Here is a 57,671-nt window from a genome sequence, read left to right as displayed (position 1 = left end):
ATGCCACGTTCTTGCTCCTGCTCCATCCAATCCATAGTAGCAGCGCCGTCGTGTACTTCACCAATCTTGTGAGATAGGCCTGTATAAAACAGGATGCGCTCGGTCGTTGTTGTTTTACCGGCGTCAACGTGAGCACAGATACCAATATTACGGTAGCGCTCGATAGGCGTTTTGCGTGCCACGGTTGTATCCTCTTACTAAGGTGAACCTTAGAATATGGTTTAGGCACAGCAGGAAAACCTGCCGTGCCCAAGCGGTATTACCAGCTATATTACCAGCGGTAATGTGCGAACGCTTTGTTCGCATCTGCCATACGGTGAACGTCTTCACGTTTCTTAACAGCAGAACCTTTGTTGTCAGCCGCATCAAGCATTTCGCCTGCTAGACGCTGAGCCATAGATTTTTCACCACGCTTACGCGCAGCTTCAACTAACCAACGCATAGCTAGTGCATTACGACGTACTGGACGTACTTCTACAGGCACCTGGTAAGTTGAACCACCCACACGGCGAGACTTAACTTCTACCGCTGGACGTACATTTTCAAGAGCTTTTTCAAATACAGCTAGGTGTTCTTCACCAGAACGCTCAGCCATAGTTTCTAGTGCAGAGTAAACAATTTTTTCTGCAGTAGATTTTTTACCGTCAACCATAAGGATGTTAACGAATTTTGCCAGCAATTCTGATTTGAATTTAGGATCTGGAAGGATCTTACGCTGACCGATTACGCGACGACGTGGCATGGATTATCTCCGTTGTCTTCTTCAGGTTATCCAAAACTTTTCAGTTTCTTCAAAATTAAATAATTTTAGTGTTTGGCCTTACTTAACGGAATCCATTAAGACTTAGGACGCTTCACACCGTACTTAGAACGACCTTGTTTACGGTCATTAACGCCTGCACAGTCAAGTGCACCACGAACAGTGTGGTAACGAACACCCGGTAAGTCTTTAACACGACCACCGCGGATAAGAACAACTGAGTGCTCCTGAAGGTTGTGACCTTCACCGCCGATGTATGATGTTACTTCGAAACCGTTTGTTAGACGAACACGACATACTTTACGTAATGCTGAGTTCGGTTTTTTAGGTGTAGTAGTGTAAACACGAGTACATACACCACGTTTTTGTGGGCACGCTTCTAGTGCTGGCACGTTGCTTTTTACAACTTGCTTAGCACGTGGCTTACGTACCAACTGGTTAATAGTTGCCATTAAATAGCTCCTGAATATTACTTTCGTAAGGTGAAAAATCTGCCTCCCAACAACAGGAGGACGCGAAATTTTAGGCATCGCACCCTAGGGTGTCAAGATCTAACCAACGATCAATCAAGTGATCATTTCTTAAACAATCCGTTTTTTATCACTTTTAAGGCTAATATCATACTTATTCACGCCCATTTCATATGCTGCTCATGCTTAACAGTTAACGAAACAAAGCCTTTATAATCAATAACATTAAGATTCTCATCACATTTACCTTGCAATCCACGTGCAATGAGATCAGCCTCAAGTAAATAAATTTTTACGCCAATATTTTTTATTACATTTAAATAATTATTTTTTGCCAAACTGGCGATCACAGCATCTTCTAACAGCAATATTTCATCACCAGCGGCAACATATGCTAAACATTGGGCCAAAGATTGGCTTTGATAGGGTGAGCGAGTAACGGTATGAAGCATTACGACCTCAAAATGTAAGAAGTTGTCGACATTGATGCATTTTTTCTATCAATTGTGCTTGTTCACAAACAATCACATCGATGATCAAATCATCTGTTGTTAGTCCGCGCGCACGGAGTGATTCTGCATTCACATAAATATTTTCAACATCATAAAGTTCAAGCATTTTAAATGTCGCAATATAATCTCGACTTAAAATTGCTTGTGGCTGCTGCTGTTTTAATAACTGAAATACACCATCATCAATAAAATACAGTGACAACTCTTCAGTATAAGCCGAACTTGCCAATACAGCATCTAGCCCTTCTCGCCCACTATTGTTGCCATGTGGTGAAGTTCTAAAGATAAAGCCCAGTGAATTCATATCTATACCACTAAAATTGTATGACGCGATCTGCCGTTAACAAGACTTCAGCAAGACCACCAAGCCCTGCCTGTTCAAAGCCATCTGCAAGATTGACAGCAGATAATTGGTTTTGCTCTGCTTCTTGTTCACTGACAATACCGCGACGCAATGCGGCAGCCACACAGGTTTGCAATTCAACATTATGCATTTTAGCTAATGCTTGCCATGCCGCCACAAGATCAAATTCATCGGATGCTGGTGCCGTTAATGCAGAGCCATTTAACACGCCATCTTGATAAAAAAACACGCGTTGTAATACGTGTCCTTCTTCAATTAATGCTCTTGCAAATTGATAAGCTGAACGTGATGTTTGATTTCCGTATGCAGGACCATTGACCACGATAGCGTAAGTTAAACTCACTTCTCACCATCCTCGGTTTTTCGCTGGCGAATATACAGATACACAGTGTGTTTGGAGATATTTAAACGATCTGCAACACGATTAATTGCATCTTTAATATCGAAAATGCCTTTATCAAACAACTCCATCACGATTTGACGGTTTTTGGCATTATTTGATACGTTTTTATCTGCATTAATTTCTTCGATAGTACGTTCTACCGTTTGATCAACGAGCTCATCAACATCGCTGGCAAAGTTAACCGTTGATGCCGCTTGCTTAGCTTCATCAGTAGGCATAAACGACTGCAGAATTTGAGAGAAAGGGGCATCTAAATTAACGTTTATACACAGTAAGCCAATGATATTATTTTCACCGTTACGAATGGCAATCGTGATTGACTTCATTAAGTCACCACCTTTAGCACGGGTGAAATAAGCACGAGAAAAATTGCGCTCAGAACCTTCAATATCGCGTAGCATGCGTAATGCAAGATCAGTGATTGGCGAGCCAACTTTACGGCCGGTATTTTCTCCGTTAGCAATCTTAATCGCAGAGGTGTTGAGATCGGCTAATGAATGGAGCACGATTTCACAAAAGGGACCAATTAACGCTGCTAAACCATCAACAACGGCTTCATAAGAGCGAAGAATAATATAATCATGCTCAGAGAAGATTCGGCTATCGACGATATCACTGTCGACCATCACCTCTGAACCAAAGTTATCAGTTGAAACCACTTTTCAATCTTCCATGTTGCAATCAATACTATTAATACGACTTATACATTCAACTTATGTATTAAATAGAATCAATAAAATTTAAAATATTGCTAGTAAGTTTATCAGATAATTAAAAAGAAAAGACCCGACATAAGTCGGGTCTTGATATTTATCAGCATATTTATTGGTAAATATTGCTCAACTATTGTGTTTTTGTCTCTGTAGCTGCTGGTTTTTCAGCTGGTGCCGCTGCAGGTTTTGCAGTTTTATCACCTTTAATACTTAGTAGCTCAACTTGGAATACCAATGTTGAATTAGCTGGAATGCTTGGGTTTGCTTGAGCGCCGTAAGCAAGTTGTGGCGGAATAACAAACTCAAACTTTGAACCTACAGGCATTAGCTGAACGCCTTCAGTCCAACCAGGGATTACTTGATTTAAAGGGAAAGTGGCAGGTTGATTACGCTGGTAAGAACTGTCAAATACGGTACCGTCAGTTAGCATGCCTTTGTAATTTACTTCAACTGTATCGGTTGCTGTTGGTTTTGGACCTGTACCTTCTTTCTCAATCTTGTACATTAGGCCGGTTTTAGTTGTTACAACACCCGCTTCTTTCGAGAACTTAGTACGGAACTCTTCACCAGCTTTTATGTTTTTCTCAGCTTCAGCTTTTGCTTTTTCTTCAACAATTTTAGCTACGCGCTGGTCAAGTTCTTGAAGCGCTTGTTGGGTTTGCTCTTGCGTTAAACGACTCTTACCCGCAAATACATCTTCAACACCTTGAAGTACGTCTTGACGATTTAGGTCTAGACCTAGCTCTTTTTGCTGATCAAGGTTGGCTGATAGGTATTGCGCCAGTGATGCACCAATTGCATAAGCTGCTTTTTGATTTTCAGTTTTAAATTCAACTTTAGCATCAGCAGCTGGAGTCTTAGCAGCAACCTGCTCTACTTTCGCAGGTTCAGCAGGCTTATTGGTGTCTGCTTTATTATCATCCTGACAACCAACAGCGAGGAAAATTGTTGCTGCCAATACAGACATCTTTAGAACAGGTTTCATGTATTTCTCCATCAGTCAGTGAGGCAATGCCTCATTTTTTAACTGTACTTTTTAGAATGAGTATGAAAATAAAGTTATAACAATATACTACTAGCATTTGATTAAGTAACTGTAAAAAGCATGTCAGTTCAGTTATTTAATCAGACTAATTTACTCTACTAGTTACCCTATGCAAGCGGAACAAGAGCTTAATGTATAAAACTTTTTTTTCATTTTGTTTATTTTTATCCACTTTAACCTTGAGTGGTTGTTTCTTTTCTGGCTCAGAAGTCCAACGCTGGCAATTAGCCCCACAAGGTGCAACCAGTTTTAGCCTTAGCCGAGATGGTCGTTTTGCAATAGTTGCTGCAATAGAACAAGGTATCGTGCTATGGGACTTACATCAAAACAAAAAGTTAGCTGATTTTGGTTCTCAAGATCAACATCACAGTACGGTGATAAGTAGCCATATTTCTGACAATAAACGTTTTGCTATCACGGCCACAGCACAAAATTTTGCTATTTGGGATCTTGGCTGGTCCCAAGCACAAGGTTTATGGTCGATTGATGACACTACCATTAGAGATGTCGCTATTGCCAATAATGGCGACGACATCTTATTAGCGCTAAGTAATGGTAAGGCCTTATTTATCAATATTAGCACAGGAAGACGACTTGAGTTTTTAGCTCATCAAGAGAAAGTTAATAGTGTCGCTCTCTCTCCTAATGGCCGTTACGCGCTATCCGGCGGCAATGATCATAATGGCTATTTATGGGATACCCGAACAGGACAAATCTTGTATGGTTTCCCTCATAAAAGTCGCATTACTCGAGTCGCACTACAACGAGATGGAAAATTTGCCCTGACTGCCGATGGCACCAATGACGTCTTTATTTGGGATTTAACCAACGGCAAGAAAATATCAGAACTAGACATTACCCTTCGCCAACAAACCCTTTCGAGTGCGCGTTTTTCTGATGATGGTTCAATGGTAGCAACTGGCACTCCCTCACGCCGAGTGGAGTTATGGCAAACATCGGATGGGAAAAATATCGGTAGTTGGAAGGCGGAACGTCAGCAAGACACTCGACCCGCTACAGCAGTGGTGTATGATGTCGCTATTAGCCCAACAGGTAACGTCATCTCTGGATCATCATCTGGATTTGCCCAAGCCTGGTCAACCGATTGAAAACGACCATGACTGAGATTGAACAATTACAACACCGTATTGATGAACTTGAAATGAAACAAGCCTTTCAAGAGCAAACTATTGATGATCTTAATGATGCCCTTACCAAACAACAGTTCATGATTGACCGCATGGAAGTTCAGATGAGATTTTTAGTGGGTAAGGTAAAAGGCATGCAAGCACCAAATATGGCTAGCGAGTCGGAAGAAACTCCGCCGCCACACTATTAATCGTGTTTGACTAAAAAATGAAAACAAAAAAGGAAGCCTAAGCTTCCTTTTTTATTGATATCATCAAATGATATTAGTGAGAGCAGCAACCGCCTTTCTCTTCGCCACCGCAGCAACCTTCGTCACTGTTACCGTGATCGCCACAACCGCCTTCGCCGCCACAACAACCACCACCTTGATGTAGGTGACCGTGTGCAATTTCTTCTTCAGTCGCTGCGCGTACTGCAACAACTTCAACATCAAAACCTAGCGTTTGACCAGCAAGCATGTGGTTACCATCAACAACTACGTGATCGCCATCAACTTCAGTTACTTCAACAGGGATTGGACCTTGATCAGTATCTGCAAGGAAACGCATACCAACAGTAATTTCATCAACACCTTGGAATACGTTTGCAGGAACACGTTGAACCATTTCGTCCATGTGCTCGCCGTAAGCGTCAGCAGGAGCAACAGTTACTTCGAACTTGTCGCCAGCTACATGACCTTCAAGCGCTGCTTCAAGGCCAGGAATTAGATTGTTATGACCGTGAAGGTAATCAAGTGGAGCTTCAACTGTTGATTGATCTACAACTACACCATCTTCAGTTTTCACTTGGTAAGCTAGGCTTACTACTGTGTCTTTAGCGACTTTCATGTTTACTCCAAAATTTGAGCTCGGGGTGATAAGTTTTGCTCGACATCATACAGGATAATATGGCAATGATGCTAATTCCGTATTAGTCAGGCTTGAAAACACCTATCACTTGTTGTTTGGTCGTTGACGAAAGTTGTTCACTTTCTTGTACCGATTGTGGCACCCGTGTATCTGCATGATCACAAGCCACACACTCGACATATTCAACATCATCTTGTTGCCACCAGCGTAAAGTATCGATGGTTTGACAACTAGGGCATGCAGCCCCTGCGATAAATCGTTTTTTTATCATCCTGCTCTTTCCTTGATCATCACACAAGCGCTAGCTTAATCCCAACCATGATGGCGCTCTTCCTCACCCCGCATTTCACGATCGAAAATTTCTTCTAACTCTTTACGGGCTTCTTTTTGCCTTGATGCTAAATTGACGTCTTCACTATGCTGCGGCAATAGGTCCCGTAAGGCTTGTGTATCTATTTTACGAAAATGTGCCTCAGCACGTTTCGCTTTATACGGATGCATACCTAAAGATATGAGGGCTTGGCGACCTAAATCAAGAGCACCAGCAAAAGTTTCACGTGAGAAACATTCAACGCCTTGACCTAGTAATTGATGCGCTTCAACACGACTTCTCGCCCGCGCTAATATTTTTAAGTGCGGGAAATGTTGCTGACACATAGCCACCACTTCCATGACTTCTGTCGGTGCATCAGTACAGATAATAATTGCTTCCGCATTATCTGCCCCTGCTGCGCGGAGCAAATCTAACTGAGTAGCATCACCGTAAAAAACTTTATAACCGAACTTGCGTAAAAATTGGATTTGGCTCGGATCGCGCTCAAGTACGGTTACTTTAATTTTATTAGCAAACAGTAATCGTCCTATAACTTGTCCAAAGCGTCCAAAACCCGTAATGATGACACGGGGGGCACGATCAACAACATCCGACTCTGGCTCAGGTTGCTCACTCGCTTTGAAGCTTCGCACAAACCAGCGATTTTGAAGCGTTAAGACGAGCGGTGTTGTCATCATTGATATACTTACAACCACCAGCAAGAAAGCTAATAATTGCGCATCTAGTAAACCTTCAGCACGAGCGGCAGTAAACAAGACAAACGCAAACTCACCACCCTGACTTAAAATCGCCGCCATCTGACTACGTGACTTTTCTCTTACGCCAAATATCCGGGCTAAAAGATAGAGCACGATTCCTTTTACTGCGATTAATGCTAATACCGCGGCTAAAATCTGTAATGGATATTGCCACAGTAACCCAATATTTACCGCCATACCCACTGAGATAAAAAACAGCCCCAGTAATAACCCTTTAAACGGCTCTATCGCAATTTCTAATTCATGGCGATATTCGCTCTCAGCTAATAGCACCCCCGCTAAGAATGCCCCTAACGCCATGGATAATCCAAGCGCCTGCATAATCAATGCAATACCAAGCACTAACAGTAATGCCGCAACATTAAACAGTTCACGAACACCACTCATCACCACATAACGAAACAGTGGACGAAGTAAAAAATGTCCACCGACAAGGAGTACGGCGATACCCCCTAACATCCAAAATGCATCATTCCAACTCCCCCCTTTACCACCAGCAAGAGCTGGGAGTAAAGCAAGCATTGGGATCACCGCTATATCTTGAAATAGCAGTACCGCAAAACCCGATTGCCCCGTTTCACTTCCTGATAATTGCTGCTCTTCTATTACACGTAGTGCAATTGCTGTTGAAGATAACGCCAGCCCCATGCCAATCACGGCTGAATCGCGCCACGTCAACGAAGGTAAAAATCCATTAAAGCTCATAACCACTACGGCAATAACCCCACTGGTGATCACCACCTGCCCACCACCTAACCCTAAAATGGGTTTACGCATTTGCCACAGTGTTTTCGGATTAAGCTCTAAACCAATCAGAAACAGTAACAACACAACGCCAAATTCAGAGAAATGGAGGATAGCATCAACATCGGAGATCAAGCCTAAGCCCCAAGGGCCAATGGCAATACCCGCAATCAAATAGCCTAACACTGAACCTAAGCCAAGCTTTTGCGCCAAAGGGACGGCAATAATAGCTGCGGCCAAAAAAACCACACTTAGAACAAGGAAATCATTGGTCATTGTTGGTCTCCTTCTTCGTTAAGCTAATTCGAGGCTCAATAATCAAAGGGTTCGCTAACCATGATTGGTATGCGCGTGCATGTTGGTTTAATTCATCCTGCGTGACGCGTCTTGCCCAGTGCAAGATAAGTGGCGGTAACCAATGCATTTGGCAAAGATCAGCACAAATTTCAAATGGCTTTAAAATGGTATCAATACCATAACGGTTATAACCATCCGGACTATAAGCTTCTGCTCCACCGCCAGTCGTGATCACCGAGCGCCAATATTTACCCACGGTTTCATTACCGTCACCGTGAGCGAAGCCTTTGCTTAACACTCTATCAAACCACTCTTTCAACAATGATGGGCAGGAATACATATAGAGAGGATGCTGGAAAATAATGATGTCGTGACTCGCGATCAGCTCATGCTCTGCGACAACATCGATAAAGAAATCGGGGTACGTGGCATATAAATCATGCACAGTAACGTGACCTAATAGCTCAATGTCTTGCAACATTGCGCGATTAGCAACGGACTCATCAGGGTCAGGATGAGCAAAAATAATGAGAATTGATGGTAAGTTTTGTCGTGTCATAACATCCTTTGACAATCGTTCATATTCATCATGTGCAACAATAAGGACTTGCTCAGTATTATTCCATCATACCTAATTGTTAACAAACATGATCTTTTGTTTATCATTTGTTCAGCAAAACGTAACCTAAAGCAATAGAGAGATGTTAGCCACTCTGCGCTGTTTGAGTTAGACTTCCGCCCATAAGTCCAGTTTATTTAGTGGAGCGGGCAAGACCCCGGCAATATTGATGATTATCTTTTCAGATATCCAACTTCTACGTGGTGGCAAAGTATTACTTGAAAACGCCACTTCAACGATCCACCCGGGCGACAAAGTCGGTCTTGTCGGTAAAAACGGTTGTGGTAAATCGACCCTGTTCGCTTTACTGAAAAATGAGCTCAGCTTAGATGCTGGCAACTGCCAATTTCCGAGTAACTGGGAAATGGCATGGGTTGCTCAGGAGACACCTGCGTTAGAGCGCGCAGCTATTGAGTATGTCATTGATGGCGACCGTGAATACCGTGAACTTGAACGCCAACTCCTTGCCGCAGAACAAGCTGATGATGGTACTAAAGTCGCAGAGCTTCACGGTAAAATGGACACCATTGGTGGCTATAGTATCAATGCTCGTGCGGCTGAATTACTTGACGGCCTAGGCTTTTCACAGCACCAGATGCAATGGAACCTGACCCAATTTTCGGGTGGTTGGCGTATGCGTCTTAACCTTGCTCAAGCGCTATTATGCCGCTCTGATCTGCTACTACTCGATGAACCAACTAACCACTTAGATTTAGATGCCGTAATGTGGCTGGAAAAATGGCTCCAAAGCTACCGTGGTACCTTAGTGTTAATTTCCCATGACCGCGATTTCTTAGATCCTGTGGTTAACCGCATTATCCATATTGAAAATCAAACCATGCACAGTTACACCGGTAACTATTCATCGTTTGAAGTACAACGCGCCGAAAAACTGGTGCTACAACAAGCGATGTACCAGAAACAACAAAAGCAAATGACGCACATGCAGTCATACATTGAACGTTTCCGTTACAAGGCCAGTAAAGCACGCCAAGCGCAAAGTCGTATTAAAGCCCTTGAACGTATGGAAAAAGTGTTACCGGCTCAGTTTGATAACCCATTCAGTTTTGAGTTCCGCGAGCCAAGTGCTCTGCCGAACCCAATCTTAATGATGGATCAGGTTGCCGCAGGTTATGACGACTTACTGATTTTAGAAAAAATTCGCCTGAATCTTGTTCCTGGTAGTCGTATTGGCCTACTTGGTCGAAATGGTGCCGGTAAATCGACCCTGATAAAAATGCTATCGGGTGATTTACCAGCGAAAGCCGGTGATATGGCGTATTCGCAAGGGGTTAAAATTGGTTACTTTGCCCAGCACCAATTAGAAACCTTGTACCTTGATGATACCCCAGTTCAGCATATGGCACGTATTGCGCCACAAGCAACCGAGCAACAACTCCGTGATTATTTAGGTAGCTTTGGGTTTATTGGTGATAAAGCGCTAGAAAAAGTCGGTCCGTTTTCTGGCGGTGAGAAAGCCCGCTTAGTGCTAGCACTGATTGTATGGCAACGTCCTAACCTATTGCTGCTCGATGAGCCAACCAACCACCTTGATTTAGATATGCGCCAAGCACTGACGTTGGCATTGCAATCTTATGAAGGTGCAATGGTTATTGTCAGTCACGACCGTTACTTACTACGTGCAACAACCGATGACTTATATTTAGTGCATGATCGCCAAGTCGTACCGTTTGATGGTGATTTAAATGATTATCACAAATGGCTTACCGAGCAACAGCGTAATGAGCGCCGAGATCAACAAGCAACAAAACCTGAAACCAACAAAGATAACAGCGCGGCATCGCGTAAAGAGCAAAAACGTCTAGAGGCAGAGTTCCGTAAACAAACAGCCCCTATTCGTAAAGAAATCACCAAGCTTGAAAAACAGATGGACAAGCTTAATGCCATTATCACCGATGCTGAAACCGCATTAAGTGATAGCAGTATTTATGAGGCTGAGAACAAAGTCCGTATGAATGAGCAATTAAAACTGCAAGGTGATGCAAAATCGGATTTGGAAGATGTAGAAGTTGCTTGGATGGAGTTACAAGAGCAATTAGAAGAGATGGAATCTCAATTTAGTGCCGAATAATATCGCCTAACACCTATAACGCCAACGAGTACTTCGTTGGCGTTGTTATTTTCAGTTATCTAGAACAAAGGGCAACCACTACCAAATCATCATCACGCATGCTGCCGTTAGTGCTCCCATCGTCTGATTAAACCGAATCGTGCGACGTTCTGATGTTAGCCAATGACGTATCACCACTCCAGTTGCAGTCCATAGCGAAACGCAAACAAAACCCACCACGAAAAATACCGATACAATCATTAATATCGATAACCAATAGTGCTCCCCGCTAACGGCGAAGGTGCTTACTGCCGTTGCTGACATCATCCATGCTTTAGGATTAACGTATTGAAACAGAGCAGCAGAGAATACACTCATCGGTTTCGCCTTCACTGTTTGCTCTGTTTTACTCATGCTGCCAGCAGTGGCTATTTTCCATGCTAAATACAATAAGTACGCACACCCAACAACTTTTAATACCTCGTGAACCATAGGATAACGTTCAAAAATAATGCCGAGCCCTGCCGCCAGTAAACTGATCATGCTCGCCATACCCACACTGATCCCCGTAATATGCGGAACACTACGCCAATAACCAAAGTTTGCTCCAGAGGCGGTCACCATCATATTGTTAGGCCCCGGCGTGCCTGTCATTAATATGGCAAATAAAATAACTGAGATGATTGTTGATCCTTCCACACACATTCCTTAATAAACGATAGAAATAAAACTATCCAGATCATCTCCCACGAAATTGTACCGATACAATTTTAGTTATTTCGCGACAACATAAAAAATCTCTGGCAATACGGTTGTTTTGTGCGCACAATTTAACCTAACAAGGGAAGTTATTAAGATCAAAGGATTTATTGTCACCATGACAATCGAGAAAAAGTTATTAAATATCCAACTTATCGCTAAAACTAAAGAACCACTTTATCGTCAAATTGCAGATGGAATTGCACGAGCTATCGAGCAAGGTGACATCGCAATTGGGGAGAAACTCCCCACACACCGCGCACTTGCCGATCAATTACAGGTTACCGTCGGTACAGTGACACGTGCTTATGCAGAAGCGGAACGACGTCATCTTGTCGAAGCACGTATTGGGGCTGGGACGTATGTCTGTGATAACAATAAAAACCATCACTGGATCTATCAATTAGAAGAGTTACAGACTGAAGAATGTAATTTCGGCTATAACATTCCTCCGCGATTTGATCGCAGTGAGATGATAAGCAAAGCGATGGCAAAAATTAGTGCTAATCCCTCGCAATTAAATGACATGATGTTGTATCAGCCACCACAAGGGATCGATAATCATCGTCATATCGTTTGCCAATGGTTAAATCAAAAAGGCATTGATGTTTCATCAGAGCAGATGTATTTCACCTCAGGCGCACAACATGCTGCGGAATTATTGCTGAGTATTTTCTGTCGTGCTGGTGATACCGTGTTAGTCGAACACTTTTGCTACCCCGGCTTTCTAACCCTTGCTCGTCAACATGGTATTACCCTAAAAAGTGTTGAGATGGATGAAGATGGGGTGATCCCTGCCAGTCTCGCATCGGCCTGTGAACTCTACCAACCACGGCTAATATATTTAACACCAACCCAGCAAAACCCAACTTCGGTAACAATGCCGCTCTCTCGTCGTGAAGAAGTGATTAGCGTGTGTCGTGAGCATAATGTGTTAATTGCGGAAGATGACGTCAACGGATTACTGCCGCCCTCACCGCCACCACCTTTAATCAACCTAGCACCTGAACATGTAATCCATATTGGAGGGTTATCAAAATGCCTCGCACCTGGACTTCGCTTAGGTTACATCCAAGTGCCGAAACAGTGGCAGCAACATCTAAGTGCAGCACTCTATAACCACAGCTTAATGATCAGCCCACTGCTCTCTGCTATCGCTTGTGAATTAATTGTTCAAGGTGATGCCGATCGGGTATTAACGACCGTTCGTACTGAAATACAACAACGGCAATTATTGGTACAGCAATACCTTGGTGAGTTTGCCATTACAACTCAGACTTATAGTTTTCATGTTTGGCTGCAATTACCAGAAGACTGGCGCTTAAGTGATTTTATGGCGGCAACAACAGCCCGTGGGGTCATAGTTAAATCAGCAGAATTATTTACTCCTAGAGGTAATCATATTCAACCAGCAGTACGGCTCGCCATTAGCTCACCGCTAAACCAACAGCAATTGATCTTTGGCTTAAAAACCATTGCCGAGTTATTACGCCACCCCCCTTTATCCCATTTTTCGCTGTAACAGAGGATATTCATGTCTCAATTTACGCCAGCATCAGGGTTACAAAATCCACACATTCAAACCTTATTACCGCGATTTGTTCGTCGCCAGCCACTATTCACACCTGTGACGCAACGACTGACCACGCCTGATGATGACTTTCTTGATCTCGCTTGGACAGAAGCTCCTACAAACGATAGCAAACCATTAATGATCCTATTCCATGGTTTAGAAGGCAGCTTCCATAGCCCGTATGCCAATGGACTATTATATGCTGCAAAACAACAAGGTTGGCTTGGGGTTATGATGCATTTTAGAGGCTGCAGCGGTGAGCTAAACCGTCAACCTAGAGGTTATCACTCAGGTGAAGTCAGTGATGCACGCTTTTTCATTACATGGTTACGTGAGCAATTCCCCCTACGGCCTTTTATCGCAGTGGGAGTATCCCTCGGCGGCAACATGCTGATTAACTACCTGGCAAAATATGGTGACGACAGTGATCTCGTTGCCGCTCAAGCGGTGTCTCCCCCATTAAATTTAGCCTCATGCTCGACACGTATTCAACAAGGTTTTTCTAAGATCTATCAGCAATATCTACTCAACTCGATGAAGCGCACAATGGCAAAACGAATAACACTTCATCAAGATAAAATGCCTATCACCCACCAGCAATTAGCTGCGATAAATACGGTATGGCAATTTGATCAGCACATTACCGCCCCTCTCCATGGTTTTATTGATGCTGACGATTATTATCAACGTTGTAGTGGCCTTCAACAGCTCAACTTGATCAGTACACCACTGCGGATTATCCATGCCAAAGACGATCCGTTCATGACCGAATCGGTGATCCCATCACAACCATTGCCGAGTAATATCGACTACAACTTATATGAAAAAGGTGGCCATGTTGGGTTCGTTAGTGGTTCTATTTTTAAACCGACGTTTTGGCTCGAACACAGCGTTCCAACATGGTTTAAAACCAAACTCACCACTCCTCAATAGGGCTAGTGATATTTTTATCATATACTGCGCGTATCAGTAACGCAGTCGACGAGACATAAAATGATCATTCCTTGGCAAGATATCGCCCCAGAAACACTGACTAACCTGATTGAACAATTTGTGCTACGTGAAGGCACTGATTACGGTGAAGTTGAAATGAGCTTAGAAAACAAAGTGAATTACGTGATGCAGCAACTGAAATCCGGTGATGCTGTGATTGTATTTTCTGAATTGCATGAATCTGTCGACATAAAATTACGCAATCAGTTGCAATAAGTTTTATTAATGTGAGTCGTGCCCAGAGAGTTACGACTCAAAACTTGCCTCCGCTAGCAGTTTCACTTTTCAATCCCGACATCCCTGTTAACTTGTAGTAGCATTGTTGCCTGATCAGGTAATTTTATTATTGCCTGCTTTCTCATTTATCTTTCGATAATCAACAACGACAAGGTTAGTCATGTCTGCAAAACATCCTATTATTGCAGTTACTGGTTCATCAGGAGCAGGAACCACGACGACTTCTGAAGCATTCCGAAAGATGTTCAATATGATGAACATTAATGCGGCATGGCTAGAAGGCGATAGCTTCCATCGCTATACCCGCCCTGAAATGGACACTGAGATCCGCAAAGCTAAAGAGCAAGGTCGACATATCAGCTATTTTGGCTCAGAAGCCAATGACTTTGCCCAATTAGAGCAATTTTTCAAACAATATGGTGAAGATGGCACTGGCCGCTTTCGCCGTTATCTACACACATTTGACGAAGCCGTACCCTACAACCAAATGCCCGGAACGTTTACTCCGTGGCAACAGTTAGCAGAAAACACTGATTTACTCTTTTATGAAGGCTTACATGGTGGGGTTGTCGATGGCGAGATCCATGTCGCACAGCATGTTGATCTTCTTATTGGCATGGTACCCATTGTAAACTTGGAGTGGATCCAAAAAATTGTTCGTGACACGAGAGATCGAGGGCACTCTCGCGAAGCGGTGATGGAGTCAATCGTTCGCTCCATGGACGATTACTTAAATTATTTAACTCCGCAATTTTCACGCACACATATCAACTTTCAACGTGTACCAACCGTTGATACCTCAAACCCGGTGAGTGCCAAAGGGATCCCAAGCTTAGATGAAAGCTTTGTTGTGATCCGATTTCGCGGTTTAAATAATGTCGATTTTCCGTATTTACTTTCCATGATCCAAGGCTCATTTATGTCACGTCATAACACGCTTGTCGTCCCTGGTGGAAAAATGAGTTTTGCAATGGAATTGATCATGCGCCCCCTTATCGAGAAACTGATTAATACAGGGAAAATCAGTTAAGTTTGCACAAACGAAAATAAATAGAAAAAAGGTTGGCACAAACACCAACCTTTTTCATCTCAATCATTATTAAGCAGTGATGATTTCATACGAATGAGTCAACTTAACCTTTTCACCAATCATCAAGCATACAGAGCAATATTTCTCTAAAGAATCAGCAATGGTGTTAGCCACTAAGGTTTCATTTAAATCAAAACCTGAAACAATAAAATGCAAATTGGCTGCGGTAAATAAACGTGGCGCTTGCTCTCGACGCTCAGCTGAAATAAGAACCTCACAACCCACAATATTTTGCGCTTGGGATTGTAAACCACTGACAACATCTACTGAGCTACACCCTCCCGCCGCCATTAATACCAATTCCATTGGACTTGGAGCTTTATCCCCTCCATTACCATCCATGACTACACTATGACCGGAGCTAGATTGACCTAAAAAAGTCATATCTTCTACCCATTTTACTCGGGACTGCATCGCTTAATCCTTATTCAAACGCCCAATAATTGTCTCTAGTCTTATTGATTAAATAATGAATGTAAATCCTAATTCTCCGCCTTAATAACAACTTTTTCCCTCTCTAAAAATCGTCGTAATAATCTTTACTTATCGCACCACTTAAAATTATCTCGCCGCATTGTGATCCTGTGCACAGTTATCCATATGAAATGAACGAATCTACTAGATCAATATCAAGAAAAAGGCGCAGAAAAAGGATACACTCTAACTTATTCAAGTTAGCTTGCAGCCCAGCGGCTGAATGGATACCCTATCAGTAGGCAGTTTTTTTTCTCGTGATAAAAGTTAGAAAAGAAACCAATGCTGTTGGGCAACAAATGCAGAGGAAGTTAGTAATATGGTTCCAGGTAAACCGCAAACAGATCCAACTTTAGAGTGGTTTCTTTCCCATTGTCATATTCACAAGTACCCATCGAAAAGTACGCTGATCCACGCAGGTGAGAAAGCAGAAACGTTGTACTACATTGTGAAGGGTTCTGTTGCTGTACTAATCAAGGATGAAGAAGGTAAGGAAATGATCCTTTCTTACCTAAACCAAGGTGACTTTATTGGTGAGCTTGGCTTATTCGAAGAAGATCAAGAGCGTACTGCTTGGGTTCGTGCGAAAAGTCCTTGTGAAGTAGCAGAAATTTCATTCAAAAAATTCCGTCAGTTAATTCAGGTTAACCCTGATATTCTGATGCGCTTATCTGCTCAAATGGCAAGTCGCCTACAAGTGACAAGCCAGAAAGTAGGTGATTTGGCATTCTTAGACGTTACAGGTCGTATCGCACAGACATTGCTAAATCTTGCAAAACAACCAGATGCAATGACGCACCCTGATGGCATGCAGATTAAGATCACTCGTCAAGAAATCGGTCAAATTGTTGGCTGTTCTCGTGAAACAGTGGGTCGTATTCTGAAAATGCTTGAAGAGCAGAACCTAATCTCTGCTCACGGTAAGACGATTGTTGTTTACGGTACGCGTTAATTTTTAACGTCTTTAACCGTACGAAAAAAGCCGCACACTGTTGCGGCTTTTTTATTTCTTATTGATTAATAATCCCCCCCCATAAATACCTTTAAAAAGTGTGTCATTAATGCCATTAATTAACTTGTATTGCTCAAATTAAATGCTAAATTCAAGCAATGAATGGACTTCATCTTTTTTTGGTTTTTATATGGATATTGAACGTTTTGCCCCGAATAGCTACACCACTGTACCTGGCGCTATCGCTCCTCAACCTACAACTATTGAGATGACAGGCTTTAGTGACCGTCGTTGTTATTTAGAACAGCAAACAGGTTTACGTCGCTGTCCTGTTGAAGACAGTGGTATTTGGGGATCGCCCCTCGATAATTAACAGATTTAAAAAAGCAGCCGATTGGCTGCTTTTTATTGCATTGTTTACACTGTTCAAGAGTTATAAGTACTTTCAAAGATCTTATCTGCCGAAGCTTCTACAAACCCGGTATAAATCTCACCATCTGGCTGTAAATAACGTTTAGCAAACTCATAAAATCCGCCAGAGACCAACATCTCACCATCAGAAAACGTGACCATGACTTTATCAGCCATGGTTGCTGATTGCTCTAACATCACAGTAGGATCGCCTTTTACCGCACCTCCCGCCTGATTAATGTCAAAACCACTTGATTCGAGAAAATGGTTCACTTCAGAAATTTCATTAAATTGCTCAAGCTGATTAATATCAACAGTAAAATGATTAGCACCAAAACCATGCGCTGCCACCCACCCTGCATATTCACTTTCTGCATTTAAAAACTGATAACTATCACGGCTTAATTGCCATGGTTTACCTTGAGAAAGAAAAGCAGGATCAGCAAAATAAGCATCATCAACTTGATCGACAAGCTGACGTACTTCTGTTTGTAACTCTGTTGAACATAATCCTAATTGCAGTTCACTAATAAATACTTTAGGCGCAGCGGGATCGGGATGTTCAAAGTGCTCTGCATATAACTTTTTCGCTTTGAAATGATATCGACCTTTGGGTTTATAACCTACCGCAATAAATGGAGCCGCTAATCTTGCTAAACCACATTTAGGTAGTGCAAAGGTACGCAACGCAATATGATCATTTCTAAGTGGCGCATCTTCGGTAAGTAATTGCCGAATATTCAGCGCTGAAGGGCATAATCGCTGAGTATAATCTTGCCATAACGCGGTAAATAATTGTTCCATGCTGCACAATCCTTACTGTAAGTAATACAGTGAACCTATTAGTCTCAGAGTGAAATACCCGGAGATAACTGCTCAGGTAAGCATGTTGCCTCACCTTCCATTGATGCCATTGGGTAAGCACAATAATCAGCAGCGTAGTAAGCACTTGGGCGTAAATTACCAGATGCTCCTGGGCCACCAAACGGTGCATCTCCACTCGCTCCCGTTAACTGGCGATTACGATTTACAATCCCCGCGCGAATATGATCAATAAAATATTGCCATTCACTATCATCGGTTGATACAAGCCCGGCTGATAAGCCATAACGGGTGTCGTTCGCAAGACACACGGCTTGAGCAAGATCTTGATAACGCACTACCTGCAATAATGGGCCAAAGTATTCTTCATCGGGTAAATTTTCGATATTCGTAACATCAACGATCCCAGGTGTAACCACCGCTCCCTGTCCGCGCTTTGCCTCTACCAATACTTCGCCACCAAGCGATACTAATTGTCGTTGAGTTTGCACAATATTGTCTGCGGCTTGGCGGGAGATTTGAGGCCCCATAAACGGCGCAGGCTCGGCAAATGGTCCATCGACCACAATCGCTTTGGTTGCTTCCACTAAAGCTGCCAACAACGCATCCCCTTCGCTACCCAAGGGTAAGTATAGTCGGCGAGCACAAGTACACCGTTGTCCTGCGCTGATAAAAGCAGATTGTAAAATGGTATAAACGGTAGCATTGAGATCACCATAAGCATTGGAGATCACCATCGGGTTATTCCCCCCCATTTCTAATGCCAGCATCTTGCCCGGTTGACCTGCAAATTGGCGATGTAGAATATGCCCAGTATTGGCACTGCCCGTAAATAATAAACCATCAATATCTTTTGAAGCGGCGAGTGCCTCTCCAGTTGGGCGAGCTCCCTGCACAAGATTAATAACCCCATCAGGTAATCCGGCTTGTTGCCAGAGTTTCATTACAACTTCAGCTGTTTTAGGCGTTAATTCAGAAGGTTTGAATACCACCGTATTACCTGCAAGCAATGCAGGTACGATGTGGCCATTGGGTAAATGACCGGGGAAATTATAAGGCCCAAATACAGCCATCACCCCTAATGGTCGATGACGTACAACTGCTGTGGTACCTGCGATATCTTTCTCGCGTTGGCCTGTCCGTTCATGATAAGCACGTAAAGAAATCGCCACTTTCCCCACCATTGCTCCTGCTTCTGTTCGCGTCTCCCATAACGGTTTACCCGTTTCTTCTGCTATCGTAATGGCAATATTTTCACTATTGGCTTTCACCAGCTCAGCAAATTTTTCCACGATGGTTTGGCGCTCAACAAGGGAAGTATGACGCCATTGAAGTAATGCTTCACGCGCGGCATTCACCGCTTGCGAGACTTGCTCACTTGTCGCGGCTCGGCCTTGCCAAATCACTTCATCAGTAAAGGGGTTGAGCGATGCCATCTCATCACCTAAACCATCAACCCATTGACCCGCAATCCATTGACTCATACTTTTCTCCCCTCTTTATATTCGTAGTTTTACAGCTCAATAAAGCGCACAGGCTCACCGGTATTAACCATGAGAGTATCAGCGACCTCTTGCGTCATAACCACGGTTTGCGCTTTATCATTGATTTCCAGTGGGCTCGCAACCGCACGAAAATCAGTAAATGATGTATTCGCCACTAGGCACTGCTGTTCACTTTGATGATCGTTAATTTCAACGATATAACGCTTTGAGTGGCGAACCGTTTCAACATTACGTACATCACATTCAACCGTCGGGCCTGCATCAAAAATATCGACATAACCACGGCATGAAAAACCTTCATTTTCTAGCAAACGTAATGCAGGTCGCGTATTGTCATGAACTTGACCTATGACCGCTTGGGCTTCTTTGCTCAATAAATTGACGTATATCGGAAGTTTAGGCATTAAGTCCGCAATAAAGCCTTTTGCTCCGATCCCCGTTAGATAGTCAGCATGAATAAAATCAATCGAGAAAAAGTTATCTTTTAGCCATTGCCAGAAAGGTGAGTTCCCTTCTGCATCGGAAACACCGCGCATTTCGGCAAATACCACATCGGCGAAACGATGACGATGCTCTGCCATCATTAAAAAGCGCGCTTTAGACAATAGACGACCATTTAAACCTTCACGCCATGGTGTACGTAAAAATAACGTGCAAAGCTCGGTATCTCCGGTGTAGTGATTACCTAATGTCAGTAACTGTACGGTATTGTGCACCCCTAATCGGCGCGAGGCATGAACCACTGTACTTAGATGATAGTTATAAAAAGGGGCTTCTAGGCCAATCGCCGCTTCAATGGCAGTAGTACCTGCTATCTCGCCGGTATCTGTATCTTCAGCGACCATCAGGTAGCCTTCATCCTCAGGGCGAACGACATGTTTGGCAAAGCTGCGCTCTGAATGAGCAATGCGGTTACGAAGCATTTCTTCGTTAACAGGTAATGAAGTAAAACCATGACCTGATTCTTCAGCGCACTGCATGAGTGCAGAATAATCATCAGCGATGATAGGACGAATAACCAGCATCGACTTCCCTCCTGATGCAGGTAGTGACTATTGCCACTAACTAGATGGATAACAATAAGTCTTATAAGATAACTGGCAGTCGTTCCTCAACTGCCAGCAGCAATGCAAAGTAGAATTACTCGGCGTTATAGAGTGTTGCTATAGCGCGTTCTAGACGAGCCATACCTTCATCCACATCGGCTTTTTCAATCACTAGCGATGGTGTAAAGCGCACAACACTCGTACCTGCAACTAGCATCATTAAGCCTTCTTTGCCAGCTTGAACAAGAATGTCACGTGCACGACCTTGCCACTCTTCTGTGAGAGACGCTCCCAACAGTAAACCTTTACCGCGGATCTCAGCAAAAATTGGGTATTTAGCATTAATCGCTGTCAGCCCTTCACGGAACCACTGTTCACGTTCTTTCACTCCAGCTAGAACATCAGGTTTACTCACTTCATCAATTACCGCTTCTGCGACAGCGCACGCTAACGGATTACCGCCATACGTTGAACCATGAGTACCGACTTTTAAATGTTCTGCTAATGCTGTTGTAGTAAGCATTGCGCCAATTGGGAAACCACCACCCAGTGACTTAGCCGTCGTTAAAATATCAGGTGTTACACCTAAACCTTGATAGGCATAAAAATCACCGGTACGACCATTGCCAGTTTGGACTTCATCAAATATCAATAGGGCTTGGTGCTTATCACATAACTCACGCACGCCCTGAACAAACTCAACGCTCGGGCTAACCAAACCACCTTCACCTTGCAATGGCTCCATCATCACCGCACAAGTTCGCTCAGACATAATCTCAGCTAAAGCTGATAAGTCATTGTAAGGAATATGCGTTACCGCTTGAGGTTTAGGGCCAAAACCATCTGAGTAAGCTTCTTGCCCACCAACAGTAACGGTGAAAAAAGTACGACCGTGAAAACCTTGATGAAAGGCAATAATTTGATCTTTTTCAGCACTAAACTTATCGACCGCATAACGGCGAGCCAATTTCAGTGCCGCTTCGTTAGCTTCAGCTCCCGAGTTAGCAAAAAAGACTTTGTCAGCAAAACATAACTCAGTGAGTTTTTTCGCTAAACGCAATGCAGGTTCATTAGTTAACACATTACTTAAATGCCATAACTTATCGGCTTGATCTTTTAATGCATTAACCATAATTGGATGGCAATGACCCAGACAACTCACCGCAATTCCACCGGCAAAATCGACATATTCACGATCATGTTGATCCCATACTCGCGCACCACTGCCACGTACTGGGATCTCAGCCATAGGTGAATAACAAGGTACCATTACCTCATCAAATAAATTACGCTCTACTCTTTGCTCTGTAGTCATCACATTATCCTTCTGTGTATAACGCTATAATCATAGTATTTACATTTTATTAACCTTTGCCAATAGCAGAATATTTTTTTTGCTCTTTGGCAACGATGCTTTTTTTAATAAAACTGACATAGTTATGCGTTATCTCGGCAAGTTTATTAACCAACAAAGACAAAAAGGTGTGTTTCCTATCAGGAAATGAATAGCACAGAGAAATATGCTAGTGAATAGCTTTGCAATTTCAACAAATGAGAGTTGGAAATATAAAAATAGAATATGTGTGGTTGATATCGCGATTTTAAGACAGGAATATAATAAAAATCGCGATTTAATTCGAAATCTAGCGCTTAAGAAAGTTGGCTAATAAGGCGTGCCCTTGCTCCGTTAGAATACTCTCGGGATGAAATTGCACCCCTTCTAACGGCAATGTTTTATGAGCGATCCCCATAATTTCATCAAGTTCCCCTTCACGCTCAGTCCATGCTGTAATGTTAAAGCAATCTGGCAGCGTATCTTGTTTAACGACTAAGGAATGATAACGAGTCACTGTTAATGGATTATTTAACCCTTCAAACACACTGGTATTATTATGCTTGATCGGAGAGGTTTTACCATGCATCACTTGCCTTGCTCGTACCACATCCCCACCAAAAGCTTGTGCTAACGATTGATGGCCTAAGCACACGCCTAAAATAGGCAATTTACCAGCGAAGTATTCAATGGCTTGTAGTGATATACCCGCTTCATTTGGGGTACAAGGTCCAGGAGAGATGACTAAATGGGTGGGTGCTAGCGACTCAATACCTGCGAGATCAATCTCATCATTACGGACAACCTTAACCTCAGCGCCTAACTCACAAAAGTATTGATACAGGTTATAAGTAAATGAATCATAGTTATCAATAATTAACAGCATATATCTACAGCGACCTTTTCTATTCTGCGCCCTATTGTGCAACACATCACTAGAAACGCAAACCATAAAAAAAGCAGAGCAAATGCCCTGCTTAATCTATCTATCGTTACTCGTTAGTAAGGGCGAGCAACAAAGCCTACCGCTTGGTATGCTTTTTTCAGCACTTCAGCCGCACGTGCAGAAGCTTTTTCAGCACCTTGCTTCATTACGCTATCAAGGTAAGCACGATCAGCACGAATACGATGGTATTTAGCTTGTACTGGCTCAAGCATAGCAACTAATGCTTCACCGACATCTTTCTTAAATGGGCCATACATTTCAACGCCTGCATATTGTGCTTCAATTTCAGCATACGTCTTGCCTGTTGCGCCTGAATACAGACCCATTAGGTTTGAGATCCCTGCTTTGTTCTCGGTATCAAATGCAATGCGCGGTGGTGTTTCTGCATCAGTTTGTGCTTTGTTAACCTTCTTAAGAATCGATTTTGGATCTTCCAACAAAGTGATCACGTTCTTACGGTTATCATCAGACTTCGACATTTTCTTAGTCGCGTCTTGTAGGCTCATGACACGCGCACCAACCGATGGAATGTACGGCTCAGGAATTTGGAAAATTGGACTTTCTTCTGTGCCATACAAATTATTAAAACGTGTAGCAATATCACGAGCTAACTCTAAGTGTTGCTTCTGATCGCTACCTACAGGTACTTGATGTGCGCCATATAATAAAATATCAGCTGCCATCAATACTGGGTAACCGAATAAGCCCACGTTTACATCATTCGCATGACGCGCTGATTTGTCTTTAAACTGCGTCATACGACTTAGCTCACCCATTTGGGTGTAACAGTTTAATAACCAGCCTAGTTGAGCATGCTCCGGCACATGTGACTGAACAAATAACGTGCTCTTTTGTGGATCAACACCCACCGCTAAACAAATCGCTAATGCATCTAATGTTGCTTCATGTAGCGCTTTAGGATCTTGACGTACTGTGATGGCATGCAAATCAACCACACAGTATTGGCAATCGTAATCGTCTTGCATCTGTTCCCACTGACGCAGCGCACCTAGGTAGTTACCAATACTTAATTCACCAGAAGGCTGTACGCCACTTAATACAATGGGTTTACTCATGATCAGACAATCCTGTTAGTTTCTTATTCATAGAAAAGCGAGAGGCATACTCCCGCTTTTTACTTTGTTAGCCAGTGTACACTGGAACGTACTAGTCGCCTAGTTTAACCACATTTGCTAATTGCTTGAAGTGATCGCACACAACATCAGGTGCACTATCTGCAATAGGCTGACCGTAGTTATAGCCGTAGGTTAAACCCAACGAATGACATGTTGCAGCCTTTGCTGCCAAGATATCATTGCGAGAATCACCCACCATTAACATCTCAGACGCGGCAATATTGTGTTTTTCCATTAACCAATGCAGTGCATAAGGATCTGGTTTTTTCAGTGGGAAAGTATCACCACCAATCACATCAACAAAATACTCGCTGATGCCATGCTCTTCAAGTAAATGCGGGACAAATTGCGACGGTTTATTGGTTACAATCGCCATTGACATACCCGCTTGATGAAATGCAGCGAGTGTCGCTTTTACATCTGCATACAATGCACTTTTTACATGACCGCCAAGCTCGTAGTAGTGATCAAATAATTGGCGAGCTTCTTTTTGTAGCTCTGGATCAATCGTTGGATCGACATCAACACTTCGGCTTAATGCGCGACCAATTAAAATATCAGCACCATTACCGATCCAAGTGGTAACTTGCTCTACGGTCACGCCTTCTCGTCCAAGGTGACGCATCGTTTTATCAGCAGCATCTGCTAAATCAGGTACGCTATCGAGTAATGTGCCATCTAAATCAAACGCTATAAACTTGATGTTTTCAAATACCATTAGCATTTAGCCTCAGCTAATTCTGCGCGCATTTTGTCTATCGCGACTTTATAATCAGGTTCATTAAAAATGGCAGAGCCCGCGACAAACATATCTGCGCCAGCAGCTGCAATTTCTCGAATATTATCAACTTTCACGCCACCATCAATTTCAAGACGAATATCACGGCCAGATGCATCAATACGTTTACGAACTTCACGTAGTTTATCAAGTGTTGATGGAATAAAAGATTGACCGCCAAAGCCAGGATTCACTGACATCAATAAAATCATATCGACTTTATCCATAATGTAATCAAGGTGGTGAAGTGGCGTTGCCGGATTAAAAACCACACCCGCTTTACAACCATGCTCTTTGATCAGTTGTAAAGTACGGTCAACATGATCTGACGCTTCAACATGAAACGTGATCATTGTTGCGCCAGCTTTAGCAAAATCAGGAATAATGCGATCCACCGGTTTTACCATTAAATGCACATCAATCGGTGCGGTAATACCGTAGTCACGAAGAGCCTTACAGATAGGCGCACCAAACGTTAAATTAGGCACGTAATGATTATCCATAACATCAAAGTGAATAACGTCTGCACCCGCAGCTAACACCTTGTCAACGTCTTCACCCAAACGTGCAAAATCAGCCGATAAGATAGATGGAGCAATCAAGAAGTCCTTCATGTACTTGCCTCTCTTCGATACACAAAACCTGATACTTGGAAAACCAAGCTCAATAAATTGCCATAATTCTACCCGAACCGTGAAATATTGTCCCAATGGATTTATTTATTACTTCAGTTGATCAAAATGATGAGACAAGCCACTACACTCAGTAAAAAGGGGAAGAAGAAGAGGCTAGATGAATATAGCTAAGTCAAAGAAAAGCACACCATTACAAGTTATTGTGAGTGTGTTAGCGGCGTTATTTGGCGTTCAATCAGATAATAATCGGCAGCATGATTTTAAACAATCAAGCCCATGGTCATTTATTGTTGCGGGGATTGTAGTTATTGGCGCAATGATTATGGCAATCATTGCCGTTGCGCAATGGGCAACGGCGATCTAATTATTCTTCTTCAGAAGCAAACGCGGGCGCCTGCTCTGTGCTTGAAACAGAGAATAAAGCTAACAGCTCATCGACCTTATTGCGCCCACTACCATTGCGGCTAATGGTACGTTTTACTTTAACCACAGAAAGATCTGCTCCTGTGTATAAACGACGCGTTAGTGCTGTATCGTGGTTAGAAATCAACACCGCTATATCTCGCTCTGCTGCCGCTTTTTCTGCAACATCAGCAAGGGTGGCTTGATCATCTAAGCTAAAACCATTACCTGAATAAGAGGTAAAATTAGCCGTGCTAGATAATGGCGCATAAGGCGGATCGCAGTACACCACACACCCTTTTCTCGCGCGTGAAAATGTTTGGAGATAACCTTCACAGACAAACGTAGCTCGTTTTGCTTTTTCCGAGAAATAATACATTTCAGCTTCAGGGAAATAAGGTTTTTTATACGAGCCGAACGGCACATTGAAGCCACCTTTTTTGTTATAACGACATAAGCCGTTAAAACCATGGCGGTTCATGTATAAGAAATACAATGAGCGTAAATACGGATCATCACTCGCATTAAATTCTTCACGAATTTTCAAATACGCTTCTTTATTATTGTATTCAGGCGTGAAAAGTTTACGTGCATCTTCAATATAGCGTTCAGGCTCATGCTTGAGGATGTTATAAAGATTGATCAGATCAGGGTTGATATCGGCCAATAAGTAATGGTCGTAATCGGTATTAAGAAAAACCGACCCCGCCCCAACAAAAGGCTCAACCAATTTACGCGCAGGCGGTAGATGTCGTTTAATATCCTCAACGAGAGAGTATTTACCCCCAGCCCATTTTAGGAATGCACGATGCTTTTTCATTAAGCTAAACCCACCAACACTAGCAATATTGTCACGAAAGGTCGCGGATTGTACCTCATTTCTACCCTCTACCGATACCAATTCACGTAAATAACTGCCCTCATGGCTTTATTTTCAACGTTCTATTTCTTGTTGAATTTTTCGATATGATTTAGGCCACGGGCTTAACGCTTTTAATTGCTTCGGTAAGGCTTTTATTGCCGAGCGTGCCCGAGTCGCTGTTGTGTAATCACCCGAAATTACAATAAACCATATTTTGCCGTCTCGACGTGTTTTATAAATACGAGCAGAAGACTGGATTTTATTCTTTTCAACAAAGGCTTTAGTTTCATTCCAGCTCATCGAAGCTGACAATTGAATAGCATAATGCCTTTTATTTATCGCGAGTATAGAGGCCGTATTAGCAAGCTTAATCGGCGTTTGAACAGCCCCCTCTTTTTTCGGCAGTCGCGGTTTACCATCTGACTTTGCAATCATTGTCGTTGCAGAGAGCTTTAGTTTGGGCTCTGTTATCTTAACAGCAGATGCAGGTAAAGCGCTTGAATCATGTGACTTAATACTAGTCGCTGACGTGCTTTGGGCTTTTACGTCAGTCTCATCTTTGAGTGTTACTGCATTGTCTGTAGTAGCTTGCTGACGAGTCTGTGTCGCTACACCATCAGATATAACAGGCTCACTTTGAGCAGGTACGTCTAGCACCTCTTGGGTAAATTCTTTGGCAGCACTTTCGCCTGTACCACCAACACGTTGCTCATCAAGTATCGCATCAATCAGTGGTGATGGTACAACTACCCGTTGCGCTTCATTTTCAGCACGTCCCACCGTCAGCCCTTCACTATGGATCTCTGTTGGTAATGGCGTTTCATCAATAACGATACCTGTACTCTCGATGGTATCGGCCACAATAGGCTCAGCCTTAGATGCAAGAAAAGTCTCACCAGACGTAACTTTTGTTGTCTTTGTGCCTTGTAATGCCTTAAATCCAAACCATCCCACAATGCTGATACACACTATGGCAATCAACCCTATTAACAGTTGCGCCGGGGGTAAACGTCGTGATCCTTGACTCATCGCAGTCACGTCCTGTTGTGGTAATTGTTGTAATGCACCAGGGCGAGGTTCAACTCTAGCTAATCGTGACTTAATATCTCGTCGGTGCTGACTTCCAAGCTGCTCATCATTGAGTAACATCTCGCTAAACTGACTAATTTCATTAGGGCTTAATTCACTAATTTCTAACTCAAGTAAGGCCGGCCCTATTGTACGAACAATATCGCCGAATGGCTGAGTGATGGCATTAGGATCAGCAAAGAGCAATACATTAATTTGCCAACCAGAATGCATTTCTGTTTGACGAACCAGTGCCCATAATTCAGTAAGTAATTCAGGCGCCAAAAAGTGTGCATTATCAATAATAATAATGAAGTTGATCTTTTCAGGCAGTAAATGCTCAGCACTTTGACTTAACGAGTCTTGCTCGTTAAACATCGGAGTTGAATGAAATTGTTGCAGTAGCAGTGTTCGTTGTTGCAGCAGTGTTTGATCATCTGTGCACGTCAGCAATGCTTGTTCAGCATGTTGGGCATAGTTTTCGAGGTATTGATGTGCAAGCCATGTTTTTCCTGAGCCCTGCGTACCATTCAATAAAATAAGATGAGAGCTAAATCGAGTAATAAATTGTACTCGAGAGAGCAACTGGATCTGGCTATCCAGATCCAAGTTTTTTGCCTCTAGTGTGCTACGCATGAATAACCACGACTTAGTGATTAATCACATCCCGCAATACTTCATGTGTCACGTTAGACACGACTTCAGCACTGCCAATGGATGTCGGTAGAACCAATCGTAGCTGGCCTGATAATACCTTTTTATCACGCATCATGTGCTTAATAAAATCATCGAAGCCCATTGTTTCAGGTGCGATTACCGGTAGCTTTGCTCGCTCATGCAGTCGAATAATTCGCGCTACATCGTCATCACTAATAAGGCCTTGTATTGCCGCAGTTTTAGCCGCTAGTACTGTGCCTGCCGACACCGCTTCGCCGTGCAGCCAGTTACCATAGCCCATCTCTGCTTCAATCGCATGACCAAATGTATGACCGAGATTAAGTAAAGCTCGTACACCTGATTCTTTTTCATCAGCCGCAACAACATCTGCCTTAATTTGACAACAACGTGCAATGGCATAACACAATGCATCGTTATCGAGTGCTTGTAAGCGTTCAATGTTGTCTTCTAACCAGACAAAAAAGTCGTGATCGGCAATAATGCCATACTTGATCACTTCAGCCATTCCCGCTGCAAACTCACGTTCAGGTAGGGTTTGTAAGCAGTGATTATCAATCACTACCGCTTTGGGCTGATAAAAAGCGCCTATCATATTTTTACCCAATGGGTGATTCACTGCGGTTTTGCCGCCAACAGATGAGTCCACTTGAGAAAGTAATGTTGTAGGTACTTGAATAAAATCTACGCCACGTTGATAACTTGCAGCAGCAAAGCCCACGACATCACCAATGACACCGCCACCGAGCGCTACAATCACAACATCACGACCATAATTACCATCAAGTAAGAAAGTCATGATTTGATTAAAAGTCTCTAACGTTTTGTATTGTTCACCATCAGGGAGAGAAAGTAATGCCACTTGGCACTCTAATGAACTGATGGTTTCCATTACCTGCTGTGCATACAGCGGGGCAACAGTTTCGTTACTGACCACTACCACCCGCTTTCCCGCAGGAATCGCAGATGCAAACAACGCCGAGTTGCAAAACAACTCGGCGCCAATTGAAATAGGGTAGCTTCTGTCATCTAAATTGACATTGATCCGTTCCATGGTCAGCTTCTCTCTTTTTGTTGATTAACGCTCTTCTAGCATTTTGATGATTTGGTTCGCCACTACCTTCGCACTTTGATCATCAGTGCGAACAACGTAGTCAGCGACTTCTTCATATAATGGATTGCGCTCTTCTGCAAGTGCTTCCAGCACTTCACGAGGCGTATCAGTTTGAAGTAGAGGACGCTTTTTATCGCGTTGAGTTCGAGCAAGTTGCTTCTCGATAGTCGTCTCTAGATAAACTACGATACCACGTGCAGAAAGGCGATTACGGTTCTCTTTAGTTTTAACAGAACCACCACCTGTTGCCAGAACAATGCCTTGCTCTTGTGTTAGATCGTCGATAACGGCTTCTTCGCGAACACGGAACCCGTCTTCACCTTCCACATCAAAGACCCAACTAATATCAGCACCTGTACGTTCTTCAATAACTGTATCTGAGTCAAAGAATTCCATATGCAGCTGCTGTGCAAGGTGTCTACCAATAGTGCTTTTGCCGGCACCCATTGGGCCGACCAAGAAAATATTTCGTTTTTCAGCCATTTTTAGCAATTTTACGCGCGGTTAATAAAACGACACCACCCGCAGGCTCTATTTAATTAATAAGCCCGAGGCGCCAAGTTCCTCACATATAATTCGTGATAAGACAGAAAATTATCTCAGGACTGATAGCTACATTGCAAGCGCTAGTCACTCCTAATCAGTATTTTATTATGCCTGTCCTACCCAAAGAGGTCGCCATAATGGCTCAGCAGCGGTCTAAGGTCAATCGTAATAACCTTGTAATTCCGCTATTGCTGAGCATGAATATGGCAAAATAATAATTATATAGTCCAAAAAAACAACGGATGGAACTAATTTAATAAGGATCCATCCGCTGCTATAACAGTGTAGCTAAATTTTTAAGGTTTGTTGATTACCAGTAAAGACTACTGAATAACAATTTTAGGTGTCACAAAGATAAGTAATTCACGCTTACCCATTTGTTCCATTTTATGACGGAATAATGCACCTAATACTGGAATATCACCCAATAACGGTACTTTACGTGTCACGTTGGTCATACTGTGTTGGTAAATACCACCTAAAACCACTGTCTCGCCATTATTTACCAGTACTTGAGTACCAATACGCTGAGTATCAATAGAAATCGCAGTGCCCGTACCGGTAGGGACATCTTCACCCTTGTTATCTTGAGTCACTTCAAGATCTAACACGAGTTTATCATCCGGTGTAATTTGTGGTGTAACCATTAAGCTCAGTACTGCTTTTTTAAACGATACCGATGTTGCACCACTGGATGACGCTTCTAAATACGGAATTTCTGTACCTTGCTCGATATACGCCGTCTTCTTATTAGTGGTCATCAAGCGAGGACTAGAGATAATTTCTGCTTTATTTTCAGTCTGTAACGCCGATAGCTCTAAATCAAGTAAGATATTACCTAACTTTGCAACCTGGAACGCTATTGAAGCGGCACCTGCGCCAGCACCTAGATTAACGTTAAGAAAATCATCAACGCTTGCATCTTCACCCAATAAGCCAGAGCTTGCTAAGTTACCTTCAATTGAACCGCCAACAGTGGTATCGCCATTCACTTTCGAGACCCCCCAACGCACACCAAGCTCATCAATATCACCTTCATTAATGGTGACAATACGCGCTTCGATTTGTACCTGCTTAACCGGAATATCAAGTGATGACACAATATCTTTGATACTACGAATATTATCAGGGGTATCTTTGATGATAAGTGCATTGGTACGCTCATCAACATGCAATGAACCACGTTCAGAGAGCATCCCAACACCATCAGTACTGCCGCTTAAAAGCTCTGCAATGTCTGTTGCTTTCGCATAGTTCACTTGAATCAAATCAGAACGCAGGCTCAACAACTCTTGTTGCTTACGCTTCGCTTCCATTACCTGATGTTCGCTTGCTGTGAGTTCCGCTTTAGGGGCAACCAATAACACAGAACCACGCACTCGCTTATCTAAGTCTTTTGATTGCAGAATAATATCTAACACTTGCGGCCAAGGTACATCATCAAGACGTAGCGTGACATTACCACTAACCGAATCCGAGACAACCAAGTTAAAGTCGTTATAATCAGCAATTAGCTGCAGAACATTACGCACAGGGATATCTTGGAAGTTAATTGAAATCGGCTTGCCTTTGTAATTGATCTTGGCGTTAGAGCTGGTGCCTTTTACCGCTTTTTTCACACGCTTTTCAATGATCACTTCAAGACGCTTACCACGAAGATTGTAATCATAATCGTAACTGCCTTTCATAGTGAAAATTAAGCGCGCACCGTTCGATACACGCATAGTTTCTATACTATTAACAACCGTTGCAAAATCAACGACATCAAGCGTATAAATCATGTCATCTTTAAGTACAGTATCAAAAATATCTAACTGCAGTTTGTTACCATTACGACGTAAATCAACTAACGACTGCGGCTTATCTAAACGAACGGTTAATACCCCTCGTCCTTTTCCATCACGACGAAAATCAATAGCTTGAATCTGATTATCAATCATTCCAGCTGCAGGTATAGCAGCAACACTCGGAAAAGCTAATACCCCACAGCATAACAGCCAAAGTGTTGCTAGATACTGGCGGCTTAACATCCACACATTCCCTTTCATAACTTATCCTTGATTACTGCTGAACTAGCGCCAGTTTAGTCGGTCGTTTAAGCCAACATCCTTTGCCATCTGGTAATGTTTCTTCGATTTCAATTACTTTGTCGCTAACTGTAAGTACCTTGCCGCGATTAAGACCAATATATTGACCGGGCTTAATTTTCATCAAGTCGCCTTCAGGTGTAAAAACTAGTCCCCAAAGTTGCTTTTTGTTTCCAATTGCCCCTTTCATTGAGAGTTTTTCTAACGCAAAGTTTTCAAGTTTACTGAGTTGACGATCAAGTTGTGGTTGCCAACACTCGCCCGTCTCTTTCTTGGCCAGCAACTGCTCTGGAATTGGTTTAACAAACGGTACTCGTTTGCTGGTCATTACAAACTTTTCAGCCTCAAAGACAAAAGGCTCAGGCAAAGGCTTAACTCGCGCTTTTGCTTCGTTATGGGTCGTTGCGATAAACTCTGCGACAGAATCATCATTGGCCTGACACCCCACTAAACCAATAACAATAGGTAATAACCACACTACTTTTTTCATAGCTTAGCCCTCATCACTATTGTTCTTTTCTTGGCTTGGTGTCTTGAAACGATAGGTCGTTGCAGAGACTTTCAAAGACAAGGTTTCATCAGGCTGACCTAACGGCTTAACGCGACTTAACTCAGCATTGTTTAAGTTCACAATACGAGGCAAGCTCGCAATAGCTTCCGCAAACTTACCAATTTGCTCGTAATTCCCCGTCAACTGCATATTGATAGGTAATTCGTAATATAACTCGTGCTCAACTCTGGGTGCCCATTTGATTGATTGAAACACCAAACCATTGTTGACACCGATATCATTAATTCCCGCGAGCAAACTCGCTAGTTCTTGCTCTTCCGGCAACTGCTCAATCATTTCATTGTAACGACGGTTTAATTCTGCAACTTGCTCTTTAACCCGAGGCAGTGCAGCGACTTGTGAAGCTCGACTGACTAGCTGGGACTTAAGGGTCTGCTCTTTTTGTTTCATTTGCTCAAGCTGATCATTTTTAGGGCTAACCCAATACCAATAACCAAACGCGCTTAACGCCACAGCCAAGACCGTTGCCACAATACATTGAGGCAGCAAAGGCCATTCAGTGATTTCATCTAATTCAAGTTCTTGCCAATCAGCCATATCACTTCCCCTTATTAATGTCTTTTTTTGCGACTTTATTTACTTTTGGTTGCGCAAAAGAAGGCACAGTTAAATCAAAAGAAGCATTGAACTGAGAAAGCTGTTCAGACTGACTACCTTTGGTTGTCACCAATGAATGCATATCAACATTAATGAACCATTTAGATTGCTCTGCCCCACCCAGTAATGCGGCTAAGTGACCGTTAGAATCCCCCACCCCTTTAATGCCGACTCGTTGTGAGTTCAAATTTAATGATTCAAGATACACACCGCCAGGTACAACATTCGGTAATTGATTCAATAACTGCGTTGCGCGATTACGTGATTGTTGAATATCAGCAATCACGTTTAGCCTCAGCTGAATCGCTTTACGCTGCTCTTCTAACTTAGGTAGAAAGGCTAATCGTTTTTCGAGTAAATCAATTTCCTGTTGAAATTGGTCATTACGGGCTTGTTGCTGTTGTTGCTGCAAATCTAGGTATTGAACTACCCCATAATTCGCTAAAAACGCAACCAACACCGCAGAAGCCATAAGCCCAATAAAACGCTGTTTATGTTGCTTACGACGTTCTTCACGCCATGGCAGAAGGTTTAATTTATCGATCATGCCATCCCCCGTAACGCTAATCCGGTCGCGACAGCATATTGACTCGACATATCACTCGGTAATGTCACTTTCTTCGGCTGGCTAAAATGTTCAAACGGTTTGATCCAAACAACCTCTAGTCCCACTAACTGCTTTAATAGCGCATCTGAAATCAAGGACTGACAACCACCAGCAAGCCATAACCCTTTAATGCTACAGCGAGGATGTGTTGAGTTATAAAGCTGGATTTGGCGTTTTAATTGTTCAGCAAATTGCTCGGTAAAACGCTCAACAGTATTCTCTTCTTCAGCTTCTTGTTGATATGGTGAATCCTCAAATTGACTAGTACCAAAGCGAATTTCACGGTGGTAAGCATTGCTACCTTCCGGTTTCATGCAAAATTCTGTGTGGCATTTACCGACATCAACCAGTCCCCACTGCGTATACTGGCTGCCTATCTCAGCTAAATATTCGGTTAGCCATAACAATGCGTTGGTCTGTAATTCAACGACTTTTGGTTTAAAGCCAACTTTCTTTAAAACAGTAACGCGGCTATCGATGGTTTCTTTACGAGAAGCAAAGACTTGATATGGTGCTGTAGTGGCAGCTTCTGAGAAACGTTCGCTCACCATGGGGAAGTAATCAAACCACAACTCTTCGACAGGAAAAGGGGACGCAGCGCCCAATGCTTGGACGATAGCAAACTCAGCCTCATCTTCATTGAGACTGGTATCGAGTTGAACAACTTTGCTGATAACAGCACTATCAGGTAAGGCTAAAGTAACGTTTTTGGCTTGCCACGGCAGTTGTTTCTTTAATTGACGTATTGCTGACAACAGCGCTGTCGCATTTACATTATGCTGTTCATTGATTACCGATTTGGTTAATTCAACTTCAGCGTATGCAGCCAATTCAAACTGATCTTTTTTCTGCTGTAGCGCCACAGCTTTTATGCTATGGCTACCAATATCTACCCCAATACTTAATGGGTTCCGAAACATCCGTGTTATGCTCCCATGTGGCGAAAAAACAAACTATTTCGAATAAACACCATCAACGGCATTAATTTTCTTTTTGTTATCTTTATACTAGTAATTAAAAGATAATGGATAATGACAATTAGCACGATGGCGTAACGGGAAATCTCAAGTGAAGTTCATAAAGCGATTACTAATACTTGCATTAATTTGCATAATTCTTGGAGTTGGTACTATTTTTGGCTTTTACCTGTATGTAAAGCCTGACCTTCCAGATGTAGCAACGTTAAAAAATGTCGAGCTGCAAACACCGATGCAGGTGTATAGCGAAGATGGTAAACTGATCTCACAGTTTGGTGAAAAGCGACGTATACCTCTTAAATTAGATCAAATTCCTCTTCTCATGCAGGAAGCTTTTATTGCGACAGAAGACAGTCGTTTTTATGAGCACCCAGGCGTCGATCCTATCGGTATTGCCCGTGCAGCTTTTGTCGTCTTGACATCAGGCTCTGCTCGTCAAGGGGCCAGTACTATTACTCAACAGCTCGCACGAAATTTCTTCTTATCCAATCAGAAGACAATCATGCGTAAAATCAAAGAAGCTTTCATTGCTATTCATATTGAAAAGCTACTGACTAAAGATCAAATTCTTGATCTCTATTTAAACAAAATTTACCTCGGCTATCGCGCTTATGGTGTAGGTGCAGCAGCGCAAGTCTATTTCGGTAAAACCGTTGATCAACTAACGTTATCTGAAATTGCAGTTATTGCGGGCCTGCCAAAAGCGCCATCCACAATGAACCCAATTTATTCCATTGACCGAGCAACAACTCGTCGTAATGTTGTTTTAGGACGTATGCTTGAAGAGGGCTACATCACCAAAGCACAAATGGATGCTGCGCGCGCTGAACCTATAGTCTCTCACTATCATGGCGCAGAAATTCAACTTTACGCACCTTATGTTGCAGAGCGTGCTCGTGCATGGATGGTGGATCGCTATGGTCCGGCTGCATATGAAAAAGGCATGAAGGTATATACGACCATCAATAGCAAACTTCAGCTTGATGCCCAGCAAGCCGCAGTAAACAACCTGCTAAGTTATGACCAACGCCATGGTTACCGTGGTCCTACAGCGGTTCTTTGGAAGCCAGGACAGCCGGCATTAAATGCCAATCAAATTGTAAATAAACTTCAAGATCAGCCTATCTATGGCAAACTTATCCCTGCTGTCGTAACGAAAGTTGATGGTAAAACCGCAGCTATCGTGACTAAAAATGGTGATATTGCCACTATCGATTGGAATGGTATGAAATGGGCTCGCAAATTCCTTTCTGACTCAAGTCAGGGTCCCGCTCCCCAAAAAGCCAGCGACATTCTTACTGCAGGTCAACAAATTTGGGTTCAACATAACCAAAATGTTGTGAGTGATAAAACAGGCGGTGCTACAGTCACCACGAATCAATGGCTACTTAGCCAAGTTCCTGCAGCAAATACGTCTTTTGTTGCAATGTCACCCGAAAATGGTGCCGTGTTAGCAATGGTCGGTGGTTTTAACTACACCCGAAGTAAGTTCAACCGTGCAACGCAATCTATTCGTCAGGTCGGCTCTGGTATTAAGCCATTTATTTACTCTGCAGCCATAGAGAAAGGCTTAACCCTTGCAACTCTCATTAATGATGCGCCAATTACTAAGTGGGATAAGTGGCAAGGTACGGCATGGCGTCCTAAGAATGCTGATGGTAAATACGGTGGTCCAACCCGTGCTCGTATCGGCTTGGCTCGCTCAATTAACGTAATGGCAATTCGTGCACTACGTATTGCTGGGCTGGATTTCACCATTGATTATCTTACTCGTTTTGGTTTTAAACGTGCAGATTTACCTCGCGCAGAGCCTATTGCGCTTGGTGCTGGTAGTTTAACGCCACTGGAACTTGTACAAGGTTACTCTGTATTTGCTAATGGTGGTTATGCTGTTGAACCGTTCTTAATTAACAAGGTTGATAACAATGATGACCAGTTAATTTACTACGCTGATCCTGCCATTGTTTGTAACGATGCATGCCAAGCTAAAAATCCACAAGCGAAGATGCAAGTGGCAATGGCAACTGCTGTTGAAGATCATAAATTCGATCAATCAACAGATACCACAGCATCTACTACGGCAACTAAAACAGTAACTACCACAGCGCCGACTGAAACAGAAAAACCAACGCCGGCAGATCTTGAAAAAGTAATATCTATGCCACCCGTTCGCTACGCACCAGAGGTGATCAGCGAGCAAAATGCGTTCCTTGTACGTGAAATGCTCAACAGTAACATTTGGGGTGAGCCAGGGCATCTATATGGGACAGGCTGGCGTGCAAGAGTACTAAAACGTCATGATATTGGTGGTAAAACAGGTACAACCAATAACGCGAAGGATGCATGGTACACAGGTTATGGCCCAAATATTGTGGCAACGACTTGGGTTGGCTTTGATGATCATCGCCGTGAATTAGGTCGCACTAGCTGGAATAATAATCTGGGTAAGAACCAAACAATCGGTGGTGAGTTCGGTGGTAATGCTGCACAACCTGCATGGATTAACTTTATGCGCCAGGCGTTGAAAAATACCCCAGAGCAAGAAAAGCAAATTCCAAGTGATATTGTAAAAGTGCGTATCGACCGTGCAACAGGTCAACTGTCAAACCGTAATGATGCAAGCTCAATGTATGAGTATTTCATTAAAGGTACTGAGCCGACACGCTCTGTACAGCAAGCGGTATCAGAGCAAAAATTTGATACAGAAACGGCTGAAGAGCTGTTCTAAACGCTGTTACGGATATAAAAAGAGCGCTCATTGAGCGCTCTTTTTTATTTCAGTAAACTAAACAGAGATTATGGCTGAGTATGTTTGGCAAAAACTTCTGGCATTTTTTCTTTGATCACTTCAGCTAGCTTTTCATATCGCGCTTTAAGTGGCGAGCCTGGACGATAGGCTAATGTGATCAAACGCGTTGGCTGAGGATGTTTTGCTGCGATATAACACACCCCATCACGGCAATGCTCTTTCGGGCTTGCTAATTGTGGTAGTAACGTAATGCCACTGCCCGCTGCAACCATGTTACGTAACGTTTCTAAACTGGTGGCTTTAAAGCGACCGTCATCACGCGCGCCTGCTGCAAAACAAAAACCAAGAGCTTGATTACGTAAACAGTGTCCGTCTTCTAGCATCAATAAACTTTCGCCGTGCAACAAAGACATATCAATATCTTTTTCACTCGCCCATTTATGTGTTTCAGGCACAGCTAACATCATCGGCTCATCATAGAGCGGCAACTCAATGAACGGTTCACTTTCTTTTACCGCAGCTAAAATAATGCAATCTAATTTGCCTTCTTCTAACTGTTGTACCAATTGATGAGTTTGCGCTTCATGTAAAAAAAGTTCTAACTCAGGAAATGCTTCTTTCAAACTTGGGATAATTTGCGGTAGAAGGTACGGACCAACCGTTGGAATAAAACCAATATGCAGCGGTCCCGACATACTTTCTCCTTGCACACTAGCAAGTTCTGTAAGTATTTTGACTTCAAGCAACACTTTCTGCGCTTGAGCGACTAAACTCAGACCTGCGTCAGTGAACAATACTCGACGGCTAGTTCTTTCTAATAATGAAACACCTAGCTCATCTTCTAGTTTTCTAATTTGTCCACTTAATGTGGGCTGGCTGACGTAACAGGCTTCGGCTGCTTTACGAAAATGTTTGTGCTCAGAAAGAGCAACAAGATATTCCAGATCACGAATATTCATTAGCATGTCTTATAATAGGATTTGACTATTGAAACCATAGCAGTAAACGATTGGAGCTATCAAGAGTAAAGTTACATAATAACTACAGTAAACGGAGCAAGTGATTAAGCACTCCGATTACATCAGACTCATTTATATTTTTAAGGGATTACATTATGTTCGCATCTAAAGAAGGTCAGGCTGTACCACAAGTTACTTTCCACACACGCAAAGGTGATCAGTGGGTTGACGTAACAACTGAAGATTTATTCGCTAATAAGACCGTTGTCGTATTTAGTCTACCTGGCGCATTTACACCAACATGTTCTTCAAGCCACTTACCTCGTTACAACGAGTTAGCCCCAGTATTTGCTGAGAATGGTGTGGATGACATCCTATGTGTATCGGTAAACGATACGTTCGTAATGAATGCATGGAAAGCCGATCAACACGCTGAAAACATCACTTTCATTCCCGATGGTAATGGTGAGTTCACGAAAGGCATGGGCATGCTTGTTGAGAAAGATGACCTAGGTTTTGGTGCGCGTTCATGGCGTTACAGCATGCTAGTTAAAAATGGTGTTGTTGAAAAAATGTTCGTTGAAAACGAAGAGCCAGGCGACCCATTCAAAGTGTCTGACGCAGACACTATGCTGAAGTACATCGCACCAGAACAAAAGCTACAAGAATCAATTACCGTATTCTCTAAACCTGGTTGCCCTTTCTGTGTGAAAGCAAAACAGAACTTGATCGACAAAGGTCTACAGTATGAAGAAATTATTCTAGGCAAAGATGCGACAACCGTTTCTTTACGTGCAATTACGGGTCGTAGTACTGTTCCTCAGGTATTCATCGGTGGTAAACACATCGGTGGTAGCGAAGAGCTAGAAACTTACCTAGGCTAAGTTTTCAAGTATTGTCTGGATTGTGGTCCAGATTGTTCATCAATTAAAACCTGCAGTTTAATTGGTGAGCCAAAACAAAACCGCAACAACTCTCCAAATAAAAAGCCCTCTGATGAGGGCTTTTTTTGATCTAGATAATTGGCATAGTCATCGTCAAGCAACATTAACCGTCGGAATTCGCTGCTCTTGATCCAATCGCACTTCAAGCGCGACTTCATCACAGGCATGTTGACGCGGACAACGATCGCAATCTTTCATTACCTTTTCTGGCAGTAATGATTTTGATGTCGGGGTAAAGCCACGTTTCATAAAGAACTCAGGAACACGTGTTAGTACAAAGACTTTCTTAATTGCCATTTGTTCGGCTTTTTCAAGCAAGTGCTCAACAATGGCTTTACCTTGCCCTTGTTGCTGCCAACCCGCTTCAACACCTAGCGAACGAATTTCCGCAAGCCCTGAATCATAGACATATAACGACGCACAACCTGTGACGACACCATGATGCTCCGCAACCGCAAATGAGCCAATATCTCGGACTAATTCGTTTCGGTTACGTGGTAGGTTCTCACCCAGCCCCGCCCAGTACACCACCATACCTTCAATCGCATCAAGATCCGTTAAACGAGCACCACGCACTTTCACACTTGGCGAATAACGTTTCTCTAACCTTTTTTCAGCCTGACCAATGGCGTAATCCACTTGATTGGGTGCCACACCACCCAGTGCACAACGCTTATCTAAACACGATTCAATAGTCAGAATTGGATATACATCGTCATCAATTACTTCAGAGAATTGCTTCATCTCCTCAAGTGATAACTCTTCTAGTGCGCAACCTTTAGCAATGGCAGCAACTACAGCAACACCAACAATATGGTGTGCTTCACGGAATGGAATGCCTTTCGCCACTAAGTAATCTGCAAGCTCTGTCGCATTCGAGTAACCTTGCATAGCCGCTTCTAAAGTACGGTCTTTGTTAACCTTGATGCCATCAAAACACAACGCCGCCATTTCCATACAGTCATGCCAACTATCGAGGGCATCAAACAAGCCTTCTTTGTCTTCTTGCATATCTTTGTTATACGCAAGCGGTAACGCCTTCACTGTCATCATCATGCCAGTCATCACGCCATAAACACGACCACATTTACCACGAATAAGCTCTAATGCATCTGGGTTTTTCTTCTGTGGCATCAAAGATGATCCTGATGTCACCGTATCTGCCAGCTCAATAAAGTTAGATTCACCTGAGTTGTAGAAGATCAAGTCTTCAGCCATACGTGATAGATGCAGCATAGAAATAGAAGCGGTAGAAAGCAGCTCCATCACATGATCGCGATCAGATACTGAATCCAAGCTATTACGTGTTGCACGGTGGAAGCCTAAGCTATGCGCCAGCACTTCACGATCAATCGGATAGGCTGTACCTGCCAATGCGCCAGAGCCTAACGGACAGGTGTCTAAACGTTCGAGCGCATCAGTTAAACGAGAATAATCACGCTCAAACATCTCAACATAGGCTAAGCACCAATGGGCAAATGTCACAGGCTGAGCACGTTGCAAGTGAGTGTAGCCCGGTAGAACCGTAGCTTGATGAGCACGGGCGACTGTCACTAACTGCTGCTGTAAGCGGTCTAGCATTAATAGCAATTGCTGACCTTGCTGACGACACCATAATTTTAAATCTGTCGCCACCTGATCATTACGTGAACGTCCGGTATGAAGCTTTTTACCAAGATCACCGACTTTGGCAATCAGCTGTTGCTCGACCCAACTATGAATATCTTCCGCATCTGAGCATAAAATTTGCTCCGGATCTTCCATCACAGCGAGCTTTAGTTCATTCAATGCTAACTCAAGCTTTTGCTGCTCTTGCTCAGTTAATACATCGACCTGACGTAGGGCTTTAGACCATGCGATTGAGCCAACAATATCTTGTTCTGCTAGACGGTAGTCAAAACGCAGTGAATCATTGAATTGTTTAAACCGTGTGTCAGCTGCCTGACTAAAACGTCCGCCCCATAATGCCATGGTACCTCTCCTTTGCTCTACGTATCGACTTGCTTATCTTGTTATGGCGTGATCAAACGGGGCTTAAGTAGGGAGCCCCGTGATTGTTTTGGTTATTTCTTTTGGCTATTTAAAGCACGAATACGACTTGCTAGTGAGTAAAGACGAATGAAACCGCCAGCATGGCTGTGATCATAAACATCATCTTCACCAAAGGTCGCAAACTCTTCAGAATATAAGCTGTTAGTTGAGCGTTTCTGAATCACGGTTGCTTGACCTTTGTACAGTTTAACAACCACTTCACCACTCACATCTTTTGCTAGCTCATCAGCTGCTGCAATTAATGACTGGCATAATGGCGTAAACCAACGACCATCATAAATAAGGTGCGACGCTTTAAGACCTAGCGTTTGACGGAAATCGAACGATTCTTTATCCAGTACGAGCTGCTCAACCGCACGTAGCGCTTCCATCATAATTGTGCCCCCTGGTGTTTCATAACAACCACGAGACTTCATACCTACTAAGCGGTTTTCGACGATATCGATACGACCAACACCATGCTCGATACCTTTTTCATTGAGGTACGTTAGCACGTTGTATGGCGTCATTGCTTCACCATCAACCGCAACCACTTCACCTTGTTCAATCTTAAGTGTTACCGTTTCAGCTTGATCTGGTGCTTGCTCTGGATCTTTTGTCCAAACCCAACACAAATCGTTTGGTGCATTCCACGTATCTTCTAGCACCCCACCTTCTGTTGATACGTGCCAAGCATTCGCATCACGAGAGTAAATTTTTTCAAGCGATGCGGTACATGGAATATCACGCTCAGCAAGGTAATCTAACAGTGCTTCACGACTACGTAGATCCCATTCACGCCAAGGAGCAATCACTTTAAGCTGTGGTGCTAGTGCGGCAAATGCACCTTCAAAACGTACCTGATCGTTACCTTTACCAGTACAACCGTGACATAACGCATCAGCACCCACTTCTAATGCACATTCAACTTGTGCTTTAGCAATAATTGGACGCGCCATTGAAGTACCCAGTAGGTATTTACCTTCGTACACCGCACCAGTTTTTAGTGATGGATAGATATAATCTTTCACCATCTCTTCTTTAAGATCGGCGATATAACAAGATGAAGCTCCTGAAGCCAATGCTTTTTCTTCAATACCGACCAACTCTTCTTCGCCTTGACCCACATCGGCCACGAATGCGACAACTTCACAGTCATAGTTTTCTTTCAACCATGGAATGATAGCCGATGTATCTAAACCGCCAGAATAGGCTAATACAACTTTATTAATCTTGCTCATGTGCTGTTCTCCTTATCAGCCTTGCGGTTATTCCGTTTAGGCGATGTGCTAAATATTGTTAACTTAATTTCAATTACAACGTAAATTTGGTACCGATGCTCTCGCCAGCAAATAGTGCTGTTAATTTTTCAGGGGAACGCCAACTCGCCACTTCAATAGGACGGCCTAGCGCTTTTGCGGCATCAAATGCGGCGCGTACTTTGACAATCATGCCATCGGTGATCACCGCTTGTTCAATTAACGATTCAGCCTCAGCTTCTGTTAACGCTTCAATTAATTGCCCTTCACCATCTAATACACCACTCACATCAGAGAGTAATACCAATTCACCATCAACGGCGGCGGCAACGGCAACGGCGGCTTGGTCGGCATTAACATTCATCAGCTCGCCCTGCCCATCTAAACCAATTGAGCTAATGATCGGCATATAACCCGAAGCCATGATTTGTGTGATCAATGCGCCATTACCCGGCTTAGCGTTACCCACTGAACCTAATTCAGGATCTAATTGCGTCACTTGGCATAAACCCCCATCGGCCAGACTGAGCCCGACTGCTTTTACGCCAGACTTAATCGCCTGTCCTTGAAGTAATTTGTTCGCAGTTCCTGCTAATGCACCAGCAATAACAGCAATTTGATCACTAGGCGTTACGCGTAAACCTTGTTTTTTTACTGTCGGTAGTTGCAGTTTTGTCATTAAGTCATCAACCAAATAACCGCCACCGTGCACTAACATTAATGGACGCTGCGAATTAGCTTGATAATGATCAATCGCCGAAAATAACTTTTCTAAGGTTTCTGTACATGAAAGTACTGCACCACCTAATTTAATGACCAATGGAACCTGACTCATCATCGAACTCCTACACTAAAGCGGTTAATTGTGGGAAACCATTTCGAATATTTATGCACTGCATCGCTTGCGAAGAAGCCCCTTTTAAAAGGTTATCAATCGCTGATGTTAAAATGATATGTTGAGCATCCACCTGCCAACCAATATCACAGAAACAAGTACCCACTACATTTTGCAAACGTGCCGCTTGTGTTCCTAAAAGACGTACCGCATGTTTATCTGCTGTAGATGCATATGCTAGGTTCAATGCTTCCGTTACCTGCTCTAGCGTAACGCCTTGTGCTAGCTTCGCTGTAATCGTTGCAAGAATGCCACGTTTAAAATTGCCAAGATGGGGGGTAAAAATAACGTCGCGACCTAGATGAGTACTGATTTCAGGTTGATGACGGTGGGAAAATAAACCGTAAGCTTGGAGACTTACTTCACAGAAGCTATTTGTCATGGTCGCTTTTCTACCAGCACCAGATACCCCACTGACCGCATTGATCACTGGCCACTGCTCGGTATCAAGTAAACCGGCTTCAATTAATGGTTTAAGCGCTAATTGTGATGCGGTTGGATAACAGCCCGGAACGGCAATTAATTGAGCTTTAGCAATGGCATCATGATTCCATTCAGCTAACCCATAAACCGCTTGTTCAAGCCAATTTGAGTACTGGTGTTCAAAACCATAATACTGGGTATAGAAATCATCACCTTTGACACGAAACGCACCGGATAAATCAAAAACCTGACACCCTTCGTTAAGGAAACTAGCAGCAAGGTCATGGCTGACTTGGTGGGCTGTGGCAAGTAAGACAACATCAGCATTTTTAGCAATATCACTTGGACTGATTAACGGTTGTAACGGTAAATCAACAATGCCTTTCAATTGACCATGCAAATCACTTAACGGTTTACCCGCATCAAGGCTATTTTCAGAAACAAATAAACCCGCAAGTTCTAAATGAGGATGCTTAACCACCATTTTCGCAAGTTCTGCACCGGTATAGCCACTTGCACCGATAATTAAAGTCTTTAACATTACAAATTCCATTTTTAGTCTAATGATTGTTGTTACCGTTTAGGCGCAAAACTGGCTTGAGTCTTTATTTTTCGCAGCAGTAACGTGTAACAAGGAGTGCTGAAAACAGCAAATATGAGGGGCGCATACGCACCAAGCGAATATGACTTAGCGTCGTCGGAAGGTATGAGTAAAAAGCTTCGCTTGGTTCATGTTAAAACATCCTAAATTAACAATGGAGACCCGGCATTCCTTGCTCAGGTTACGGCTAAATAAAGCAATAAATTATTCGTTTGCGTTGCATTTATATGTTTACTGATTAATTAACGTACTGTCAACAGAAAAGCCTTAAAAACCTCACTTTCGCCATCCTTTTCAAAACTTTTTATTCATCTTTTTGTAACATTTTCATCATTCATCGATTTGACATCAGTTTGAGACAATATTATTACTAACTGTTATTTGTTAGCAAACGAGCAATAATGAAACAAAATTACAGACTTCAATCGCATTTATGACCAAAATCAAAGTAGAGTGGTTTTAACACTTATAAATGTAATGATAGTTGACCTCAAAGTGAGATCACGGCTAGATTGTCTGTTAGAAGTTTAAATTGGATGTAACTAAATTACGAGATGGATGCGATATGAATGAGAAATACAGCACGTTAAAAAGTAACGTAAGTATGCTAGGCCACCTGCTTGGTAATACCATTAAAACGGCACATGGTGACGAACTGTTAGATAAAGTCGAAACTATTCGTAAACTATCTAAATCAGCACATTCTGGTAGTGAAGAAGATCGTGCAAAGCTTATCGATGAGCTACAGAACTTACCCGATGATCAATTACTTCCAGTTGCTCGCGCCTTTAGCCAATTCCTAAATCTCACGAATATTGCAGAGCAATACCATACTATCTCTCGTCAATGTGAAACCACACTATGCAGCCCTAATGCACTCGATGAGCTATTTAATAAGCTGACCGATAATGACGTCAATCAGCTTGATTCTATTGAAGCGGTTCGTGAACTAAATATTGATTTGGTGCTAACAGCACACCCAACAGAAATCGCCCGACGTACCATGATTCACAAATTGGTACAGATTAATAAATGTTTATCTCAATTAGAACTTAGCGAGCTATCAACCTCTGAACGCGCGCGTATCGAACAGCGCCTAGAACAGCTTATTGCCCAAGCATGGCACTCCGATGTTATTCGTCAGCAACGCCCAACCCCGATTGATGAAGCCAAATGGGGCTATGCCGTTATTGAAAATTCACTATGGCAAGCTGTACCAGAATTTCTTCGCCTATTTGATGAAAAATTACAGCAACATCTTGGCGAAGCCCTACCTCTTGACGCATCACCTGTCACCTTCTCATCTTGGATGGGTGGAGACCGAGATGGTAACCCATTTGTTACCTCGAAAGTGACACGTGAAGTGCTCGCTTTATCACGCTGGAAAGCGGCAGATCTTTACCTCAATGATATTCAAGAGTTAATCAACGAATTATCCATGACTCAGTGTAACGAGACGGTGCGGGAGCTTGCAGGCGAAGAGCATGAACCTTACCGCGCGATTCTAAAGCAACTACGTAATAAGCTGCTTCACACTCGTGACAATCTTGATGCGAAGATTCATGGTCAAAAACCCGCCTCCGATATTATTATTGAAGATATTGCAGAGCTGTGGGATCCACTGTATGCGTGTTACCAATCATTGCATGAGTGTGGCATGGCTATCATTGCTGATGGTCTACTGCTTGACACATTACGTCGCGTTAAATGTTTTGGCGTACACTTAGTTCGTTTAGATATTCGTCAAGAAAGTACTCGTCATTCAGATGTAATTTCAGAGCTTACTCGTTACCTTGGACTGGGTGATTACGACCAATGGAGCGAGCAAGATAAAATTGCTTTCCTTGTTCGTGAACTATCATCAAAACGCCCACTCCTTCCTCGTGATTGGGAGCCATCGGCAGAAGTTAAAGAAGTCATTGAAACCTGTAAAACTATTGCTGATCAATCCCGTGAAGCATTAGGTTCATACGTCATTTCAATGGCGCGAACGGCCTCTGATGTACTTGCTGTTCACTTACTACTGCAAGAAGCGGGCTGTCCATTTAGAATGGATGTCTGTCCATTATTCGAAACCCTTGATGATTTGAATAATGGTGCAGATGTGATTGAGCAACTACTGAATATTGACTGGTATCGTGGCTTTATTCAAAACCACCAAATGGTCATGATCGGCTACTCAGATTCAGCTAAAGATGCGGGTGTAATGTCTGCAGGTTGGGCGCAATATAGCGCAATGGAAAAACTGGTTGATGTTTGCGAACAAGCTGGCGTTGAAATCACCCTATTCCATGGCCGTGGCGGTAGTATTGGTCGTGGTGGTGCACCAGCTCACGCTGCACTGTTATCCCAACCACCACGCAGCTTAAAAGGTGGCTTACGTGTAACCGAACAGGGCGAAATGATCCGCTTTAAGTTAGGTTTACCAGAAGTCGCTATCAATAGTTTAAGCCTTTACGCGAGTGCAACACTGGAAGCTAATCTACTTCCGCCTCCAGCACCTAAACAAGAATGGCGTGAACTGATGGATGTGTTGTCTGAAGTCTCTTGTGAAGCTTATCGTAATGTTGTACGTGTTGATCCTGAATTTGTTCCTTACTTCCGTGCTGCGACGCCTGAACTTGAATTAGGTAAACTGCCTCTTGGTTCTCGTCCAGCGAAACGTAACCCGCAAGGTGGTGTAGAGAGCTTACGTGCGATCCCATGGATTTTTGCATGGAGTCAAAACCGCCTATTGCTACCCGCATGGCTGGGTGCTGGTGAAGCTATTCAGTATTCAATCAACAACGGCCACACGAAATTGTTAGAAGAGATGTGCCGAGAATGGCCTTTCTTCTCGACACGTCTAGGTATGCTTGAAATGGTTTACACCAAAACCAATATAGGTATTGCTAAATACTATGACGAGCGTCTAACAGATGAATCTCTATGGCCATTAGGTCAAAAGCTTCGTGATCAATTAGGTAAAGATATTAAGGCCGTATTAACGGTTGAAAATAGCGATCACTTAATGGAACAAGACCCTTGGGGCGCAGAATCAATTCGATTACGCAACATTTATGTTGAGCCTCTTAATATGCTACAAGCAGAACTGTTATATCGAACTCGACAACAGGAAGAGTTGCCTCCTGCACTTGAAGAAGCCTTAATGGTTACTATTGCTGGTATTGCAACAGGTATGCGAAATACTGGATAGCAAATTGCAATAATTAATAAGGGTCATTTGATGACCCTTTTTTTTCCCGTTATTTATCGATATGTTAAGAAAAATCTTTTTTGTCTCAATATTGATACAGCATAAAGTTTCTTAACAGAGCTATGATAGTTATAACTTCGATATGAGCAATGATGTATAAGATTGTTTAAGCCTTTAATGGTGCGAGTGATTTTTCGCTATCGAAGTAAGGTCACAAGATAATAAATTTGCAAGCCCGTACATCAGATATTTCATCTTGATGTATCGATATTAAGCAAATTAATGATATTGTATGCGGTCTCAACCGAACTATAAGATATTAAGATTATAAATAAAAAACGCCATTACGAAGCGTATGTAATCTAGTTCAGTTGTTATTTTTATTTGACGTATTTAACGGATAGAAGAGATGTCACTACCACACGTAATTTTAACCGTGCTGAGCAACAGAGAAGCAACGGGTTATGATATAACTAAAGAGTTTTCTCATAGTATTGGCTATTTTTGGAAAGCGAGTCACCAACAGGTGTATCGTGAACTGAATAAGATGGCGACTAATGATCAAGTAACATGTCGACTTGAGCCTCAAGAGGGTAAACCTGATCGTAAAGTCTATGCCATTACAGATGCCGGTCGCCAAGCACTCTTTAATTGGTTTGAAGAACCTGCACGTAATCCCACAACTCGCGATGAGTTCTCAGCAAAGCTGTTAGTTTGTGGTGTTCACAATTCAGAGCCAATGCAAAAGCAACTTGCTGCATTGATCGATGAATCTCAAACACTGATCGGCCATTACAAAGAGCTAGAAAAAATTCATTTCAGCGATTATAAGTCAATGGACCGCCAACAACGCTTAGATCGTTTAACACTTCGTCGTGGTTTACATAACCGCCAAGCTTGGATTGACTGGGCTGAAGAAGTGCTTATTGAGCTAAAAGATATGGACAGTAACGGCAGCCCTGTTGCGCTGTAGTTCTTTATCTCTCTCATAAAATAAATAAACCGCAGTTTACTGCGGTTTATTTTTTACGACAGAAACCAGTCGCAACGCTGCTTTTAAATATAAAAAGCCCGCTAACAATAAGCGGGCTTTAAAATTTTATCAAACCGTTACAGTAAACAGGCCAGACGATTTATATCTGATAATAATGCACCAGCAGTTACATCACGCCCCGCTCCAGGTCCTCGAATCACTAACGGATTATCACGGTACCAATGGCTTTCAATGGCAAAGATATTATCGCACGGAAGCAAATTAGCTAGCGCGTGCTCTTGGGGTAAAGCTTCAACACCAACATAAGCGTTGCCATGGCGATCTAAACGAGCTACATAACGCAGCACTTTGTCTTCCTCTCGCGCACTTTCTAATCGCTCGGCTAAAATCTCATCGAGCACTTGAGTTTGTTCAAAAAACTGCTCAACAGATAATGCTGCAAGTTCGCTTGGGACTAAGCTTTCAACTTTAACCTGTTCAGGCTCAATTTCTAGGCCTGATTCACGGGCTAATATCACGAGCTTACGCATCACATCACTGCCATCTAAATCATGGCGAGGATCAGGTTCAGTGAGTCCTTGTTGCCACGCTTGTTCTACTAACTCAGAAAATGGCACGCTGCCATCATACTGTTGGAACAACCAAGACAAGGTGCCTGAGAAAATACCAGAAACAGCGATGATCTGATCGCCACTCTCTCGTAAATCACGGACAGTATGATTCACCGGAAGCCCAGCACCAACCGTCGCGTTATACAACCAATGACGGCTACTTTTCGCAAACGCATCAATCACCGCATGATAATCTTTACTGCTCGCGGAACCCGCCACTTTATTGGCTGAAATTAAGTGCAAACCGTGTTCTGCTATTTCTGCATAACGCTTTGACAGCTCGGAACTTGCAGTGACATCAAGCACAATCACATCGTCATAATCAGCACTCGCAAGATGAGAGAAAAGCGCACCCTCTTGATACTCTATGGCTTCTTGTTCAAATTGTGTCAGTGCTAGCGAAGGATCGATACCTGTAAAGTTCATCCAACAACGACGACTATCGAGTACCCCTATTAAAGTAAAACTTAAACCATGACGTTTTTCTAACGCTGATTTCTCTCGGTCGAATAATTCAAGCCAACGGGTGCCAATATTGCCTTTACCACAAAGTACTAGCCCTACTCGTTTTTGAGCTTGAAAGAGCGCTTGGTGAATATCACTAACCAAGCTTTCAGTTTCGACATGGCGCAATACAGCAACCAAACTTAATCCCGAATCCGCTTCTGTCATAAACTCAACCGGTAAGCCTTTTAACTGCTGATAAAAGCCATGACAGTGGATAGGGTTATTGATCACCCCAGCGCCCACAGCAGCAACCATTGAGAAGCCTTCTCGCAACCGTAATTCGGCAGGTGTTCCGCTATCTTGCAGTAAATTTAATACGTCATTCACTACCTCTCGAGTATAAGCCAACATAATACGGCCTTTACTCTGCTCTAGGCTTTGCGCTAAAGGTGCTAATTGATGGCGCGACAATAAACGCTCAACGTCTTCGCGTACATGTTGAACATCCATACCTCGTGGTACATCAACTTCAATCAAACACACATCATCAAGCGAAGAGACAATTTTTGCCCCTCGACCCGATGCCAGAACACGCTCTACTCGCGTAGAACCTGATTCAGGTTGATGACTACAACGCAATGTTAAATCTATCGCACTTTGTGCCACAGGTTGTAATGTACGGCTATGCAAAACAGGGGCAGCAAGACGAGCAAGCTCATTGGCTTCATCTAATCGTAATAACGGTAATAAACAGGCATCGCTAACTTTACGTGGATCAGCACTATAGACTCCAGCCACATCACTCCAAATCGTGACTCGAGAAACATCTGCTAATGCACCAATGATTGTCGCAGAATAATCTGAACCATTACGGCCAAGTAAAACGGTTTCCCCTTGCTCATTTTGAGCCATAAAGCCTGTGATCACTAAGCGGTGATGGCTATGTTGTGCAAACTGCTGTTGTAATAATGGCTTCGACGATCGGCTATCGACTTCTGGCTGTGCGGCATGTTCGGCACGTAAAAATAACCGAGAATCCAAATCTGTGGCGGGTAAGTCACGCTGGCACAGTAATGCCGCTAATAATCGCGCAGACCATACTTCACCATACCCTTGAATGGTGCCTCGAAGTGCTGGGCTAATAGGGCTTTCACCATAACGAGCAATGGTTGATAAATCATCATGTAGTAATTCAATCAAACGTTCTGCTGTCGGCGAATAAAGCAAAGACTCAATTAATTGTTGCTGATAACTGCGGACAGATAACAAGGTTTCATGGGCTTGACGACCATCTTTTTCTAATTGCGCTAACCATAATATAAGTTGGTTTGTTGTCTTTCCCGCGGCTGACACAACAATTAAATCTTCATTGTTTGAATACTCCGCCAGAATATCCGCTACTCGGCGATAGCACTCAGGATCAGCTAAGCTACTACCGCCAAATTTATGTAATTGGCGTAATGCTTTTGTCATTAGTGAGCCTCCGCCGCGAGTTTAAAGGCTTGATCAAGATCTTCTATTAAATCACTAGGGTCTTCAAGACCAACCGAAAGACGTAATAATGAGGTGGTGATCCCCGCTTCTGCCTGTGCTTCATCTGACATCGCACGGTGAGTCATACTTGATGGATGCGCAATTAAGCTTTCAGTGCCACCTAATGATTCTGCTAGTGAAAACAGCTTTAACTCTTTTACAAACACTTCAAGTTGGGTTTGATCACCCGCAAATTCAAAACTCATCATAGAGCCAAACCCTTTTTGCTGGCGCTTGGCAATCTCATGACCAGGATGTGATGGCAGACTTGGATGATAAATAGTACCCACCATCGCCTGTTGCTGAAGATAATCAAGTACTGCTACACCATTCTCTTCATGCATTCTCATACGTGGTGATAAGGTACGTAGACCTCGCAAAGTTAGATAAGCATCAAATGGTGCGCCAGTAGCACCAATACAGTTTGCCCACCACGCAATGGTTTCTGCCATTTCCGCATCTTTAGAAATCAGCACCCCACCCACCACATCTGAATGACCATTGAGGTACTTGGTTGTTGAGTGAACAACAAAGTCAGCCCCTAATTCAATTGGCTGTTGTAGTAGCGGCGATAAGAAAGTGTTATCAACAGCAACAAGACAACCCACGGCTTTTGCTTGCTGACACAGCGCCGCAATATCAATCACACGCACTAATGGGTTAGACGGCGTTTCAACCCAGATTAGTTTAGGTTTTTTCGCTAAAGCCGCTGTAAGTGCTTCTTGATCCGATTGGTCAACGAACTCAACCTTAAAGTCACCTTTATTGGCACGAGTATTAAATAATCGATAGGTACCGCCATAACAATCATGCGGCGCAACAATCAAATCATCAGGACCTAATAATGCAGTAACCAATAAATTCATCGCAGCTGTACCACAACTGGTTACCACACCACCCGCACCGCCTTCCATCTCACTAAGCGCGTCAGCTAACGTATTTCTAGTTGGGTTACCTGAACGAGAATAATCATATTGCGGTACTTCGCCAAAAGCTGGAAAGCTATAGGTCGACGTTAAATAAATAGGAGGAACAACAGCATTATATTGAGAGTCAACATCAATACCGGTTCTTACTGCAATTGTCGCCAGTCGCTTATCACTCATACAAACATTCCTTGTCGGGGCAGGATTTAACCCAAGATAATAAATTTATAACAACTTTAACCACTACAAAACAAGACGTCAACACATCTGGACGTCTATATGTCTTTGCTTATGGCAGTAAATCCCGCTAAAATTCAGCCATAACAAAATAATGGTAACAACCTTACTGTAATTTTTCTGTTCAATACGGGACAAAACCGCGATGTTCACGTAATATCGCCGCCCTACAATCCCCGTTGCTAACAGAAAATGTTGATTCCTGTTACCACCATTATTAACCCAATATCGCTGAGAAGGTAAAACATGGCAAAGTGGAATGGCGAATATATTAGCCCTTACGCGGAACACGGTAAGAAAAATGAACAAGTAAAAAAAATTACTGTTTCGATTCCATTAAAGGTGCTTAAGATTCTGACTGATGAACGTACTCGTCGTCAGGTGAATAACCTTCGCCACGCAACAAATAGTGAATTACTTTGTGAAGCCTTTCTGCATGCCTACACAGGTCAACCGCTTCCCACTGATGATGACATTCGTAAAGATCGCCCAGACGATCTACCTGCAGAAGCAAAAGCATTAATGGACGCAATGGGCATTAGCTACGAAGACATTAATGAATAATTATTGCAGTACTATGTCTACAAAAAAACCAGCCTAACAGCTGGTTTTTATTTTTTGTCATCAATAGAATAGCGCGATTACACTTCCATATATCCCATTGGCATCTCAATACGCGCGACACCTGAATCAATGGCTGCTTGTGCAACTGCTTTTGCGACACGCGGTAATAAACGTGGATCCATCGGTTTTGGAATAATATATTCTCGGCCAAATTCAAGCTGTGATACACCCGCAGCCTCAAGCACACTTTGTGGTACTGGCTCTTTCGCTAACTCTCTAATTGCATGAACGGCTGCTAATTTCATTTCATCATTAATTTGACTTGCACGCACATCCAATGCACCGCGGAAAATAAACGGGAAACACAGAACGTTATTTACTTGGTTAGGATAATCAGATCGTCCCGTTCCCATAATTAAATCATCTCTAACTTGATGAGCTAATTCAGGCTTTATTTCAGGATCAGGGTTAGAGCAAGCAAATACAATAGGGTTTTCAGCCATTAGTGCTAGCGCTTCAGGTGGTAATAAATCAGGGCCTGATACACCAACGAAAATATCGGCTCCCGCAATCACATCTTCTAATGTGCGCTTATCGGTATTGTTAGCAAATAGCTGCTTATATTCATTTATATCATCACGGCGAGTATGAATAACGCCTTTACGATCGAGCATGTAAATTTTTTCACGTTGCGCGCCACATTTGATCAAGAGCTCCATACACGCAACAGCAGCAGCCCCCGCACCTAAACACACAATCACCGCTTCACTAATATCTTTGCCTTGTAACTCTATGGCATTGAGCATACCAGCAGCGGTGACAATAGCCGTACCATGCTGATCATCGTGAAACACCGGAACATTACAACGCTCAATTAAGCGCTGTTCGATCTCAAAACAATCTGGCGCTTTAATATCTTCTAAATTAATACCACCAAAAGTATCGGCAATATTTGCGACAGTATCAACGAACTCATCAATAGTGCGATGTTTGACTTCAATATCAATCGAATCAATACCTGCAAAGCGCTTAAAAAGTAATGATTTCCCTTCCATAACAGGCTTAGAAGCTAACGGGCCTAAATTACCAAGACCTAAAATAGCGGTGCCATTGGTGATCACCGCAACTATATTCCCTTTTGCGGTATATTTGTAAACGTTATCAGGATCTTGAGCGATTTCCCTTACGGGCTCAGCAACACCTGGGCTATACGCTAAAGCAAGATCTTCAACCGTATTTGCTGGCTTTGTCAGTGCAACGGCTATTTTTCCAGGAGTAGGAAGGGAATGGTAATCTAGAGCTTGTTGACGAAAATCTTCGGTCATAGTGATATTTGAGCCTCAACGCTGACATTTATAATGGCAAATTACATCTATGTGTAATTCGTATTTGTTATTAAATCATATGCCATTAAGTATTAATTTCCCAGCTGATAGCTAACAGTTATTCTTCACATATTTTATTGAGACATAAAAAAAGGGATGCTTTCGCATCCCTTTTTTCTAAATTCATCTGGCAAGTAATTACTTGCTAGTAAGCGCACCGAAACGCTTGTTGAATTTGTCAACACGGCCGCCAGAACTAACTTGACGTTGCTTACCAGTGTAGAATGGGTGGCACTTGTCGCATACATCAAGGTTGATGTCTTTACCCATAGTAGAGTTAAATACGAAAGTGTTGCCACAAGAACAACGTGCGTTTACTGCTTTGTACTCAGGATGAATACCTTGTTTCATGGGATAACCTCAAAATAAAGGCCGTGTCGCTCTCCCGATCCAAAGCCGGGCACCACACGTCGTTAAAAAATAGCTTGTCACATTATGTGACAAATCAGGCGGCGTATAGTAATCAATCATCCCGCGGAGATCAATACAGATGCCGATTTTTCACGCGTAATTTCTTTGTACCACACCGCGTTCTTCACCTATCAGACTTAACAGCACTTATCGAGTATCACTTGGTCTGGTATTATTCAACACAAGCTCAATGACTGCAGTAAATTATGATCCCGAATATCGCTCGAGTCGCTCTCCCTATTCCCCTAGATAAAACCTTTGATTATTTAATCAAACCCAACGACCTACCTATTGTCGGCGGGCGTGTGCAGGTTCCTTTCGGGCGTCAACGTTTAATAGGTATCGTTACCGCACTGACAAATAGCTCTGAGTTTCCTATCGAACAACTAAAAGCTATTCAAAAAGTCATTGATAAAGCACCACTGTGGATGCCGCCATTATTTGATTTGCTCAAATGGGCTAGTCAGTATTATCAGTACCCACTTGGCGATACGCTGGCTAATGCAATGCCGGCATTATTGCGAAAAGGACGTGAAGCCTCACAAACCACCCTGAAATTTTGGGCATTAACAGAAGCGGGAAAATCACAACCGCTAAATGGCCTAACCCGCGCGCCCAAACAAGCCCAAATACTGCGTCTACTACAAAACGGAGCTGTCAGTCATGATGCACTATTGAGCGAAGAAGTGAGCTCTACGACCTTAAAAACGTTAGCGAATAAAGGCTGGATCATTGAACAACAGCAACAACCCAAAAGCCAAAACTGGCAGAAACAGTTTTCTGTTACTGAAGAAAAACCACGTTTAAATGAAGAACAAGCGTTAGCAATTGCCACCGTGAATAGTAACCCTGAGTTTGGCTGTTATCTTTTAGAAGGGGTAACGGGCTCAGGCAAAACAGAAGTATATCTTAACTTGCTAGAGCCGGTGCTTGCCGCAGGTAAACAAGCACTCATCTTAGTACCTGAGATTGGCTTAACCCCTCAGACGATTAACCGCTTTCGCCGTCGTTTTAATGTGCCTTTAGAAACGGTTCACTCAGGGCTAAACGACAGCGAGCGTATGGCTGCATGGCTTGCAGGTCGAGATAATCAAGCGGGGATCATCATCGGGACGCGATCTGCATTATTCACCCCCTTTGCAAACCTTGGCATCATCATTGTCGATGAAGAACATGACGCGTCTTATAAACAACAAGATAGCTTACGTTATCATGCTCGCGATCTTGCCGTTATGCGCGCCAATAAAGAAAACATCCCGATTATTTTAGGCTCTGCGACACCAGCATTAGAAACCTTACATAATGCGAAAACAGGTAAGTATCATCATTTAACCTTAACTAAACGTGCGGGTAACGCCCAATTGGCGCGTCATGGCGTGATTGATGTTAAAGGTCTATATCTTGATGCTGGATTATCTGCACCACTTATCGCTGAGATGCGTAAACACTTAAATGCGGGTAATCAGGTGATGTTATTTCTTAATCGTCGTGGTTTTTCACCTGCGATGATGTGCCATGAATGTGGTTGGATCGCCGAATGTCATCGTTGTGATGCTTATTACACCTTACACCAGCAATCTGGAGAACTGCGTTGTCACCATTGTGCAACTCAGCGTCCCATCATGCCGCAATGTGAGCAATGTGGTTCGACTCAATTATTGCCCGTCGGTGTCGGTACAGAGCAATTAGAAAATCAACTCGCCACCCTATTTCCTGAATTTAAGACGGTGCGCATTGATCGCGATAGCACGCGTCGTAAAGGGGCTTTAGAAAACTATCTCGAAGCAATTAAAAATAATGAGTATCAGATTTTAATTGGTACTCAAATGCTAGCAAAAGGACACCATTTTCCAAATGTCACTTTAGTCGCCTTAATTGATGTTGATAGCGCACTGTTTAGTAACGATTTCCGCGCATCCGAACGTTTAGCACAATTGTTTATTCAAGTTGCAGGACGCGCAGGACGTGCGAGTAAACCGGGCGAAGTGTTATTGCAAACTCACCACCCAGAGCATCAACTATTACAATCATTGCTTCATAAAGGCTATGGCGTTTTCTCACAAACCGCATTAGTTGAACGCCAGCAAGCTATGTTACCGCCCTATACTCACCTTGTCTTAATACGGGCGGAAGCGAATGACAGTGATACTGTTTGCCAACTATTACAGCAAATCCGTGGCATTTTTGAATCCAGCCCCGTTTATGATCAAGATTGCTGTGTAT

The 57,671-nt window shown here is 42.9% G+C and carries 56 protein-coding genes (2 of these 56 only partly in view); 16 read left to right on the top strand and 40 right to left on the bottom strand.

The features are described from left to right. The 8 genes from fusA to fkpA all read right to left on the bottom strand — a co-directional run. On the bottom strand, positions 1–182 hold the start of the coding sequence (gene fusA / locus C9J38_RS13350; protein ID WP_107207519.1) for an elongation factor G. It extends 1,924 nt beyond the left edge of the window; the window shows 182 of its 2,106 coding nt (coding positions 1–182); it begins with the start codon at positions 180–182; the stop codon falls past the left edge of the window. Between the two features lie 89 nt (positions 183–271). Then, on the bottom strand, positions 272–742 hold the full coding sequence (rpsG, locus tag C9J38_RS13345) for a 30S ribosomal protein S7 (RefSeq protein ID WP_005371760.1): 471 nt from the start codon (positions 740–742) through the stop codon (positions 272–274). A gap of 95 nt (positions 743–837) precedes the next feature. Beyond that, positions 838–1,212 carry a 30S ribosomal protein S12 gene (gene rpsL, locus C9J38_RS13340; protein ID WP_004399892.1) on the bottom strand — a complete coding sequence of 125 codons (375 nt, stop codon included), beginning with the start codon at positions 1,210–1,212 and terminating at the stop codon, positions 838–840. Positions 1,213–1,388: 176 nt separating this feature from the next. Beyond that, the gene (gene tusB / locus C9J38_RS13335) at positions 1,389–1,682 is read right to left on the bottom strand and encodes a sulfurtransferase complex subunit TusB (RefSeq protein WP_107207518.1); all 294 of its coding nucleotides are present in this window, start codon (positions 1,680–1,682) and stop codon (positions 1,389–1,391) included. A gap of 7 nt (positions 1,683–1,689) precedes the next feature. Then, positions 1,690–2,046, bottom strand: a complete 357-nt coding sequence (gene tusC / locus C9J38_RS13330; RefSeq protein ID WP_005371769.1) for a sulfurtransferase complex subunit TusC — start codon at positions 2,044–2,046, stop codon at positions 1,690–1,692. 10 nt (positions 2,047–2,056) lie between these two features. Next, positions 2,057–2,449 carry a sulfurtransferase complex subunit TusD gene (gene tusD / locus C9J38_RS13325; protein ID WP_107207517.1) on the bottom strand — a complete coding sequence of 131 codons (393 nt, stop codon included), beginning with the start codon at positions 2,447–2,449 and terminating at the stop codon, positions 2,057–2,059. Continuing rightward, positions 2,446–3,168: a transcriptional regulator gene (locus tag C9J38_RS13320; RefSeq protein WP_005371773.1), complete on the bottom strand. Its 723-nt coding sequence runs from the start codon at positions 3,166–3,168 to the stop codon at positions 2,446–2,448. Before C9J38_RS13320 ends, tusD begins: the two co-directional genes overlap by 4 nt. Before the next feature lie 184 nt (positions 3,169–3,352). Next, positions 3,353–4,207, bottom strand: a complete 855-nt coding sequence (fkpA, locus tag C9J38_RS13315) for an FKBP-type peptidyl-prolyl cis-trans isomerase (protein ID WP_107207516.1) — start codon at positions 4,205–4,207, stop codon at positions 3,353–3,355. Between the two features lie 191 nt (positions 4,208–4,398). Between fkpA and C9J38_RS13310 the strand changes: the two genes are divergently transcribed. Next, the gene (locus tag C9J38_RS13310) at positions 4,399–5,376 is read left to right on the top strand and encodes a WD40 repeat domain-containing protein (RefSeq protein WP_107207515.1); all 978 of its coding nucleotides are present in this window, start codon (positions 4,399–4,401) and stop codon (positions 5,374–5,376) included. Positions 5,377–5,384: 8 nt separating this feature from the next. Beyond that, positions 5,385–5,606: a SlyX family protein gene (locus C9J38_RS13305; protein WP_005371779.1), complete on the top strand. Its 222-nt coding sequence runs from the start codon at positions 5,385–5,387 to the stop codon at positions 5,604–5,606. A gap of 73 nt (positions 5,607–5,679) precedes the next feature. Here the strand turns inward: C9J38_RS13305 and slyD are convergent, their stop codons facing one another. The 4 genes from slyD to kefG form a co-directional block, all read right to left on the bottom strand. Continuing rightward, entirely contained in the window at positions 5,680–6,243 is a 564-nt protein-coding gene (gene slyD / locus C9J38_RS13300) for a peptidylprolyl isomerase (RefSeq protein ID WP_107207514.1), read from the bottom strand. An 82-nt stretch (positions 6,244–6,325) separates the two neighbouring features. Further along, on the bottom strand, positions 6,326–6,535 hold the full coding sequence (locus C9J38_RS13295; RefSeq protein WP_107207513.1) for a YheV family putative zinc ribbon protein: 210 nt from the start codon (positions 6,533–6,535) through the stop codon (positions 6,326–6,328). Between the two features lie 35 nt (positions 6,536–6,570). Next, positions 6,571–8,376, bottom strand: a complete 1,806-nt coding sequence (gene kefB / locus C9J38_RS13290) for a glutathione-regulated potassium-efflux system protein KefB (protein ID WP_107207512.1) — start codon at positions 8,374–8,376, stop codon at positions 6,571–6,573. Then, on the bottom strand, positions 8,366–8,956 hold the full coding sequence (gene kefG, locus C9J38_RS13285) for a glutathione-regulated potassium-efflux system ancillary protein KefG (RefSeq protein WP_107207511.1): 591 nt from the start codon (positions 8,954–8,956) through the stop codon (positions 8,366–8,368). Before kefG ends, kefB begins: the two co-directional genes overlap by 11 nt. A gap of 229 nt (positions 8,957–9,185) precedes the next feature. Between kefG and C9J38_RS13280 the strand changes: the two genes are divergently transcribed. Beyond that, on the top strand, positions 9,186–11,108 hold the full coding sequence (locus tag C9J38_RS13280; protein WP_107207510.1) for an ABC transporter ATP-binding protein: 1,923 nt from the start codon (positions 9,186–9,188) through the stop codon (positions 11,106–11,108). A 78-nt stretch (positions 11,109–11,186) separates the two neighbouring features. Here C9J38_RS13280 and C9J38_RS13275 read toward each other — a convergent pair whose 3' ends face one another. Beyond that, positions 11,187–11,786, bottom strand: coding sequence for a LysE family translocator (locus C9J38_RS13275; protein WP_107207509.1), 600 nt, complete (start codon positions 11,784–11,786; stop codon positions 11,187–11,189). Positions 11,787–11,964: 178 nt separating this feature from the next. Between C9J38_RS13275 and C9J38_RS13270 the strand changes: the two genes are divergently transcribed. The 4 genes from C9J38_RS13270 (at position 11,965) to C9J38_RS13255 (ending at position 15,679) form a co-directional block, all read left to right on the top strand. Beyond that, positions 11,965–13,368: a PLP-dependent aminotransferase family protein gene (locus C9J38_RS13270; protein ID WP_107207508.1), complete on the top strand. Its 1,404-nt coding sequence runs from the start codon at positions 11,965–11,967 to the stop codon at positions 13,366–13,368. Positions 13,369–13,380: 12 nt separating this feature from the next. Continuing rightward, positions 13,381–14,352, top strand: coding sequence for a hydrolase (locus tag C9J38_RS13265; RefSeq protein WP_107207507.1), 972 nt, complete (start codon positions 13,381–13,383; stop codon positions 14,350–14,352). A gap of 60 nt (positions 14,353–14,412) precedes the next feature. After that, positions 14,413–14,628, top strand: coding sequence for a YheU family protein (locus C9J38_RS13260; protein ID WP_005371799.1), 216 nt, complete (start codon positions 14,413–14,415; stop codon positions 14,626–14,628). A gap of 181 nt (positions 14,629–14,809) precedes the next feature. Further along, the gene (locus C9J38_RS13255) at positions 14,810–15,679 is read left to right on the top strand and encodes a phosphoribulokinase (RefSeq protein WP_005371800.1); all 870 of its coding nucleotides are present in this window, start codon (positions 14,810–14,812) and stop codon (positions 15,677–15,679) included. Between the two features lie 69 nt (positions 15,680–15,748). Here the strand turns inward: C9J38_RS13255 and C9J38_RS13250 are convergent, their stop codons facing one another. After that, on the bottom strand, positions 15,749–16,153 hold the full coding sequence (locus C9J38_RS13250; RefSeq protein ID WP_107207506.1) for an OsmC family protein: 405 nt from the start codon (positions 16,151–16,153) through the stop codon (positions 15,749–15,751). Positions 16,154–16,532: 379 nt separating this feature from the next. Between C9J38_RS13250 and crp the strand changes: the two genes are divergently transcribed. Together crp and C9J38_RS13240 are read left to right on the top strand one after the other, a co-directional pair. Continuing rightward, positions 16,533–17,165, top strand: a complete 633-nt coding sequence (crp, locus tag C9J38_RS13245) for a cAMP-activated global transcriptional regulator CRP (RefSeq protein ID WP_005371802.1) — start codon at positions 16,533–16,535, stop codon at positions 17,163–17,165. 190 nt (positions 17,166–17,355) lie between these two features. Then, positions 17,356–17,538, top strand: a complete 183-nt coding sequence (locus C9J38_RS13240; RefSeq protein WP_008988108.1) for a hypothetical protein — start codon at positions 17,356–17,358, stop codon at positions 17,536–17,538. A 53-nt stretch (positions 17,539–17,591) separates the two neighbouring features. On the opposite strand, the gene C9J38_RS13235 is transcribed toward C9J38_RS13240, so the two are convergent. The 8 genes from C9J38_RS13235 to rpe form a co-directional block, all read right to left on the bottom strand. Further along, positions 17,592–18,380: a DUF1338 domain-containing protein gene (locus C9J38_RS13235; RefSeq protein WP_107207505.1), complete on the bottom strand. Its 789-nt coding sequence runs from the start codon at positions 18,378–18,380 to the stop codon at positions 17,592–17,594. A gap of 44 nt (positions 18,381–18,424) precedes the next feature. After that, positions 18,425–19,882: a succinylglutamate-semialdehyde dehydrogenase gene (gene astD, locus C9J38_RS13230; RefSeq protein WP_107207504.1), complete on the bottom strand. Its 1,458-nt coding sequence runs from the start codon at positions 19,880–19,882 to the stop codon at positions 18,425–18,427. A 29-nt stretch (positions 19,883–19,911) separates the two neighbouring features. Then, on the bottom strand, positions 19,912–20,928 hold the full coding sequence (gene astA, locus C9J38_RS13225) for an arginine N-succinyltransferase (RefSeq protein ID WP_107207503.1): 1,017 nt from the start codon (positions 20,926–20,928) through the stop codon (positions 19,912–19,914). Between the two features lie 115 nt (positions 20,929–21,043). After that, a complete protein-coding gene (locus tag C9J38_RS13220) occupies positions 21,044–22,264 on the bottom strand; it encodes an aspartate aminotransferase family protein (protein ID WP_107207502.1) in 1,221 nt (406 codons plus the stop codon). 328 nt (positions 22,265–22,592) lie between these two features. Further along, positions 22,593–23,168: an aminodeoxychorismate/anthranilate synthase component II gene (locus C9J38_RS13215; protein WP_107207501.1), complete on the bottom strand. Its 576-nt coding sequence runs from the start codon at positions 23,166–23,168 to the stop codon at positions 22,593–22,595. Positions 23,169–23,281: 113 nt separating this feature from the next. Beyond that, positions 23,282–24,304, bottom strand: a complete 1,023-nt coding sequence (gene trpS, locus C9J38_RS13210; protein ID WP_107207500.1) for a tryptophan--tRNA ligase — start codon at positions 24,302–24,304, stop codon at positions 23,282–23,284. A 91-nt stretch (positions 24,305–24,395) separates the two neighbouring features. Next, entirely contained in the window at positions 24,396–25,082 is a 687-nt protein-coding gene (locus tag C9J38_RS13205) for a phosphoglycolate phosphatase (protein ID WP_369917542.1), read from the bottom strand. Then, positions 25,082–25,756 (bottom strand): ribulose-phosphate 3-epimerase, encoded by a 675-nt coding sequence (gene rpe / locus C9J38_RS13200; protein WP_005371819.1) that lies wholly within the window; start codon positions 25,754–25,756, stop codon positions 25,082–25,084. The genes C9J38_RS13205 and rpe overlap by 1 nt, the downstream gene beginning before the upstream one ends. 178 nt (positions 25,757–25,934) lie before the next feature. On the opposite strand from rpe, the gene C9J38_RS13195 reads away from it, so the two are divergent. Further along, complete coding sequence (locus C9J38_RS13195) at positions 25,935–26,141, top strand: DUF2970 domain-containing protein (protein ID WP_107207498.1); 207 nt, start codon at positions 25,935–25,937, stop codon at positions 26,139–26,141. Here C9J38_RS13195 and dam read toward each other — a convergent pair whose 3' ends face one another. The 9 genes from dam to pilM all read right to left on the bottom strand — a co-directional run bounded on the left by dam (position 26,142) and on the right by pilM (position 35,226). Continuing rightward, positions 26,142–26,999, bottom strand: coding sequence for an adenine-specific DNA-methyltransferase (gene dam / locus C9J38_RS13190; RefSeq protein WP_107207497.1), 858 nt, complete (start codon positions 26,997–26,999; stop codon positions 26,142–26,144). A gap of 114 nt (positions 27,000–27,113) precedes the next feature. Beyond that, complete coding sequence (locus C9J38_RS13185) at positions 27,114–28,745, bottom strand: AAA family ATPase (protein WP_107207496.1); 1,632 nt, start codon at positions 28,743–28,745, stop codon at positions 27,114–27,116. A 13-nt stretch (positions 28,746–28,758) separates the two neighbouring features. Continuing rightward, on the bottom strand, positions 28,759–29,838 hold the full coding sequence (aroB, locus tag C9J38_RS13180; protein WP_045083869.1) for a 3-dehydroquinate synthase: 1,080 nt from the start codon (positions 29,836–29,838) through the stop codon (positions 28,759–28,761). A 24-nt stretch (positions 29,839–29,862) separates the two neighbouring features. Then, positions 29,863–30,381: a shikimate kinase AroK gene (gene aroK, locus C9J38_RS13175; protein ID WP_105061105.1), complete on the bottom strand. Its 519-nt coding sequence runs from the start codon at positions 30,379–30,381 to the stop codon at positions 29,863–29,865. Positions 30,382–30,767: 386 nt separating this feature from the next. Next, positions 30,768–32,474 (bottom strand): type IV pilus secretin PilQ, encoded by a 1,707-nt coding sequence (locus C9J38_RS13170; protein ID WP_107207522.1) that lies wholly within the window; start codon positions 32,472–32,474, stop codon positions 30,768–30,770. A 31-nt stretch (positions 32,475–32,505) separates the two neighbouring features. Further along, entirely contained in the window at positions 32,506–33,021 is a 516-nt protein-coding gene (locus C9J38_RS13165) for a pilus assembly protein PilP (protein WP_107207495.1), read from the bottom strand. Positions 33,022–33,024: 3 nt separating this feature from the next. Continuing rightward, positions 33,025–33,639 carry a type 4a pilus biogenesis protein PilO gene (locus C9J38_RS13160; protein WP_107207494.1) on the bottom strand — a complete coding sequence of 205 codons (615 nt, stop codon included), beginning with the start codon at positions 33,637–33,639 and terminating at the stop codon, positions 33,025–33,027. A gap of 1 nt (position 33,640) precedes the next feature. Next, on the bottom strand, positions 33,641–34,246 hold the full coding sequence (locus C9J38_RS13155) for a PilN domain-containing protein (protein ID WP_107207493.1): 606 nt from the start codon (positions 34,244–34,246) through the stop codon (positions 33,641–33,643). Then, complete coding sequence (gene pilM / locus C9J38_RS13150; RefSeq protein WP_107207492.1) at positions 34,243–35,226, bottom strand: type IV pilus biogenesis protein PilM; 984 nt, start codon at positions 35,224–35,226, stop codon at positions 34,243–34,245. Before pilM ends, C9J38_RS13155 begins: the two co-directional genes overlap by 4 nt. Positions 35,227–35,374: 148 nt before the next feature. On the opposite strand from pilM, the gene C9J38_RS13145 reads away from it, so the two are divergent. After that, positions 35,375–38,011 carry a penicillin-binding protein 1A gene (locus C9J38_RS13145; protein ID WP_107207491.1) on the top strand — a complete coding sequence of 879 codons (2,637 nt, stop codon included), beginning with the start codon at positions 35,375–35,377 and terminating at the stop codon, positions 38,009–38,011. Between the two features lie 68 nt (positions 38,012–38,079). Here the strand turns inward: C9J38_RS13145 and oxyR are convergent, their stop codons facing one another. Further along, positions 38,080–38,991 carry a DNA-binding transcriptional regulator OxyR gene (gene oxyR / locus C9J38_RS13140; RefSeq protein ID WP_005371846.1) on the bottom strand — a complete coding sequence of 304 codons (912 nt, stop codon included), beginning with the start codon at positions 38,989–38,991 and terminating at the stop codon, positions 38,080–38,082. Between the two features lie 155 nt (positions 38,992–39,146). Here oxyR and C9J38_RS13135 point away from each other — a divergent pair, with 155 nt between their 5' ends. Next, complete coding sequence (locus C9J38_RS13135) at positions 39,147–39,875, top strand: glutathione peroxidase (RefSeq protein ID WP_107207490.1); 729 nt, start codon at positions 39,147–39,149, stop codon at positions 39,873–39,875. 153 nt (positions 39,876–40,028) lie between these two features. Here the strand turns inward: C9J38_RS13135 and argH are convergent, their stop codons facing one another. The 4 genes from argH to argC form a co-directional block, all read right to left on the bottom strand. Beyond that, a complete protein-coding gene (argH, locus tag C9J38_RS13130; RefSeq protein ID WP_107207489.1) occupies positions 40,029–41,906 on the bottom strand; it encodes an argininosuccinate lyase in 1,878 nt (625 codons plus the stop codon). Positions 41,907–41,998: 92 nt separating this feature from the next. Then, positions 41,999–43,207, bottom strand: a complete 1,209-nt coding sequence (locus C9J38_RS13125; protein WP_045083862.1) for an argininosuccinate synthase — start codon at positions 43,205–43,207, stop codon at positions 41,999–42,001. Between the two features lie 73 nt (positions 43,208–43,280). Continuing rightward, positions 43,281–44,060 (bottom strand): acetylglutamate kinase, encoded by a 780-nt coding sequence (gene argB, locus C9J38_RS13120; RefSeq protein ID WP_107207488.1) that lies wholly within the window; start codon positions 44,058–44,060, stop codon positions 43,281–43,283. A 10-nt stretch (positions 44,061–44,070) separates the two neighbouring features. Next, a complete protein-coding gene (argC, locus tag C9J38_RS13115; protein WP_107207487.1) occupies positions 44,071–45,084 on the bottom strand; it encodes an N-acetyl-gamma-glutamyl-phosphate reductase in 1,014 nt (337 codons plus the stop codon). A 625-nt stretch (positions 45,085–45,709) separates the two neighbouring features. Between argC and ppc the strand changes: the two genes are divergently transcribed. Next, positions 45,710–48,340 (top strand): phosphoenolpyruvate carboxylase, encoded by a 2,631-nt coding sequence (ppc, locus tag C9J38_RS13110; protein WP_107207486.1) that lies wholly within the window; start codon positions 45,710–45,712, stop codon positions 48,338–48,340. A 409-nt stretch (positions 48,341–48,749) separates the two neighbouring features. Then, positions 48,750–49,313, top strand: a complete 564-nt coding sequence (locus C9J38_RS13105) for a PadR family transcriptional regulator (RefSeq protein WP_107207485.1) — start codon at positions 48,750–48,752, stop codon at positions 49,311–49,313. A gap of 137 nt (positions 49,314–49,450) precedes the next feature. On the opposite strand, the gene C9J38_RS13100 is transcribed toward C9J38_RS13105, so the two are convergent. Then, the gene (locus C9J38_RS13100) at positions 49,451–51,865 is read right to left on the bottom strand and encodes a bifunctional aspartate kinase/homoserine dehydrogenase II (RefSeq protein WP_107207484.1); all 2,415 of its coding nucleotides are present in this window, start codon (positions 51,863–51,865) and stop codon (positions 49,451–49,453) included. Beyond that, positions 51,865–53,031 (bottom strand): O-succinylhomoserine (thiol)-lyase, encoded by a 1,167-nt coding sequence (locus C9J38_RS13095; protein WP_107207483.1) that lies wholly within the window; start codon positions 53,029–53,031, stop codon positions 51,865–51,867. The genes C9J38_RS13100 and C9J38_RS13095 overlap by 1 nt, the downstream gene beginning before the upstream one ends. A 303-nt stretch (positions 53,032–53,334) precedes the next feature. On the opposite strand from C9J38_RS13095, the gene metJ reads away from it, so the two are divergent. Next, entirely contained in the window at positions 53,335–53,652 is a 318-nt protein-coding gene (gene metJ, locus C9J38_RS13090; RefSeq protein ID WP_005371859.1) for a met regulon transcriptional regulator MetJ, read from the top strand. Between the two features lie 77 nt (positions 53,653–53,729). Here the strand turns inward: metJ and C9J38_RS13085 are convergent, their stop codons facing one another. Next, positions 53,730–54,977, bottom strand: a complete 1,248-nt coding sequence (locus C9J38_RS13085; RefSeq protein WP_107207482.1) for a malic enzyme-like NAD(P)-binding protein — start codon at positions 54,975–54,977, stop codon at positions 53,730–53,732. Between the two features lie 198 nt (positions 54,978–55,175). Beyond that, the gene (rpmE, locus tag C9J38_RS13080; protein ID WP_105061118.1) at positions 55,176–55,388 is read right to left on the bottom strand and encodes a 50S ribosomal protein L31; all 213 of its coding nucleotides are present in this window, start codon (positions 55,386–55,388) and stop codon (positions 55,176–55,178) included. Between the two features lie 266 nt (positions 55,389–55,654). Between rpmE and priA the strand changes: the two genes are divergently transcribed. Continuing rightward, a protein-coding gene (gene priA / locus C9J38_RS13075) for a primosomal protein N' (RefSeq protein WP_107207481.1) crosses the window boundary here: on the top strand, positions 55,655–57,671 show its 5' portion. 185 nt of this gene lie beyond the right edge of the window; only the first 2,017 of its 2,202 coding nucleotides appear in the window; the start codon lies at positions 55,655–55,657; its stop codon lies off the right edge, out of view.

It is taken from the genome of Photobacterium sp. GB-210 (genome assembly GCF_003026075.1).
In the GTDB taxonomy this organism is placed as follows: Bacteria; Pseudomonadota; Gammaproteobacteria; order Enterobacterales; family Vibrionaceae; genus Photobacterium.
Note: the sequence above shows the minus strand (reverse complement) of the source record. Positions and strands in the feature narration are given on the sequence as shown.

What these genes read in the sequence shown, in the direction of transcription:
- C9J38_RS13305 (WP_005371779.1), top strand. Translation starts at nt 5,385, where the DNA reads ATGACTGAGATTGAACAATTACAACACCGTATTGATGAACTTGAAATG.
- tusC (WP_005371769.1), bottom strand. Translation starts at nt 2,046, where the DNA reads ATGAATTCACTGGGCTTTATCTTTAGAACTTCACCACATGGCAACAAT.
- C9J38_RS13105 (WP_107207485.1), top strand. Translation starts at nt 48,750, where the DNA reads ATGTCACTACCACACGTAATTTTAACCGTGCTGAGCAACAGAGAAGCA.
- argB (WP_107207488.1), bottom strand. Translation starts at nt 44,060, where the DNA reads ATGAGTCAGGTTCCATTGGTCATTAAATTAGGTGGTGCAGTACTTTCA.
- C9J38_RS13170 (WP_107207522.1), bottom strand. Translation starts at nt 32,474, where the DNA reads ATGTTAAGCCGCCAGTATCTAGCAACACTTTGGCTGTTATGCTGTGGG.
- aroK (WP_105061105.1), bottom strand. Translation starts at nt 30,381, where the DNA reads ATGGCTGAAAAACGAAATATTTTCTTGGTCGGCCCAATGGGTGCCGGC.
- rpmE (WP_105061118.1), bottom strand. Translation starts at nt 55,388, where the DNA reads ATGAAACAAGGTATTCATCCTGAGTACAAAGCAGTAAACGCACGTTGT.
- C9J38_RS13135 (WP_107207490.1), top strand. Translation starts at nt 39,147, where the DNA reads ATGTTCGCATCTAAAGAAGGTCAGGCTGTACCACAAGTTACTTTCCAC.
- fkpA (WP_107207516.1), bottom strand. Translation starts at nt 4,207, where the DNA reads ATGAAACCTGTTCTAAAGATGTCTGTATTGGCAGCAACAATTTTCCTC.
- astA (WP_107207503.1), bottom strand. Translation starts at nt 20,928, where the DNA reads ATGCTGGTTATTCGTCCTATCATCGCTGATGATTATTCTGCACTCATG.
- kefG (WP_107207511.1), bottom strand. Translation starts at nt 8,956, where the DNA reads ATGACACGACAAAACTTACCATCAATTCTCATTATTTTTGCTCATCCT.
- rpsG (WP_005371760.1), bottom strand. Translation starts at nt 742, where the DNA reads ATGCCACGTCGTCGCGTAATCGGTCAGCGTAAGATCCTTCCAGATCCT.
- C9J38_RS13220 (WP_107207502.1), bottom strand. Translation starts at nt 22,264, where the DNA reads ATGACTACAGAGCAAAGAGTAGAGCGTAATTTATTTGATGAGGTAATG.
- rpe (WP_005371819.1), bottom strand. Translation starts at nt 25,756, where the DNA reads ATGAAGGACTTCTTGATTGCTCCATCTATCTTATCGGCTGATTTTGCA.
- argH (WP_107207489.1), bottom strand. Translation starts at nt 41,906, where the DNA reads ATGGCATTATGGGGCGGACGTTTTAGTCAGGCAGCTGACACACGGTTT.
- C9J38_RS13260 (WP_005371799.1), top strand. Translation starts at nt 14,413, where the DNA reads ATGATCATTCCTTGGCAAGATATCGCCCCAGAAACACTGACTAACCTG.
- C9J38_RS13310 (WP_107207515.1), top strand. Translation starts at nt 4,399, where the DNA reads ATGTATAAAACTTTTTTTTCATTTTGTTTATTTTTATCCACTTTAACC.
- C9J38_RS13100 (WP_107207484.1), bottom strand. Translation starts at nt 51,865, where the DNA reads ATGACAAAAGCATTACGCCAATTACATAAATTTGGCGGTAGTAGCTTA.
- argC (WP_107207487.1), bottom strand. Translation starts at nt 45,084, where the DNA reads ATGTTAAAGACTTTAATTATCGGTGCAAGTGGCTATACCGGTGCAGAA.
- C9J38_RS13095 (WP_107207483.1), bottom strand. Translation starts at nt 53,031, where the DNA reads ATGAGTGATAAGCGACTGGCGACAATTGCAGTAAGAACCGGTATTGAT.
- C9J38_RS13195 (WP_107207498.1), top strand. Translation starts at nt 25,935, where the DNA reads ATGAATATAGCTAAGTCAAAGAAAAGCACACCATTACAAGTTATTGTG.
- crp (WP_005371802.1), top strand. Translation starts at nt 16,533, where the DNA reads ATGGTTCCAGGTAAACCGCAAACAGATCCAACTTTAGAGTGGTTTCTT.
- astD (WP_107207504.1), bottom strand. Translation starts at nt 19,882, where the DNA reads ATGAGTCAATGGATTGCGGGTCAATGGGTTGATGGTTTAGGTGATGAG.
- C9J38_RS13165 (WP_107207495.1), bottom strand. Translation starts at nt 33,021, where the DNA reads ATGAAAAAAGTAGTGTGGTTATTACCTATTGTTATTGGTTTAGTGGGG.
- C9J38_RS13295 (WP_107207513.1), bottom strand. Translation starts at nt 6,535, where the DNA reads ATGATAAAAAAACGATTTATCGCAGGGGCTGCATGCCCTAGTTGTCAA.
- kefB (WP_107207512.1), bottom strand. Translation starts at nt 8,376, where the DNA reads ATGACCAATGATTTCCTTGTTCTAAGTGTGGTTTTTTTGGCCGCAGCT.
- oxyR (WP_005371846.1), bottom strand. Translation starts at nt 38,991, where the DNA reads ATGAATATTCGTGATCTGGAATATCTTGTTGCTCTTTCTGAGCACAAA.
- rpsL (WP_004399892.1), bottom strand. Translation starts at nt 1,212, where the DNA reads ATGGCAACTATTAACCAGTTGGTACGTAAGCCACGTGCTAAGCAAGTT.
- C9J38_RS13270 (WP_107207508.1), top strand. Translation starts at nt 11,965, where the DNA reads ATGACAATCGAGAAAAAGTTATTAAATATCCAACTTATCGCTAAAACT.
- C9J38_RS13160 (WP_107207494.1), bottom strand. Translation starts at nt 33,639, where the DNA reads ATGGCTGATTGGCAAGAACTTGAATTAGATGAAATCACTGAATGGCCT.
- C9J38_RS13125 (WP_045083862.1), bottom strand. Translation starts at nt 43,207, where the DNA reads ATGAGCAAGATTAATAAAGTTGTATTAGCCTATTCTGGCGGTTTAGAT.
- trpS (WP_107207500.1), bottom strand. Translation starts at nt 24,304, where the DNA reads ATGAGTAAACCCATTGTATTAAGTGGCGTACAGCCTTCTGGTGAATTA.
- C9J38_RS13240 (WP_008988108.1), top strand. Translation starts at nt 17,356, where the DNA reads ATGGATATTGAACGTTTTGCCCCGAATAGCTACACCACTGTACCTGGC.
- C9J38_RS13255 (WP_005371800.1), top strand. Translation starts at nt 14,810, where the DNA reads ATGTCTGCAAAACATCCTATTATTGCAGTTACTGGTTCATCAGGAGCA.
- ppc (WP_107207486.1), top strand. Translation starts at nt 45,710, where the DNA reads ATGAATGAGAAATACAGCACGTTAAAAAGTAACGTAAGTATGCTAGGC.
- C9J38_RS13155 (WP_107207493.1), bottom strand. Translation starts at nt 34,246, where the DNA reads ATGATCGATAAATTAAACCTTCTGCCATGGCGTGAAGAACGTCGTAAG.
- metJ (WP_005371859.1), top strand. Translation starts at nt 53,335, where the DNA reads ATGGCAAAGTGGAATGGCGAATATATTAGCCCTTACGCGGAACACGGT.
- C9J38_RS13215 (WP_107207501.1), bottom strand. Translation starts at nt 23,168, where the DNA reads ATGCTGTTAATTATTGATAACTATGATTCATTTACTTATAACCTGTAT.
- C9J38_RS13280 (WP_107207510.1), top strand. Translation starts at nt 9,186, where the DNA reads ATGATTATCTTTTCAGATATCCAACTTCTACGTGGTGGCAAAGTATTA.
- dam (WP_107207497.1), bottom strand. Translation starts at nt 26,999, where the DNA reads ATGAAAAAGCATCGTGCATTCCTAAAATGGGCTGGGGGTAAATACTCT.
- C9J38_RS13085 (WP_107207482.1), bottom strand. Translation starts at nt 54,977, where the DNA reads ATGACCGAAGATTTTCGTCAACAAGCTCTAGATTACCATTCCCTTCCT.
- pilM (WP_107207492.1), bottom strand. Translation starts at nt 35,226, where the DNA reads ATGTTTCGGAACCCATTAAGTATTGGGGTAGATATTGGTAGCCATAGC.
- C9J38_RS13235 (WP_107207505.1), bottom strand. Translation starts at nt 18,380, where the DNA reads ATGGAACAATTATTTACCGCGTTATGGCAAGATTATACTCAGCGATTA.
- C9J38_RS13205 (WP_369917542.1), bottom strand. Translation starts at nt 25,082, where the DNA reads ATGGTATTTGAAAACATCAAGTTTATAGCGTTTGATTTAGATGGCACA.
- C9J38_RS13265 (WP_107207507.1), top strand. Translation starts at nt 13,381, where the DNA reads ATGTCTCAATTTACGCCAGCATCAGGGTTACAAAATCCACACATTCAA.
- tusB (WP_107207518.1), bottom strand. Translation starts at nt 1,682, where the DNA reads ATGCTTCATACCGTTACTCGCTCACCCTATCAAAGCCAATCTTTGGCC.
- slyD (WP_107207514.1), bottom strand. Translation starts at nt 6,243, where the DNA reads ATGAAAGTCGCTAAAGACACAGTAGTAAGCCTAGCTTACCAAGTGAAA.
- C9J38_RS13185 (WP_107207496.1), bottom strand. Translation starts at nt 28,745, where the DNA reads ATGCGTAGCACACTAGAGGCAAAAAACTTGGATCTGGATAGCCAGATC.
- aroB (WP_045083869.1), bottom strand. Translation starts at nt 29,838, where the DNA reads ATGGAACGGATCAATGTCAATTTAGATGACAGAAGCTACCCTATTTCA.
- C9J38_RS13250 (WP_107207506.1), bottom strand. Translation starts at nt 16,153, where the DNA reads ATGCAGTCCCGAGTAAAATGGGTAGAAGATATGACTTTTTTAGGTCAA.